Here is a 57,671-nt window from a genome sequence, read left to right as displayed (position 1 = left end):
CTTTTCTGGAACATGTAATGTATGACAATACGGACGAAGTGCAGCGGCAACCGCTTCCACTACTACCGCATGTTCATGTAAATCTTTTGGAGAAGAAAGTAATTCCTCTGCTCTTCTTTTATCTTCTACTGGGTCCTCACTACGTGGCCTTGAACCAGCTAACGGGTTAGAAATAACTTGCATACCATTACGTGAAACAAGTAATTCAGGACTTGCTCCAATTAGCGTCTTACTGTTCTCTTTTTCATCTTTCGGTAAATTCACAGCAAATGTATAACCATGCTTATTATGCTCTGCTAATTCTCGCAGAAGTTTTTGCTTATCAATCTTTTCCGAAGATTTAACATCTAACGATCTAGATAGAACGATTTTCTTTAAATCACCGTCCTGTATTTTTTTAATTCCTTGCTTCACACCATTCATATAAACTTCAGGGTCTGGCATTGGCGTCATTTCAAATGTTACGTTCTCATTTGTTTCAAGCTGATTTGTTGTATCCAATTGTAAACGCTCAGAAATCCTACTATATTCTGGTACGATAAGTTGGACTTCTTTTCTACGATCGAATGGCAAAGCACCCACAACGATAGGATTTGGATTTCCGGCTTGTTTCGCATTACTTAATGTCGCTTGCACAAGCTCTGGGAAATTTTCAATTTCACGATGCTTTACTGTAGTAAACTCTCCTTCTGCTAATATCGTTCGAGTTGGTGAAGCAAAAAAGAATGAAGATTCAGTCTTATAATCTTCTAAAAGTTTTTCTGACAATTCCTTTACAGCTATATGTTCATTCATAATATAATAACCTCCTGAATTTTGATTAAACTCCTAACGTAGCACCGCCATCGACACATAAATTGTGCATTGTAATATGACTTGCTCTATCTGAGGCTAAAAATAACACGGCTTCAGCAACTTCTGAAGGTTGTGCAATTTTTTGTAATGGAATTCCGAGTCTATATGTATTTTGAGAACCAGCAATTATATTTTTAGCTCCATTCTCATCAGCCCATAGTAATCTTTGCATCTCAGTTTCAGTAGAACCTGGAGAAACTAAGTTGCAGCGTATATTGTATGCCGCAAGCTCTAGTCCTAAACATTTCATAAACATCGTCGTTGCAGCCTTTGACGCAGCATACGCAGCCATCTCCATTCTCGGCGTATTTGCCGCATTTGAACCGACTGTAACAATTGCCCCTGATTTTCTTAACATCATATTTTTACTTACCGCTCGGGACATATTGAAAACCCCTGTAGTATTTACAGAGAATGTTTTATTCCAATCTTCATCACTTAACGAATGAATTGGTCCCATACGTAAAACCCCTGCAACATTTATTAAAATATCTATTGGCGCTATTTCATTTGCAATATGATTTACCATGTCTTCAACAGCAGCGCTATTACTCACATCTAAACGAAACGTTTTCATACGTGTTTTATTTAATTCATTTTGATTTAAGAGTACATTTAACCCCTCTTCATTTTGATCAACCGCAATAACTGTGGCTCCTCTTTCTAAAAACATTTTGGCAACAACACTGCCTATGCCTTGTGCTGCACCTGTTACTAAAACTGTTTGCCCATCAAATTCCCCTAAGTTCATTTTCTCTATCCTTTCACATAAACATTAATTTCATTAAGCAACATTACTGATATTGATTTTCATTATCAGTAATGTTGTAAAAAATAATACACTTACTAAACTAATTGGTCAAGTGCGCATTACTTTAAAATCCATTTTATTGATAATGTTTTTCATTTACTATCTTACACCGAAATGATAATGTTTCTCAATAAACTTGTCAATCTTTTTTTATTTTTCAGATAAAGTATTTTAATGCTTCTTAATAAAATCATACCTAAACGCATTAAATGTACTTATATTATAAATAAAATTCAAACTCCTCTTTTTAAAATTGAAGAAGATAAACTAGAGATACGTTCATTTACAATGCTTTATGAAAAACTCAAGTATATATTTTCTCAATATTTTTCTGAAAATATATCTTACAAATACTAATGAATGTCTTCTTTATCATTTAAGATTTAATATATATTTCGAATATGATGTATCAATTTATTATATTCCAAATGGGTATTCCACTCACTTTTACATCTATAAAAATCACAAAAGTAATTTAACCTTGTTAAAATAACTCATAAAAAAGCATCCTAATTAATAGAATAGGATGCTTTTTCGTAATCATAGTGTTATAGAAGATTTGTATACTTATGCTACGCTGCGATACTCTTCTTCTTGTTCTTTTTTCTGTTTAGGTGCTTGAATTAAAATTGCGATAATGAATGACACGACACATAATACACCGATCACCATGAACGTTGGTTTGAATCCACCTAGAAGTGCACCGATAAAGGAACCTGCAAGCGCCCCAAATCCAAATCCTTGATACACAATTCCGTAGTTCTTACTATGGTTTTTCATACCGAAGAAATCACCAACAATAGCTGGGAAAATAGTGATATTTCCACCAAAGCAAAACGCTACACTTGCTACACATACGAAGTAAATACCATAATTTAAATCTACAAAACTTAGAACTAAGACTGAACTCGCCATAACAACAAAAGTACCAGTAACGATTTTTAAACGCCCAATTTTATCCGATAACGGTCCTAAAATGATACGACCTAATGTATTGAAGATTGCAACCATAGCCACCGCATTAGCTGCTGTTGCTGCGCTAAGTCCTACAAGTTGAACACCAATGTCTTTTACCATACCAATTAAGTATAAGCCACTCATACATGATGTAAATAACATGATAAATAATAAGTATACTTGTTTTGTGCCTAACATTTCTTTCGTTGTGTATTCCTTAGTTTTTGTTTCATGAACTGCTCCTTGATCTGCAGCTTGATGGATTAAACAAGCACCAATTACAATCATAGCTGTAACAATTAAACCCCAGTATATAAATGCTTGCGATACACCAACTGATTCAATCAACTGTGCGTTAACGTATTTAAAGATTAAGCTACCTGAACCATATGCAGAGACAGAAATACCAGCAATTAAACCTTTACGCTCTGGAAACCACTTTATTAAATTTGATAGTGAAGTGATATATGCTGTACCATCTGCATAACCTACAACAACTCCCGCTAGTACATAAAGTAATATTAATGAGGACGCTTGTGAGCTAAGTATTAATCCTAGTCCTAATGCTAATCCAGCTATCATAATAAGTTTACGAAGTCCCCATTTTTCTTGCAATTTACTCGCAAATAAAGTTGAAAATGCTAAAGAAAGACTAGTAATTGAGAAAGTTATCGCAACAGCGTTAAGACTCCAACCGTATTTACTAACTAAGGGCTGATTGAATAAACTCCATGTATATATCGTCCCAAGCCCCATTTGTACTATAACTGTGCCAAGGACAACAAACCATGGATTAACAGTTGATTTTTTCATACCTTTCCGCCTCCTCTTTCTATTTCAATGCTATTCGCTAAATTTACTTTTTTTATGTTCATTTTGGTCACCTCTTTTGATTTGACACCTTCATTGTATAAGATGTTTTCGTTTATGTAAGCACTTACAAGACAGAGCGTCAAAAACGTAGAATCAGTTACAAAAAACGAAGGATGAAATACAAAAACTACTTATTAAATACGTAACACTTATTTAATAAGTAGTTTTTGTATAAGATCGATTTACATTTATTTTTGAACTCTTTTTTAAAAAGTGAAACAATAAAACCGTCTCTTTACTATTTATTAAAGAGACGGTTTTATTAGCTCAATTCATAAGCCTGACTTTTTTTATACGTTTATAATTGTTTCTTCAAATGTAACAATTGGCTCTACAAATTCCATCATAATGAAAGCATTTTTAATACGTCTTGTTAAAACTTCTTTTAATTCTGCACACATTTCTTCTGTAAGTGATTTTACAAATACAAAGTTGTGATAATAAATCACACTCTTCTCTTTACTTAATGGGTTTAAAAACATCCCCTCTTTTGTAACGAGAGCATTAGAATGCCCCGATAAAGTTGAAAGAAACGTCTCTAAAATTTTTATTTCTCTTTTTGAAAACGATTCTTCACAAACTACTTTAATATTCATTTCTGTTATCATTTATATATTCCCCCAACCATTTTTTCACAAGGGGATACTATAATACTATTAAATTTTCACAAGACTCCCCTTGTCGTTCATAAAATTCACCAGAAAACTAAGTTGACTAACTTGTTTTTTCCCTTTATTCATATAAATCTCTCCTTTCGTATATATTACTTCTCCATTTGTAATTGATTACCTTTTTATATTAAAGTTTTTCTATGTTTTTAATTGGAATTCTACCAATTAGAGATCTTATTAATAAACGTATATTTTTCTTATACTCCTGAAAAAAACTTTACTTATCTACTTTACGTTTTGGGCTACATAGTGTCTGTTTTTTGAATAATTTGCTTCTCTGCAGTATTTACATAGAAATATTGTTTCGCTAATGCTGAAAACAATTTACTTATAATAAAGTGAAACTTTAATCAACCCTCACCAATCGGGCTTTTATGGGCAGCAGGGCCCCCACCTAACTTCTTTGCTTCCACTGAATTTTGAGGTGGGGGTCTTACTGCCCAGCAAATAGCGGGATAAACTTAAATAAAATATAACTTTTAACATAAGAGTACTTTATACTCTTCTATTAGAGAACAAATTTTTTCCCAATAAATAAAACTAAATATTCACTAATATATCTATCCGTGGTTTAATATATATAATAAAAAAATATTTCTGTCTTTAATAAGGAGGTACTATGAAAGCAAACGTAGGGGATACTATACTTTTTCAACGAAATAATTTAAAGATTACAGGATCTGTATTAAAACTTTATACTGAATCGGTCTTAGTTGAAATTACAAATGTAAGCGGTGGTACTTTTGAATTTGATCGAACAATTGTAAATCATAAAAACTATAAAGTTTTAAATACAAATACATAAAACAACACAAAATAGCCTCTGCTCAACAGCAGGGGCTATTTTATATAAAAATATTTCACTAGTTTATATACCCTAAAACATTAACAATCTTACTCGCTTTTAAATTGTTAATATGATAATAAATTTCTAAACCTCTTCTCTCTGCTCGTAACACTTTACCCTTCATTTTTGATAAATGTTGTGAAACAGTAGATTGCGGAATATTCAGTAACTCTGTTAATTGTGTTACATTACAAGTTTTTCTCGTACTTAATTCATTTACAATTTGCAGTCTGATTGGATGCGCCATAATTTTTAAAATATCTACATCTTCTTCTGAAACTAAAGTTTTTCTCATTTCACTCGTATATGTTGTCATAAGACATTCCCCTTTTATATGAATTCCATATTCATAAGATCTATTTCCAAATTTTTTAAAACCCTTGATTAAAACTTTCATATAGAAATAAAAGGATTTTAAATTTTTGAAAACAGAACTTACATTCACTTTATTTATTTGGTACATATACATAATACAATGTTAATATGTGCTCTATGTGAAGTTCACATAAATTTGTGATGAAGATTTACTTAGCCACTCGCATCCTACTCATCTAATTACTCACTGCGTAAAATCATCAGTTATTTTAACACATTTTAGGCGTTTGTATATACTATTTATAAAACAACTTTTATAAAGGAGGATTCATATGCCTACAGCGTTACAAGAAGAAGTCGAAGAAGCACGGGAAACATATGTCAGTCGTATCATCTTAGTTGGAGGATCGACTTTATTTTTAGTAGGCGGGGTTATATCGGCAATTTCAGCTTTTAAAGCTTATAATCGTTTGGAGAATACGCCGCCTTCTACAGATAATTCATAGATATTTTATAAAATAAAACGTCGCCTCTAATATGAAGAGACGACGTTTTATGATTCATACATATGACACTAAAAGTATCGGTAGATTCCCTACTCCATTCTCTAAGCTTACTTCACCACAAACCTAGTCTGACTACACCCATCCTTCTGCTTCGTTACTTCTAATACAGCTGGCATTGCGTTTTTCAGCTCTTGTACGTGTGAAATGACACCGATAAATCGACCTGATTTTTGTAAGTCAATTAAGGCGTCTACTGCTTTCGTTAATGATTCTTCATCTAATGAACCGAACCCTTCATCGATGAACATCGTTTCGATGGAAATACCACCTTCATATGCTTGAATGACATCTGCCATTCCTAGCGCTAAGCAAAGTGATGCATTAAATTTCTCTCCGCCGGATAATGTTTTTACATCGCGCGTTTGGCCAGTGTATGCATCGTACACATCTAAGCCTAATCCACTTTGACGATTTCTCTTTTCAACTCGTTCACTTCGTTTTAAATAAAATTGTCCGTTTGATAATTTACGTAATCGTTCGTTTGCAATTTGAACAATTTGTTCTAAATACTCAATTAAGATGTAACGTTCAAATGATATACGGCTCTCGTTATCACCTTTCATTACTTCATATAAGTCAACAAGTTCTTGGAAGGCTTTTTCTTCCTCATGAATTTGCTCATCAATACGTCTAATGTTTTCATGTAAATCAGAAATATATGTTACCGCATTTTGCGCACGTTGACGTTTTTCTTTAATGATATCGAGATTAATTTGTAATTCTGTTATGTGTTCACCTAACGCTGTAATATCCATATACTCTTTATCCTTTAATTCAGCTTGTAACTCTTCAATTTGTTTTGCAAGCACTTCAAGCGATGAATAATAACCTTGAATTTCTTTTTGTAACATTTCCATCTCGTGATCGCTTAATTTGGCTTCTTTATACGTGAATTCGTCTGTAAACCCGCTTTGTTCTAGCTCTTTCATAAAGCGTGCGAAAGTCTCTTCTTTCTTTAATTTTGCACTTTCAAATTGATTAGAAGCACCTTTTTGTTCTGCTTGAATACGTATATTTTCATTTTGCCAATGCTGATACGCTTCCTGCACTTTCTTCCATTCGTCCTCCATTAACCTAAGTTCCTGCATAGCTTGGTCAAACTGTGCTTTCCAAGCTTGTACTGTTTGTAAGTTTTCTGGAATATTTCGTTTATCATGTTCATATGACGTACGAAGTTGCATACACTCCATTTCTGTACGGTGCTGCATTGTTTCCACTTCTCGTTTTTGTTTCTGAAGTTCTTCTATTTTTTCTTCTACGCTTTTCATGTTCGCAGCAATCTGCTTACGTGTTTCTTCACTTGCTTTTAACGTATTAACGTCTGCAGCTAATTGTTTTCCTTTTTGAACAAGTGCACTATATGTTTCAGCTAATTTTTCCGAGTTGTAGCCGCGCTTCACAACTTCTTCTATCACTTGTTCATATTGTAGTCGATAGAAATTCCATTTCTCCTCTACTTGCACATGTAATTTTTCAGCAATGTTCTTCTTATCTCTTAAATCGTTTAACTCTTTTTCATCGATCGCATTACTTTGTTCTGTAGCTTTTTGCGGATGATTCGTACTACCACATACCGGACAAGATTCACCGTCATGTAAATGAAGAGCTAATATACCAGCTTGTTCACTTAACCAGCGGCGCTCCATGTTTTCATATGCACGAACTGCCACTTGCATTTTATTATTTGCCGCTTCTTTTTCTTGCTCGAATTTTTGTTTTTCTTGCCAAACATCATATGCTTGCTTTAAAACTTTTGCATCTTCTCGCATATTCGTTAGTTCTTCTACTTTAGCTACATATTGCTCAAGTGCTTGTTCTAATTGCTGCAATTCATCAGACATTCTCTGTTTTTTGTTTGTATGCTCTTCTAGTTGTTGATCTAACTTTTGCATACTTTCTTTTAATTTCCCTATTTGGATTTCGGTATTTTGTAAATTCAGCTTTCTCTCAGCTAATGATTCAATAATCGCTTGTAACTCTTCTAATCTTTGAACAAGTTTTTTAGCCTCTTCTCGCTCAGCTTCTTTATTCTTTACTACTTCATACTTCTCCTGAGCAAGTTCAAAGCTATTCATTATCTGTTCTTGTTTGACGCTTATCTGTTTTAACAAACTTTCAGCTTTCTGCTCATTTTCCATCGCTTCTTCATACCATTGTTCAAATGGTAATAAGCGCTTTGCTTGTTCCGCACGTTTAAAGGATTTTTCTTTCCTTTCAATTGCTGCACGGTTCTCTTGTAAAGTGTTATATTTCTCATTCTTTTGTTGTAAATCTATAAATTTCTCATTTACAGATTTTGCTGCATGAAAACGTGTTTCTGCATCCTTTAATTGCTTCGTTTGAACATCTTGTTCTACTTGTAATTGCTCAACCTCTGCCTTATACACGGTTGTTTCTTGTTCTAACGCTTCTACTACTTGATGCGTATTTACATGTTCTTGTGCCACTAATGTCTCTAATAATGCTCCATCACGGATTGGTAATTTAAAAACATTACGGAAATAGAGCTCTCTCTCTTTTTGTTTTTCTTGCAAGACATCTTTCCATTGTTTTCTCTTTTGATCAAGTAACTCACGCATTAATTTATAACGATCCGTTTTAAAAATACGACGTAAAATCTCTTCTTTGTTTTCCGTCTCAGATGTTAATAGTTTTCGGAATTCCCCTTGGGGTAACATAACAATTTGGCTAAATTGATGTTTACTTAACCCAATTAAATCTTCCACTTTTTTGTTTACGTCTGTTACATGAAAACGATCGACGGCTGGAACGTTTTCTCCATCAATAACTTCATATAATTCTACTGCATGTCCTGTAATGGTCTTATTCCCTTGTTTTTTATGTCCAAGTTGTCGTTTTATTTCATAGCGTTTCCCTTTTAACTGAAAGCTTAATTCAACACTTGTATAAACATTATCATCAGCAAATTGACTTCGAAGCATGCTCGTATCACTACGTTCTTCTCCACTAGCCTCACCATATAACACATAACAAATCGCATCAAAAATCGTTGTTTTTCCAGCTCCCGTATTCCCAGAAATAGCGAAAATACGATGTTCTCCAAGATCTTCAAAATCGATTACTTCTTTCTGTTTATATGGCCCGAATGCTGTCATAATAAGCTGAATCGGTCTCATCCTCGTTCACCTTCCCGTTCTTGCACTGTTTGTAATACATCTATAAATAGGCGTTCTTTCTCTTCTGATAAATCTAACCCTTTCATTTCTTTATAGAAAGCCTTTAAAAGAGATAAATCATCCGTTTTATGTCTTGAAACCGTTACTTCATTTGTATCTGTGAGTTCTCGCCTTTGCATCGCTCTTTCAACGTGCATTGCATTTGGATATACAGATCGTATTTTCTCCATTGGCTGTAAGACAGGGTTTTCGTCTAATAATTTTACAAATACGTAATCTTCACTTACTGGGTGCTGTAATAATTCATCTATTTTCGCTTCTACTGTTCGCATTTTACGACGTGGTGAAAGTAACCTTTTTTCAATTGCTACTTCACCAGTTTCATTCAGTTCTACAATGTAATAACCTTTTTTATGTTTCTCTTCAGAAATTGAATAGGCAAGTGGTGAACCTGAATATCTAATGGTCTCATTACGTACGAAATGCGCTTGATGTAAATGTCCAAGCGCTGTGTAATGAAACTTATCAAAATAATGACTATTTACATATTCAGCACCACCAATTGAAAGTGGTCGTTCTGCATCACTTGTATTCTCCTCCGCTTCTCCTGAAGAAGTTACAAATGCATGTCCAACAAATACATGTCTAGCTTCTTTATCCATCGTTTCAGAGAGCTCATTCATAAAAATGCGCATCGCATCATCATGAGAACGTACGTCTTCATTTTTCAACACGTGTCTAACCATGCTTGGGTCTGCATACGGTATTAGATGGAAGTGAACCTCTCCATATTCATCATTTAGTACAACAGGTTCGTACGGGAATTGAAATTGACCTGCAATATGTAATCCTTGTTTTTTCATTAAACTACTTCCAAAATGGATACGATCCGGACTATCATGATTACCAGCTACTGCAATAACTGGTGTTTGTAAATCAATAACTATTTTTTGCAGCACATCATTTAATAAGTCTACTGCTTCTGTAGGTGGAATTGCTCGGTCATATAAATCCCCTGCAATAATTACAGCATCTGGTTTTTCTTCTTCAACAGCCTGTACAAACTGATCTAATACAATCTTTTGGTCTTCAGTCATATACACGCCATGAACAAGCTTTCCTAAATGCCAATCCGCTGTATGAAATAACTTCATATTTTTCTACTCCTTTTAATTTACTGATTTTAGTGAAACGAGTTGATAGTTTATTGTAGTTTTTCCGTTCTCCCACTCTAGTTTCAATATCGTTGCACTTCCAATTCTTTCTTCATTTGATTTATATAAAGGCAATATTTCTTTAATTGTAAATAAGTGGTAACCATCCAATATTAATTGAAATATATTTTCTTCAATATGTAATCTTACTTCTTTTTCATTTGAAATAATTTTTGTGTGCATCTCAAATTTCATGATAGATACAACCCCTTTTTATAATCTCTACATTTTAATAGTATAGTGGCTATGCAAGATTGACAAGTACATACACAGCAAAGTACACACTTTTCTATTGTTATATGCTTTATGTATTTTATATAAAATACGGTATGTGAAATTTTACATTTCCCCCAAAATAAAAATGCCTATTGTGACATCTTTATTTTTGTATAAAGTCTTTCATTACATAATATAAAACGGTAATTAAGACGATTGCGACGAAAAATGAGAACACTGCGACAATGTAGCCATCTTTATTTAATAAAATACAGAATGAAATAGATATTATAAAAATCGGAAATACGAGACGTACTTTATCCTTCACTTCTTCTGTCGTATCTGTATGATGAAAATACTGCGTTATTCCTATCATTAAAAAAGACAAAATAATAACCGACAATAGTAAAGGTCCTGGCATTCCGATTTCTCCTTTCTCTATTTCTAATTCAATGTAAAATTTTTTATTACAATTGTACGATTTATTTTTTCTTCAAACACACTTTTAGAATTGATAATGAACATTTCACACCTATATAATAGCGCTTTTATCATTATAACTTCAAATAATTACACTTACAGTAATGTTGTAATATTCCCCCTCAGTCTCTGAAATCCTGCAAAGATAACTCGTCAAAATATGCAGTGACCAAATTAATATTTACCGTCAACTTTTGACAAAATTTATAAAGGACATTTCAGTACATATCAAGAATTAAGAATAAGAAGATATGTAAGGGAGGATGCATTATGACTGAACAAGTTTTATTTTCTGTTAGTGAAAACGGCGTTGCGACAATTACTTTAAACCGTCCAAAAGCACTTAATTCTTTATCTTATGACATGTTACAACCTATCGGACAAAAACTTAAAGAGTGGGAACACGATGAGCGTATTGCACTTATCGTGTTAAAAGGAGCTGGCACAAAAGGTTTTTGTGCAGGTGGCGACATTAAAACTCTTTATGAAGCGCGTTCCAATGAAGTGGCATTGCAACATGCAGAACGTTTTTTTGAAGAAGAGTATGAAATTGATACATATATTTATCAATATACAAAACCGATTATTGCTTGTTTAGATGGAATTGTAATGGGCGGTGGTGTCGGTCTTACAAATGGTGCGAAGTATCGCATTGTAACTGAGCGTACGAAATGGGCAATGCCAGAGATGAATATCGGCTTCTTCCCAGACGTCGGAGCTGCATATTTCTTAAATAAAGCGCCTGGATATACAGGACGATTCGTTGCTTTAACAGCATCTATTTTAAAAGCTTCTGACGTATTATTTATTAATGCTGCAGATTACTTTATGACATCTGATTCATTACCAGAGTTTCTTACTGAACTTGAAAGTGTAAATTGGCATAAAGAAGATGATGTACATACTAATTTAAAAGAAGTTATTCGTACATTTGCAACTGCTCCAAACTTAGAAAGCGAGCTCGCTCCTTCATTAGAAGTAATCAATTCACATTTTGCTTTCGATACAATTGAAGAAATCATCCATTCATTGGAGAAAGATGAAAGTTCCTTTGCTCTAAAAACGAAAGAAACACTGTTATCAAAATCCCCTATTTCACTAAAAGTAACATTAAAACAGTTTATTGATGGACAAGATAAATCCGTTGAAGAATGTTTCGCTACGGACCTTATACTTGCTAAAAACTTCATGAGACATGAAGATTTCTTCGAAGGAGTACGCTCCGTTGTCGTTGATAAAGATCAAAATCCGAATTATAAATATAAACAGTTAAGTGACGTTTCAGAAGAAGATGTGAATCGTTTCTTTAACTTACTTAATGCATAAAATGAAATTGTCATGAGGGGATATTTTGTTCATCCCCCACCTAACTTCTTTGCTTCAGCTAAATCTTGTGTGGTGAAAATCTTACTACCCGCAAATAGCGGTATAAAATCGAGGCTATATAGTAGTGTAATTACAGCTACTATATAGCCTTTTTTATTTAATTATTTTTAATAAAATTTAATTTTATTAAATCCATTTTTGTGCTACACTGATTTTAATCAAATATTCTAAAAATAAAAAGGAGGGGCGGCTATGATAGAAAATTATCTTCTTTTCATCATTATGTCTATTTGCCTTATCATTTTACCTGGTCCAGATACAGCAATGGCTACGAAAAATACATTGGTTGCTGGTAAAGTCGGTGGAGTGAAAACAGTGTTTGGTACATGTATTGCACTATTAATTCATACTTTAGCTGCTGTAATTGGTCTTTCTGCACTTATTGTAAAGTCAGCTCTTTTATTTTCTATTTTCAAGTACGTTGGGGCTCTCTATTTAATATATATCGGTATTAAAGCCCTTTTAGCAGTAAGAAACAAAGAAAACTTAGATACAAATGATCTATCTTTGAATAATGAAAACGAACATACTTCTTGCTTTCGCCAAGGATTTCTTACAAATTTATTAAATCCTAAAGTAGCAGTCTTCTTTTTAACTTTTTTACCACAATTTTTAAATCCAAATCATAATACATTTATTCAACTTCTTTTAATGGGCCTTACTTACCTCGTTTTAACAGTCATTTGGTTTGCATTTTATATATTTTTAATTGATAAAATTAGTGCTTTTATGAAAAAACCGAAGACGCAACGTTATATTCAAGGGCTAACAGGAGTCGTCCTAATTGGATTTGGTATTAAACTAGCTTTTGAAAAAAATAATTAACAAGACGAAAACCACCACTATTAATAGTGGTGTTTTCATCTAATAACTGATTTGGTTGTTTACTCTATATTAAAACCAGCGCTCAGTTACAACTTTTTTACGTGTATAGAATTGAACGCCATCTGTACCATTTGTACCTAAATCACCAAAGAATGAAGCTTTATTTCCTGCAAATGCGAAGAATGCCATTGGTGCTGGAACGTTTACGTTTACACCAATCATACCAGCATCGATATTATCACGGAATGTTTGTGCATGTTTACCATTTGACGTATAAATAACCGCACCATTTGCAAATTTAGATTGATTTGTTAGTTTAATACCTTCTTCTAAATCTTTAACACGTACAATACTTAATACTGGAGCAAAAATTTCATCTTGCCAAATTTTCATTTCTTGATTCACGCCATCAAAGATTGTCGCACCTACAAAGTAACCTTCTCCAACTTCTTCATTAATTTTACGGCCATCTACTAATAAAGTTGCCCCATCTGCTACACCGCTATTAATATAGCCTAAAACGCGCTCTTTATGAGATTCACGGATTAATGGTCCAACATAGTTATCTTCGTTAAAGCCATCGCCTACTTTTAATTTTTTCGTTTCTGCTACTAATACATCAATAAATTCATCAGCAATTTCATCCACTACTGCTACTACTGAGCATGCCATGCAGCGCTCTCCACTACTTGCAAATGCAGATCCAATTACACCTTGTACTGTTTTCTCAAGATTGCAATCTGGCATTACAATCGCATGGTTTTTCGCACCTGCTAATGCTTGTACACGTTTTCCGTGTTTCGTACCTGTTTCATATACGTAACGAGCTACCGGCTCAGAGCCAACGAACGAAACAGCCTGAATATCTTTATTTTCTAAAATGCTATTTACAACATCTTTTCCGCCTTGCACTAAATTTAATACGCCTTTTGGGAAACCTGCTTCATAGAATAATTCTACAAGTCGCTCCGCTAAAAGTGGCGTTCTTTCAGATGTTTTTAATACGAATGTATTACCGCAAGCAATTGCAAGTGGGAACATCCATAACGGAATCATCATCGGGAAGTTAAACGGTGTAATACCAGCAACAACTCCGATTGGGTAGCGCCAAATCGATCCATCAATTCCGCTAGCGATATTCGGAAGTGCTTGACCCATCATTAAATTTGGCGTAGATGTTGCAAGTTCTACCGCTTCAATACCACGCTGTACTTCACCTGTTGCATCCGTTAGCGTCTTACCATTTTCTAGCGTAATGATTTTTGCAAGCTCATCTTTGTTTTCTTGTAATAGCTGTAAATATTTATATAAATTTCTTGAACGATTTGGAACTGGTACTTTAGACCATGTTTCGAATGCTGCTTTTGCCGCTTCAACAGCTTTTTCAACATCTTCTTTTGGAGATAGTGGAACGTAAGCGATAATTTTTCCAGTCGCTGGATTTGGAACTGCTTCTACTTCCGTACCTGTCGATTCAACCCACTCACCGTTAATGTGATTTTTTACTCGTTTAATTTCAGTTGTAATCATTGTATTCTCTCCTTTGTATAATTTATTTTTGATTAGAAATTAATTGCTCGCTAACTTTCTTATATAAAGCAGCCATATCGTTTTCACCATATCCAGCTTGACTCGCTTCGTCATATACGTTTAATAACATTTCGCTTACCGGTAAATGGAGTTCGCTTTCCTTAGCTAAGTCAACTGCAAATCCTAAATCTTTCTTCAATAAGTTCACAGTAAATCCTGGCTCGTAGTTTTCAGGTGCTATAAAACTTTTATAATTACGTTCATAAATTCTACTTTGACCGTAACTTACATTTAAAATATCAAACATTTTATCTAAATCCATATTATTCTTTTTCGCTAATGTTAAAGCTTCACTCACACCAGCTGTATAAAAACCAATTAATAAGTTATTAATTAACTTAACAGTTGTACCACTATCAATCTGCTCACTAACGTGGAAAATGTTCGCGCCTAGTACGCCCATGATAGATTCCGTTTTCTCATATACGTCTTTTGATCCACCAACCATAAACGTTAATGTACGGTTTTCGGCTCCTATTACACCACCGCTCACAGGTGCTGCTAAAAAGTCTACTTTCTTTTCCTTTGCAGCTTCCTCTAACTGTTTGTTTAACTGCGGCGATACCGTACTTGTATCAATGAAAACTACATTCGAGTGACCATTTTCAAATAATCCTTCTGCTCCAAAATATACCGCTTCAACAGCGCGAGGTGAAGGTAAACTTGTAAAAACTACATCACATGTTTCTGCTAGTTTTGAGATTGATAGACCGATAATTCCGCCTTCTTTTTCAAAGGACGCTTCCGCCTCTTTATTTAAGTCCACGCCATATACTGTGTAACCTGATTTAACTAGATTTTTTGACATTGGAAGGCCCATGTTACCTAAACCGATAAAACCAATCTTTTTCATATCGCTTTCCTCCTATTTACACAATATATTTCCCGCGATTTATAATAGCTTTCGCAATTTCTCTCTTCTTCGTAAATACGTTCGTGTATAAAGGCACTAATAATTGACGGATTTCAGCTAAAATCACATGTCTATCTTGTTCTTCTGTGACAGCCGCTGAAAGTACAGAAATCGCCGCTTCTTCTACTTTACGGTATCCTTCTTCACAAATAACATCCGTTATTAATTGCTTCGTACGCTCTTTTTCCTCACCATTTTTACTTACCGCTTTTCTCGTACGTAAAAACGCTGATTCCATGACGTACACGTCCGTCAACATATTTGAAATTACACGTGAATATTCTTGTTCTTGGTCAATTTTTAGGCCTGGAGTTTTAGAGAGCGTTTTCAAAGATTGTTTCAACAATTTTTTCGCTAATAAAATGTAACGATGGTTTCTTTCTACATTTGCTACATCACTTTCTACTTCAGTATCTTCTAATTGTTCGATTTGCTTCATTAACATTTTGGCAACTGTTAATCTATTAATTTCGTTCGTTCCTTCAAAAATACGACTAATTCTAGCATCACGATATAATCGTTCTACCTCATACTCTTGCATATAACCGTAACCACCATGAATTTGTACAGCTTCATCTACGATATAAGCAAGTGTTTCAGAAGCATTTACTTTATTCAGTGCACATTCAATTGCAAATTGGGACATTTTCTTCATAAGATCTTCATCGCTCTCATGAATTGCTTCATCGATTACACCTGCCGTACGATAAGCTGCACTTTCGGCTCCATATGTAGCAATGATCATATTTGCAATTTTCTCTTGAATCATCGTAAAGTCTACTAATTCCGTTTGGAACTGTTTTCGCTCTTTTCCATATTGAACCGACAAACCAATTGCTTGTTTTGCTGTTCCAATATTTCCAAAAGCAAGTTTAAGTCTAGCAAAGTTAAGAATATTAAGGGCTACGTGATGCCCTTTCCCAACTTCCCCTAAAACATTTTCAGCAGGGATGACAACATCTTCTAAAATAAGAGTCGCTGTTGAAGAACCTTTAATCCCCATTTTCTTTTCTTCTAATCCAATAGATACACCTTCACATGTTCTTTCGACAATAAACGCTGTCATTCCTTTATTTGTCTTCGCAAAAACAACGTATACATCTGCCATATGAGCATTTGTAATCCATTGCTTCTCACCATTTAACTTCCAAGCTGTTCCCTCTTCATTCAATACGGCGCTTGTTTTTGCACTTAATGCATCCGAACCAGCATTTGGCTCTGTTAAAGCATAAGCCCCAATCCATTCTCCCGATGCGATTTTCGGTAAATATTTTTCTTTTTGCTCTTTCGTTCCATAATATATGTAAGGCAATGTACCGACACCAGCGTGTATATTAAAAGAAACGCTAAACGCACCAGCGTAACCCATTTTCTCTGCTACAAGACCTGAAACAGCCTTTCCTAACTCGAACCCGCCATAATCTTCTGGTACCTCAATACCTAATAATCCAAGTTCCCCAGCTTTCTCAAATAATTGACGAGAAACTTTATAGTTATGTTGTTCAATATTCTCCATTTGTGGAACAATTTCTTGTTTAACGAATTGTTCTGTCGTTTTTGCGATTAAATCTTCATCACCTGAAAAATCTTCTGGTGTAAAGTAAGTATGATTTATATCTTTATTAAGTGAAAAGAATTCATCCCATGGTAACTTCGTTTTCTCCATATGTATCCCCCTATCATTCGGCTTTCATAGCTTTTTGCTTATGCTCGTCTACGATGAGTGGAATATCTTTTTTGAAAATAGAAGGCGATGATTTTTCACATCAAGCATTTTATTTTGCCAAAGATGTATTTTCATCGCCTTCGCTGCTTTATCTATTGATCTTCTGATAATACTGTTTTTGCAATACCAGTATCTAACTCTTCAAAGTCATGATATGAAATTGTTTCGTATAATTCACTTCTCGTTTGCATATTAGAAAGTGCATCTTTTTGAGAACCTGTTTCTTTAATTAAAGCAAACACATTTTCATACGCTTTCGCTGCAACGCGAAGTGAAGTTACAGGATAAATAACCATTTGGAAACCCATATTCGCAAATTCCTCTGCACTATAATATGGAGTTTTTCCGAATTCAGTCATATTCGCAAGCAAAGGTGCATTTACCTTACTATTAAATAGACGGAATTCTTCCTCTGATTGAAGCGCTTCAGGGAAAATTGCGTCTGCACCTGCTTTTACATATGCATTTGCTCTTTCAATTGCTTCATCTAATCCTTCAACGCCACGAGCATCAGTACGTGCTACAATGTATAAGCTCGGTGCAACTTCTTTAATCGCTTTAATTTTTTGAACCAATTCTTCTGTAGTAACAAGTTTCTTACCATTTAAATGTCCACATTTTTTTGGTAATTGCTGATCTTCAATTTGGACAGCTGCTACTTTCGCTTCCACCATTTCTACAGCTGTTCTCGCCACATTTAGTACACCACCAAATCCTGTATCAATGTCAACAAGAACAGGTAAGTCTGTAGCTCTTACTAAATCTCTTGCTCTCTCAGCCACTTCAGTAGACGTCACGATACCTAAATCTGGTAAACCTTTACTTGCAGTATAAGCAGCTCCTGATAAATAAAGCGCTGAAAAACCTGTATTTTTCGCAACAAGAGCTGCCATTGCATCATGAGCACCTGGAATTTGCAAAATTTCATTTGCTTCTACTAAAGCTCGGAATCGATTCGCAAGCTCCTCTTGTGTTGACTGTTTTTTCACAACCCAAGCCATTCTAAATTCCCCCCTATTATTAAATTAAGAATAGATCTACAAATTCGTTTACATTCATATTTTCTAGTTTTTCTTCATTTAAACAAACTTCATGAATTTGTTCTTGTTGCTTACTAGAATAATGACCTGCCATATTTGCAGTGAATTTTTGAACAACTTTTGGAATTGCTTCGTCTCTACGGAAGCGGTGACCAAGCGGATATTCACATTCCACATTTTCTGTTACTGTGCCATCTTTAAAGTGAACTTGAACAGCGTTGGCGATTGAGCGCTTGTTCGGGTCAAGGTAATCTAAACTGTACTGTTTGTTTTCAACAACAACCATCTTATTACGTAATTCATCTACACGTGGATCGTTTGCTACTGCATCTTCATAATCGTCTGCAACGATATCTCCTTTTAATAAACCAATTGCCGTAATGTATTGTAAGCAATGATCACGATCAGCTGGGTTATTTAATGGACCTTCTTTATCAATAATACGAATTGCTGATTCATGAGTTGTAATTGTAATACGGTCAATTTCATCTAATCTCTCTTTAATTTCCGGATGCAACTTCACTGCACATTCTGCAGCCGTTTGTGCATGGAATTCTGCTGGATATGACACTTTAAATAATACATTTTCCATTACATATGACTCTAGTGGTCTTGCTAATTTTAATTCTTGTTTATTGAATAATACATCTTGGAATCCCCATCCTGGCGCAGATAATGCTGTTGGATAACCCATTTCACCTTTTAGAGCAGTCATTGCAAGATGAACACCGCGGCTCGTTGCGTCACCTGCAGCCCATGATTTACGTGAGCCCGTATTTGGAGCATGACGATATGTACGAAGACTAGAATTATCAATCCACGCATGTGATAATGCATTAAAGATTTCTTCACGTGTTCCGCCAAGCATTTTCGCAACTACTGCAGTTGTTGCTACTTTTACATATAATACATGGTCAAGACCAACTCTGTTTAAGCTGTTTTCTAAAGCAAGCACGCCTTGAATTTCATGTGCTTTAATCATCATTTCTAATACTTCACGTACTTTTAAAGCTTCTTTTCCTTCTGAAATACGAACACGGCTAATATAATCTGCAACTGCTAAAATTCCGCCTAGGTTATCAGATGGATGTCCCCACTCTGCTGCAAGCCAAGTATCGTTATAGTCTAACCAACGGATCATACATCCGATATTAAATGCACCTTTTACTGGATCTAGTACATAAGACGTACCTGGTACACGTGTACCATTTGGCACGATTGTTCCTGGCACAACTGGTCCTAGTAATTTCGTACATTCTGGATATTGCAGTGCTAAAATTCCACATCCAAGTGTATCAAGTAATACGTAACGAGCTGTACTGAATGCTTCTGCACTAGTAACCTCTTTATTTAATACATAATCGGTAATCTCTTCTAATAATGCATCTTTTTGCTTAATTTCATTTGTTTTAATCATGCTATTCTTCCCTTTCTGTCGAAAATTCGTTATTATTAATGATGGGTGTCGGTCAAACACCCATCTGGCGGGCGGCGCTAACAACTCCCCAGTTGTTCTTATTTACTAAGTACATGTCGCTCGCCAATATAATTTACACGAGGACGGAACAAACGATTATTTGCATGTTGCTCAATAACGTGCGCACATAACCCCACTGTTCTAGAGCTAAAGAAGATTGGTGTGTAAAGTTGAATTGGAATACCTAGCATCCAATATACTGGAGCTGCATAATAATCAAGATTTGGATAAATTCCTTTTTCTTTTTCCATAATCTTTTCTCCAGCTTCACACATTTCATATAGTGTATAATCACCTTTTACATCACATAACTGTTTTAAAGCTTCCTTCATCATAAGTGCTCTTGGATCCATCTTCTTCATATAAACACGGTGTCCAAAGCCCATAATTTTTTCTTTGTTATATAGTTTCTTCTGTAATAACTCTTCAAATTTCTCAACATTACCAGCTTCTAAAAGCATGTACATAACCGCTTCATTTGCACCGCCATGTAAACTTCCTTTTAAAGATGCAACTGCACCTGTTAAAGCACCGTATAAATCTGATTGTGTTGATGCAATAACGCGAGCTGTAAATGTAGAGTTTGGCATTTCATGCTCACTATATAAAACAAGGGAACGATCAAAGATCTTTTCCTCAAGTTCAGTTGGTTTTTTACCAGTTAACATATAGAAGAAATTTGCACTATAAGATAATTCTTTAAGAGGTTCAATTGGCTCCTCATTATTTAAAATATGATAGCTATTCGCTACAATGTTTGGCACTTTACTTAACAGCTTGTACCCTCGGCTTTTATTCACTTCTAACGAGCGGTTTTCGATATCATTATCGTAACCAGCTAACGCTGACACACCTGTACGTAATCCATCCATGGGATGCGTCTCTTTAGGCAATGCCTTTAGTACGTTGAATACACCTTCTGGTACTGCATATTCTTCTTTTAATTTCTTTTCAAGTGTTACTTTTTCATCTTCATTCGGTAGGTGTTCCTCCAATAAAAGGTGCACAATGTCTAAATACTCTTTTGTTTTTGAGAGTTCGATTAAGTCATACCCTTGAATTACAATTTCACCTTTTACTGTGTCAAGAAACGAGATTTTCGTCTCCGCTGCCACTATACCATCTAATCCCGGGGAAAATTTCTCTTCAGCTTTCATCATTATTTCCTCCAATCCTAATAGATCTTCGTGCACATAACTGTAAGCCTTTACAATATTGCGAAACTACATTTCTATTTCAATGTATCAGAGTTTTTAGAAGATTTCAATTTATTTTATAATGATAAGTTTCCTACACTTTTCTTACTGTAACAATACAATTTTTTGAAAATAATTCTTATATTTTATAAAGAAAGGATAGACTTCTTTGCGTATTTTCAAAAACAAGATATAAAGATTTTTCATATAACACCGCCAAATATACAATTATTCTAATTTTATTTGAGAAATAGAAAAAACGAGCTGTACATAAATACAGCTCGTTACTATATGATATTTATTTCACTATCTCTTAAATATAATTTTTATATAAAACTTATTCATTTTTAATAAAGTTATTATTTTACATAATTAAATTGAATTTCTTCCATTTCCTCATGATAACTTACAAATAAATCATAGTTTTGAAAATACCAAAGATCATCAGAATCTACAAAAAATATAATACCTTCCTTCTCAACTGACACTATTTCGCCATCGGGTTTCTCAGCAACAACCCCTAAAGAATATCCGGGCTGAATTGAACTATCCCCTCCGTACCTTACAGTAAAACGTACAGATTCACCGTGCTTTATACGTAATTCTTCCTGGAACCATTGCAGAGCTTTACGATCAATTGAAATTCTCATCTTTATTCCTCCAGTTTACGCAAACTCTTTTTTTCCTAATCGTTGTTTTACAAAGAAGACGAAAATAATTAAGGCTATCAATGCTGAAATTGCACTCCCTGAAAATAAAATACGATAACCAAACATTTGTGAAACAACTCCAAGTAAAATAGCACCTAACCCGATTCCTAAATCAAACGCTGTAAAAAATGAAGCATTTGCAACTCCTCTTTTACTCGGATCGACAATTGTAAGCATTGCCGCTTGCAAAGCTGGCTGCGCTGAACCAAATCCAATACCGTATAATGTTGCTGCGATAATTACACCTATCAAACCATTTGAAATAGTTAAAACAACTATAGCTAAAATAGTAATACATAATGCTGGAAGTATAATGAATACTTCTCCATACTTATCTAATAGTTTCCCTGAAATTGGTCTTACAATTGTTAATGCAATTGCATATACAAGAAAGAAAGTTCCCGGGTTTACATGAATTGATGATGCAAATAACGGTAAAAAGGTTGTTATTCCTCCATATGCAAACGATAAAAAGAATACTACAATCGTGATTGTTAATACGGATTTCTCAAATAGCTGAATTTTCCCTTTTTCTTTTTGTGGCGTAAATGGGATCTTCGTTATTAATGATAATACAACTGCCATAAAAGATAACAACGTCGCTAATAAAAATAGACCATCAAATGAATAATTTTGCACAACCCATAATCCAATCATAGGTCCAATCGCCATTGCAATTGTCATCGCCATCCCGTACCAACCCATACCTTCACCGCGGCGTGAATCTGGAATAATATCCGTTATTGCTGTTCCAACAGCTGTTGTAGAAACAGCCCATGTTACTCCGTGAATAACACGTAAAACAGCTAAAAGGACAATAGTCGATGCTATATTATAGGAATACATCGTTAAGCCAAAAAAGATGAGTCCGAAAATAATAAAGGATCTTCTACCATATTGATCTAACATTCCTCCAATAATCGGTCGTATTACAACAGCAGCTATTGTAAACATCCCCATCATAAGTCCAACTTGCGATTCATTGCCACCTATCTCTTTAATAAAGAGCGGGAGCGTTGGAACAAGTAAATAAAATCCTGTAAATAAAAATAACATTGCGAAAGTCATTTGAATAAATGATTTCGTCCATAATCTTTCCATAAAAATACCTCCATACACTCGTAAAATATTACGATTAACACCCTCATTGTATATTTTTTTTATCTCTTTTCCCTCCGTAAATAGACGTATCTTTTCATATTAAATAGTCCACCATCAGCTTACATTAGTCTTAAGACTTTGTACGCATATTTTAAACGAAAGTCCTATATATGTACCTTTATACGTGTGAAAAGAATATACTAATTTATTATCACAACTTAGGAGTGATTATTTTATGTGGGTATTATCATCAAGAGTAACTGTCGCGGTTCCTTCGATACCCGAAATACATGCCCCCGCCGTTCATACAGCAAGTTCCGATGTCGGCATTGAACTTCCAGCAATTTGGCAACAATACCAATCACCAGGTCAAGCTACCCCTTCATTTTGGCATCATGGTGCCCATCCAAGTAGCACTACCTTTTATCATCCTAGCCACGCTCCACTACCTCAGGCTCAAGTCTTTTATCATTTCCCATCAATTTATTTTCAAAATTTTTATGGTACGTTTAACATTTAAAACACATCATTTCATAGCTACTACATTTAAACGAAAAAAGCACTTAAGATTGTAATTTTCACAAATCTTAAGTGCTTTTTAATATTTTTTATAAATTTTTCTTATTGCCCATTATTAGCAGGGGTCTCTCCTGCATTACCGCCAGTCTCTGGTTGTGTGGTCGCTGGTGGAGTTGTATTTCCTTGACCTCCTCCGTTATTTGCTGGAGGTGTCGTATTTCCTTGACCTCCTCCATTATTTGCTGGAGGTGTCGTATTTCCTTGACCTCCTCCATTATTTGCTGGAGGTGTCGTATTTCCTTGACCTCCTCCGTTATTTGCTGGAGGTGTCGTTCCTTGGCCATTTCCATTATTTTGTTCTTCTGGTTTCTTTTGCTCTTCTAGTTTCTTTTGTTCTTCTTGCTTCTTAAGTTCCTCTTGTTTCTTTTGTTCTTCTTGTTTTTTCAGTTCTTCTTGTTTCTTTAATTCTTCTTGCTTTTTCTCTTCTTCAGTTTTTTGCTGTTGATCTTGTTTTGGTTGCTCCGTTGTATCCGGTACGCTAGTATTTGGCGATGAATCACGTTTTTCACCTTTTATACGTAGCTCACTACCTTCTTGAATAACACTACTTGGCATTTTAAAGCGTGATTTATCTGTAGCCATTTCGCTCATCATTTCTTTAAAGATCAACTGTGCAATTTTCGTATTTTTACTACTAATATACTCGTCTTTACCATCTTTCATATACCCAGTCCATACTGCCATCGTATATTGCGGTGTATATCCAGCGAACCAACTATCACGAGTTGCACTTTCTGGAATTTTATATTGAGCTAATTGCTTTGATGAATAGTTTGTCGTACCCGTTTTACCAGCTACATCTAAAGAGCCTACATTTGCCGATGTACCAGTACCTGATGTAACTACAGAACGAAGCATATCAGTAATCATGTATGCGGTAGAATCTGTCATAACTTGTTTTGGTTTTTGTCCAAAACTTTGTGACTTACCGTCTGGATAAACGACTTTCTTAACAAAATGCGGTTTCGTATATTTACCTTCATTACCAAATGCCGCATAAGCACCCGCTATTTCAGTTGGCGATACTTCATTTGTACCAATCGCTGTCGATTCTGTCGGTGCTGTATTAAATGTAATACCTAGTTTCTCAGAGAATTCTTTCGATTTACTAATCCCTACTTCTTTTGCAGTTTTAATTGCAGGAATATTACGCGACATTTTTAATGCTTCACGCATTGTAATTGGACCCATATGACTTCTATCTGCATTTCGTACTTCTTGTCCCGTTGAATACTTAAATGGAGAGTCATCAATTTGATGGTACGTAGCCCATTTTAAATATTCAATTGCAGGAGCGTAGTCGAAAATCGGCTTCATCGTTGAACCAGCTGCACGATCTAATTCAATTGCCATATTATGCCCTTTAAATACAGCTTTATTTTCTCCACGGCCACTACCTATAGCACGAACTTCTCCTGTTTTCGTATCCATAAATGTGAATGCACCTTGGAATTTATCGTTCGGATAATCAATGATATTATTATTTAAAATATTATCAGCAAGTTTCTGTGCTTTCGGATCTAACGTTGTATAAATTTCTAAACCGTCAGAACCGATATTAGCATCTGGTAATTCTTTTTCTACTTCTTTCACAACTGCATCCATAAATGCAGGGTATGGCATTGTTTGTAGTTGAGCTGCAGGCTTAAGCCCCTTTTCTACGTCAACTTTTGATGCTTCTTCCATTTCCTGTTTTGTTATATATCCATGTCGGTTCATTAAACTTAGAACAACATTTCTTCTTTCTGTTGCTTTTTGAACATTTTCTTTTTTCGTTGGATCATAGTTATTCGGTGCTTTCGGTAAACCTGCAAGCATCGCAACTTCTGGTAATGTTAAGTCCTTCAATTCTTTACCATAGTAGTTTTGTGCTGCTGTTGCGATCCCATATGAACGGTTTCCTAAGTTAATTTTATTTAAGTACATCTCTAATATTTCATGTTTTGAATACTGTTGTTCTAGCTTATAAGCTAAATATATTTCTTGCGCCTTACGCTTTGGTGTTTTGTCCATTGATAAGAAGTAGTTTTTTATAACTTGCTGTGTTATCGTACTTCCACCTTGAGAACCATAATCCCCTTTAAGACTTACTAGAACAGCACGGGCAGTACCTTTAAAATCTACTCCGCTATGCTCATAAAAACGTGAATCTTCTGTCGCTAAAAATGCATTTTCTACTAATTTAGGTATTTGCTCATACGTAACATTCGTCCTTTTTTCTTTTCCATATTCATATACCAAATCCCCGTTTTTATCATAAATTTTTGAGGATAACGGATTAACAAGTTTTGCTTTCTCAAGTTTTGGTGCATCCTTAATCATTACGAAAAAGGTAGCAACCCCTGCCACTAAACCAACAATACCAAGTAATAAACAAGTGATTAAAAACTTGCGAAAGAATGATGTTTTACCTTTTGGCTTTTGTGTTTTAGAAGCTGGTTGTTTTTTCTTTTTAACTTGTCGTCGTTCCTCTCGAGAACGATAATTTTCTGACATGTTACTTTCTCCTGCCTTTCAATTCTCCCGTTGATTTACTTAAAAATATTGAGGTCACTTTCTAAAATAAATTTGATTAAGAAAGTATATTGACCTGGAGCATTCAATATTTTCCCAATTCACAGATTATAAATTTTAGAATACTTCTTATACAAACTATTTTCACTTCTATTTTTCCTAATAACGCTGCCCCTTGAAGCATAGAATGTAAAAAGTGAATTTTTAATACCTCGTATAAATAATATACCTTTTTTTCAAATGGTCAATATTTTCTTATTTATAAATCAAAGGTGAAATAAAAATAGCACAACGATATGTACTTCGTGTGAACTTCCTTATAATTACGTATAACAAACATTTAATATATTGCATATAAGTATAATACCTCTTAAATTATAAGGATTTCAACATCACAACCTCAACATCTACAAAAAAGTATTAAAAATAAAAAGTGAGGAGTTGCGTAATGATGAAGCTATCTCCCGTAATTTCAAAAAATATAGTTGCTGTTGGTTATAATCCTTTTTCTATGATTTTGCGAATCCAATTAAAGAATGGTATGTACGATTTCTTTAATGTACCAGAAAGTATTTATACTGGCCTATTACATGCACAATCTAAAAGTTATTATCATAATACTTACATTAAAAATTCTTTCCGCCACACAAAAATCTAAACTTAACACCCACTAAAAAAGAAAGGAGGTTAATCCTCCTTTCTTTTAAAAACATTTTGCAGATGAATTATCTTCGATTCCTCTTATTAATTTCATCATATGCTTGAATTTGTTTTTTCAAACGCCGATCAGCTTTTTTATCATGCACTACAAGAATTGCATGTATAACTCCTGGAACCCAAAATATTAATGTTAATATGAAATTTATGATTGCCTGAATTGGTTTTCCACAAAATAATACAGCAACAGGTGGAAGAAGAATTGCTAATAAATACATCATCCCTTGAAAACTCCTTATTTTGTATTTTATATATCACTTTTCAAAATATACGCAAAAAAACCTACTACCATTTTAATCTTAACCTACCTCTAAAATCAATGTATCTCCTTCTATTTAAATAAGTATTTCAGACTTTTTATTGTTTTCTAGCCTATTTTCTTCCTCTATTGCAGTTACTCCAATTGCAGAAATTAACGTTCCTATCGCTTGTATCCAAATACCAATGAGTGCAATGATTCTCTCATCCTTCTTATCAAAAATACTATCTTCATTTTCTCTCTCATCTTTCAATACATTTGAAACACCTTGATACGCTTGTAATCCAGCCCCTAAACTTTGCATGGAGTTACCCAGTATAATAATTTTCTGTAATACATTTATATCCAACAAAGCTGCTTCTACTCCTAAAAAAGCACCGATCGATTGTAAACTGTTCCCTGTAATGATAAGATAATCATTTTCTTTCAATTGTTCATTTATATTAAAATATGTTCCTATTACATTTGATATATTGCCTAATGCTAATAACTCAATTCCTATTTGATCAAGTAATTTACTTTGATTCTCTAAGCCTATATTTTGATTTTCTCTTTTTTCTTCCCCATCATCATAATTGCTCGCAATGATTTGTAATATATATCCGAGGGCTTGTAATGAGCTTCCTACAATAACAAGATCCGATTCAACTTTCTCTTCTCCAATAAATCCTCTTGTCGTTCCAATAGCAGCTGTAAGATTCCCTCCCACTTGAAACCATGCCCCTGTCACTTTTAAACTGCTTGGATTCATTTTTATCACCTATTTAAATATTTTCTAAAGCTTTCAAAACAAACAAATCTCACCCTTAATCTTTTATTTTATTTTTTAGATGTAATTTTGTGAATGATATAATGTGCTACTAATATAAAAGCACCTTAAAGGTGCTTTTATATGCATGCTGGGCATGTCAATGAATCTCCATTTTTATCTATTGTTATATTCAATATATATTCAATTGCTTTATGTGACCAAGTTTCAGGTGTAGGCGATTCATTTATATATTGTGGCGCACATGACTTCAGCATTGGAGTACTAATACTCCCTCCAGGATCTAAAGCAACTACAGCCATGCCATGGGGTAATTCCAGGGCCATAGATTTAGTGATACCTTCAATAGCAAATTTCGAGGCACAATATGGCGCAAGCTCAGCCTCACCTTCTCTCCCCCAACTAGAACTCATATTAATGATAATTCCTTCTTTCCTAGCTACCATCGCTGGAACAAATGCTCTTATTACATTTACTACACCATTCACGTTTACATTCATTACATTTTCGAATTCTTGAGCCGTAATTTTCCAAAGTTGTGCATTTTGATTTACAATCGATGCATTATTTATTATCATATCGGGAGCTGTATGTGTATTAAGTATATAATTTGCCCAATTGTTAACTTGCTGAGAATCTGAAACATCAATTACTTGGAAATCATGTATTTTACTGTACTGTTTTTTTAGTTCTTCAATTTTATCTTTTGAACGTCCACAACCATATATGTTCCACCCTAATTCATGAAATCGATCAACCATCGCACGCCCTAACCCTTGTGTCACGTCTGTAATAATTACAGATTTACTAATTTCTTTTCGCTTCATTTCTCTCATCCTCCTTCCCTATATCTTACTCTCTTCATTTTTATTCAGCGATTTACTATAGTATTAACTCAACTCATACTTTAGTAATGGTTTTGATATTGTATACATAAACAAAAAAAGTAACCATCATGGTTACTTTTTGCTATATATCTAAAAATTCATTGTTTATTTCATTATTGTTTTTACATTTCAACTTCTCTTTTCCACATTTCTCACACTGGTAAATATAAACTACACCTAATGTACCTTTTTTAAAATCCTCATTATCCTGCATCTTAATAAAAATATATTTATGTTTACAATGCGATTCACCCAAATAATTTTTAAACCACTTTTTCAACACAACACATTCCACCTTTATGATAGAACCTTTATTTAGCTGCTTTATTACATACTTTTATTTAAATGTTCAATCTCATCTTGCAACTTTTTAAATTGCTCAAAATGCATGGTAATAGATTGGCTACTACCATAATCAACATTTTGTTTCACTAATATAACACCCGTATCATGAAAAAGCGCTTCAAGTTCTTTCCTAATAGACACTTTCGCAATATGAGCTGTTTTAATTGCAGATAAAATTGCAATTTCATTAAACTTTAATTTTATTTCATTTGGACAAAATGCGTCTTCAACTAATATAACTTCATTACTATAAATTAGTGCAACAAGATTACTTGATTTGGCATCTGTTAAATCAACTTTTTTCATAATATCTTTCATTACATTTTGCCTCCTTTATTTTCATATATATCAATTATACAAATTTTTTAAAAAAATTACTCAACTTTATTATATTAATTTTAACACACTTTTATTGAAATCCATGCTCCAAACGTTTTACTATTCCACAATTTTTATTATATGAACCATCTGGACTATAACTCCATATAGTAATGTTAACAACTTTTTATAAAGCAGGTGAAAATTATGCCATCAGTTGTAGGAAATTTAGTTGTACAAAATAGTAATGGATCATTTAACTTAGGTGATTTCTACAACGTTTCTCCGAAAGAAAATACGAAAGCTTATAATGGTTCCGGCGCATCAAACGTTGGTTTTGTTGTTAATACTTTTAGCGGTGTTAGCGCGACCAATACATTTGATTCTGACCTTGCAGATCAAAACCAAGTGGGTACAGCCTAATCTTATGTTCAACTTTTTGTATAGAAAATTTTAATTTGTCTATACTATAATCAGGCTGTTTGACAGCTCTTATCGATTTTGGAGTACCCTATCTTTTTCTCCCTTTCCCTGGGGCTCAGCAGCTAGCACAAAGCTAGCTGCTTTTTCTTATATTATTTGTCTCATAAATCAGAAATAAAAAAAGCTGCCATTTAAATATTCAGCTTCTTTTACATTATTTCAATAATATCCATAGCGTTAAATACGTAAGTTTTATAAAAGGCGTCTGTACAAATTACAATTTGTTTTACCGGATTGATATGTACAACAGTCATGTAGCTTGTTAATATGTAACCATCTTCAAAATATGTTACCAATATTTCTTTCTCAGACAGTAATGACGTTAATAATTTATCAGAAATCCTCTCTTTTGCTTCATTTGTTAAAAGCGGTTTTTGTACTTTTAATTTCTCTCCAATAATCTTTCTCATATTTAAAAGTTGTTCGGACATTACTGTAAACGGAACCCACTCTCTTTCTTCTTTTTGTATCTTTACATCGTTCATTTTTTATCTCCTTGATCATTTATACATTTATTTATTCATGCTATCCCTTAGTTATTTTTAATACTTACTAAACTCGAATTTACTTCTAAACTATAATTAGGTTACCTCTTAAAAGAACATTCGTTCTTATTATACACGAACTTACGTTCCTTTGAGAAGAGCTATACTTATTATTTCTTAACAAAAAACATAATTTTATTTATCTCCATATTTTTTCCTTTATCAAATAAACTTTTCATTTCTTATATAAAATGCATATAAAAACTAAAAGGCGACTTCACACAAAGTGAAATCGCCTTTTTCTAAAAAATATTCAAAGCTTATTTTTCTATCCTAACTAATGTTCTTTCTGGAATACATAATTCATCTATATTAAAATGATTTATTTTTAAGTTCAATTCCCCTACTCGTTCCTTATCTTCATCACCAACCCAACAACTAAATAATTCGAAATAGTCTCCATCTTCCAAATAACTTTCCATAATCTTGCATAAAGTTAAAAGTTTTTCTTTCGCTTCTTTTTTTTCCTTTACATTTTGCCACTCGACCAGTTCAATTCCCCAATTAGTTGAAACCTCATATGTGTAATTTGTTTGGAATTGATAATCTTGTACAATTTCAAGCATACTTTCATCTGAAAAACACGGTCCAAAAACAATTACATCATTAGAATCTGGATCCGTTAACGGAATTTCTACATTACAGCCTATGTAACTTGCTAAACTCATTTTATACTCCTCCAATATTCGTATAAAAAATACTTCATAGTATATTTATTTACTCAAATATAAAATCCCTGCCTAAACGAAAAAGTTTTAAATTTTTATCGTTTATTAACCATCTATAACTGAAAACATATACTATGATGAACGAACTCACAAAGCATAAGAAAAGAGAGCATTTACAACACTCTCTTTTCTTACATACTCTATGGAACTTTACAAAACTGAATCAGTGATTTTTATTATTATATTTTATTACATATACTTAGGTTGTACTATTATATGTAACTCTCTCTCTGTATCCGCTTTTTTCGGATGACGAAAATAATTAAGTTCGTACTTTAACACTTTATACTCAACCATCCCAATTTTAATCCCTTTCGTTTCTTTTAATATAACTAATAAATCACTTATATTTTCATCATATGACTCAAAAATTTTCGCTCCGCCCTCTCCTTGAAAGATTACTTTCATATATTCTCCCCACCTTAATTTATTGATGTGGTAAATGATGCGTTTAAAACGATTCATTCTTTATCCTAAAATTTTCACAACAAAAAGAACATCCTTTCCAATCGAATGCTCAGCTTTTTACTAATTATCCATGTTAAATATTTATTCAAAAACATTATATGTATTATTTTTTAAATTATGTTCGATATTCATTATTAAAGAGTAAATATATGTAATAAACTTGCATAATGAAAACCGTAGAATATCCACTTTCGTTGAAATAATTATAAACCATAATTTTCCATTGTAATTCTTAATATTTAAATGTAATATTGTATTGTCTTACTATCTATTTATAACTCACACACTAATTAGAAAAGGGAACTCTATATGAGTTCCCTTTTCTAATTATGATTACAGTCATTATTTCTTTTCTAGAAATTTAAATGTATCTTTAAATTCTTTATTATTCACTTTAATATCAGCATCTTTCAATAAATCATTGACTACTTGTTGTTTCCATTTACCTGTCGTATCTTGTAGTCTTTGTTGTTCTATATCTTTACGAATTTTATCCTTTACTTCATCAAATGGCTTCAATTCTTTTTTATCCGTCACTTTAATAATATGGTAACCGTAAGTTGTTTTAACCGGATCACTTACTTGGCCTGCATCTAATTTATACGCAGCTTCCTCAAATTCTTTCACTGTTTGCCCAGGAGCAAAACCAGATATTTCCCCGCCCTGTTCCTTTGAACCAGTATCCTCTGAATACTGTTTTGCTAAGGCAGCAAAATCTTCACCATTATTTACTTTCTCCTTTATTTCTTTAGCCGTTTTTTCATCTTTCACTAAAATGTGACTTACTTTCATTTCTGGTTTATAGTTATTTTTCACATCTTTATCTGTAACTGTTGCTTTAATCGCTTTCTCAAATGCAATTTCTGGCTTCATTTTTTCTTTTAATTCATCTTCGTTTTTCAATCCAAGTTGTTCTAAAGTGGATTTAAAGTTCTCACCCATTTTATCTTTTGCTTCTTCTACTTTCTTTTTTGCTTCCTCATCTGAAACTTTATATTTATCTAACAATGCCTTACTTAACATCATTTGATATAAAGTACTTTCTCCATATTGTTGTCGTAATTCTTTACTTAATTCTTTCTCTGTAACATTCCCTACTTTTGATGTTACTACGTTGTCTGAGGAACCACATGCAGATAATGCTAGCATCACGCATGAAATAATTGTTCCAATAAATATTTTTTTCTTTTTCAATTCAAATACCTCACTTTTATCATTATGCAAATTAACTATACACAGTCATTGTGAAAACAGTGTGTTTTCTACATGTAATTCATTTCATATGAGTAGACTATGTATCATGTATTTTCATTTTTAAACGTAAAGAGTCTTCTTACTATTATGTATAGTAAGAAGACTCTTTACATACTCCTTAAAAACAATACTGCCGCTATAGTTACTTAATAATTACATGTTTTTCAGGTATCCAACTATTCTGCCCGATATCTACCGCATTTCCCACTCTACCCCACACTCGAAAAGATGTCGATCCATCTATATTCCCTTTATAATTCATACATTCAGGCTCTTCATAATAATTTACTCCGTAACCGACAGGATATTTCGAAGTTGCATAAAACCATTTCACATTAAAATGTTTTAAATATGCCCACTGCTTATCGTTCTCTAAACAAATCATATCTTGCTCACCGCCTCCCCAATAACCTGTTAAGATTAAATATGGAATTTTCTGAGTGAGTGCACCTGTAAATTGAGGGGTCATGGGAGTTTCATATAAATTTATTCCGTATCCATCAGGATATTTCGAAACTGCAATACCAATGCCATTCGGTTGCTGTGTATACACTATGTTAGATTGATTTGCTTTGTTGGAATCTATAAACCAAGAAAGTGACTTATTTCCTACTAATCGATTCAGATCACATTTCCCAATCCCAGGAACATTCCCTGAATCCGTATATTGCCACATATCGCATGGATATGCTGGCTTATTCCCTCCATAACGAGGGATCCATACGAAATCAGCTTCAATATTACATGCTCCAAATGATAAATACGTGTGATGCCCTACGTATAATCCTACTTTTTCCGCACCTAAACGGCGTAATTCATCAATAAATGCCTGTGTCCCGCCTTGCATATCTACCATCGTTTGAACTTCTATGTCTGCTACCCAAAACTTAGCAGATTGATCACCACGATTCCAAAAATCTTGTGCCTCTTTCTTTGCATCAGCAATAGATATAAAACGGCAAAAAGCATAATTACCGAATGGGATACTATGCTTTTTCATTTCACTAACATAATTTTGATACATAAAATCCACCGTATTAGAGCCATCTTGAACTCTAGCAATCACTAAATCTAGCTGAGATGCTGCAATATCCCAATTAATAGTTCCATTCCATTTTGAAATATCTACAATATACCCCATACATTCCAGCTCCTTTTGAATGTCTTATTCATAGCTTGTTTTATTGTAAGCCTCCTCTCTCTAAAACTAGCTATCTATAATATAAATAAAAAGAATCTTTACTGTTTTTCAAAATATATTCTCTTTCAGAAATATTTCTATCAACTTTAACATGTATGCCACATAAAACATTCGAAATATACCCTACTATTCATTTATTATGTAATCTCGTCCTATCAATCATTTTTACAGATATTAAAAAAAATCTCCTGTATTATTAAATTATAACTTTCAGTATCGATTTCCTTTCAACTAAAAAATTTCATCCCTCATTTTCTATATATTCTTAAGTCAAAATTACTACCTCTACATGAAATTTGAGATTTAGAAAAATTTTAATTAATTGAATTTTACTCCTATTAAATTGCAATTTTCCAACCTGAACACTATTGGTGCATAAAAAAGACATTTTCTATTACTGAAAATGTCTTTTTACAGTTTAATAAAACAACTTTGGTGCTAAGTCTGTATTTTGTAATTGTGAGTTTTCACTGCTCATAACACAACTTGTGGAAAATAGAATTGGGATACCACAAACCTCATCATTCATTACATCACGAAACACATTGGCCGCAACACCTGTAAACGTTTGACATAAGTTAGAAATATCGTCATTGAAAAACTGAATGACTTCCGCAGCGAAAACCGGAAAAACAACATTCGGTCCGCCAGGGAACTGAGGCTGTACCACAACTTGTTCAAAATAAGGATTATTTTCTAGTGCTACTTGAAATAAATGAGCTATTTCAAATGCATCTAGTGGACAAGGAAATGGATTTACAATTTCATTCTCATTATTCGTTACAATAACTGTCACACTTACATTCCCAAATTGTACAAAAGATTTTAAAAGCGTTGCTAATGCTCTCGCTTTTTCGTTGCTTAACGCATGCACTAAAATAATATAATTACCACCAACAGGAATAAGCGGCCCAACTGTAACAGTTGGATCAGCACCTATTGAATTTTTTAATTCATTAAAATATGTGATCCACGGTGGCGAAAGCTGAGCTTGTACATTTTCTTCCACTATTTTATACTACCTCCTTATACCATTCTTACTAACATAATATGTAACAAACAAAAAAATGCATTAGTTATATTAACCATTTGCGTATTTATTGATTATATTAATTAAACATTTTATTTCCCATTCTCAATTTTCTCTTTACATCTTTAAGCACTTTTACTACTATAAAATTCTTTATTATAAGCAAATCCACTGAAATTTCATATTATACTAATACGACTCTATATCCATTAAATTATAATACTCAATATTAGGAGCTGATTTCATGGAAAAAAAACCCATCGTGTTCAAAATCCCACCAAATTCAAAGCTAAAAATTACATTTTTCGGTCCTTGTAACGAAGTAATTACAAATGTGTCTATAATTAATCAACTATGCACCCCTAAATGTCAAACTATCACGCAATACCCAGACTTTAAGAAATATGTAACGGAAGTACGATCGCTATCCCGTTGTTAGTCCGCATAATGCACGATTTTCACAACTTTATTACCTAAAATAACCGAGAAAGAAAATAACTGCATTCCTAGACTAAAATTACTCATGTTATGATATTCCATTGATAATTCATTGATTTTTTACACGTTTTTATGAAAAGAACATATATTATCGTATGGAGATTATCCACTCATAAAACCTATCTTTCTTTGGAGCGTACTTTTTATGTATGCTCTTTTTTTATGTAACCGTCCCCCTTCTAAATTGACCAATAATATATTAAAATTCTTTATATACTCAAGGAGGTCAAATATGTTCAAGTTGCATCCAATACTACTCATCTTAGGATTGATTTTGTTTTTATATAGTGTAATCGCCTTTATGCTATTCTTTTCAGTGTATTAGCATTCCCTACACAAATCTATGTTCAATATATAATTTCTATATAGTAAAGAAAAAACATAATGATACGATCTTTTATGTATTCCGTCTTTCTTGTTCTATAAGAAAACTAGTAAACTTACTAACAATGCGTTTTTACAAGCATGTTACTTATTATTCTGTTTATTATCTGAAGAAGGTTGAAGCCCCTACAAATTAAACTACGCTTTACCTATTTACTTATATATTTTAGAAAAACAATAATAATCCCCCACCATTTGGTAAGGGGATTAACTAAACCTACTAAAAAACATTTAATAATCAGTTTTATTTAGTTGGAGAAGGAAATCTTGCCGCTTCAAAATGAACCGTATTTACACCATTAACATTTTGTACAATTACGCCAGCAATACTACTTTCTGCAAAAACTTCAACTAAATCTCCTGCTTCTAATTGAAGAATAGTAGTTACGGAAACATCATTATTAAAAAATACTCCTGTTCCAAAGAAATCATTATCTATCGCTATTGCCGGATTGCCATTTACACGAATTTCTACTCTAGCTCTGTAATTTACATTAAAATCATTTGGAGAAAATGTTATATTTCCTAATACACTATATACCCCTCTAGTTTTCGGAGTAAAAATCGACGTTACTGGATTATATTCATTCGCTAGATCAAATTGTTCATTTTGAAATAATACTTTAACAGGAGTATTTGCTAGAACAGGTTGATTAACTGTATTCACAGCTCTAAATGCCGATGCCCTTACAAGCTCCTCTTTCTTATCATCACAACACTTCACCTTTACATACTTCCTATCACATTTACTACTTTTCCTATAACAATCATGACTTTCCTTTTTGTAATCTTTACAATACTTACAGTAATAATAAGACATAGTGAGTCCCCCTTTACACTTATTTTTACATAGTATGCTATATAGATTAGAATAGCTTGGACGACCTGTTACTATTTTTAATAGATTTAAAAACCCTCACCATTTCGGTGAGGGTTTACCTTTAAGCTTCTGCAAACTCATTGTTTAATGACTTTATTTAATTGGAGAAGGAAATCTTGCTGCTTCAAAATGTGCACCATCTTCTAAAGGACTTAAAACTCCATCTATACTACTTTGTGCATAAATCTCAACTTCATCCCCTGCATTCAATTGAACAATTGTCGAAACACTTACGACATTTCCAAAACTTATTGGACCAAAAAAGTCATTATCTATAGCTATCGCTGCGTTTCCATTCACACGAATTTCTACACGCGCTCTATAATTTAAAGTTGGATCGTTTGGAAAGAAACCAATCGTTCCAATAATAGAATATACACCTTTAGTCTTCGGCATAAAAATAGATGTTGCTGGATTATACTCATTCGCTAAATCAAATTGTTCATTTTGAAATAACACTTTCACAAAAGTATTAGCAGGAACATTTTGATTCACAGTATTTCTAGCTCTAAATGCCGATGCTCTAACAAGATTGTCCTTGTTATCATGGCACTTACTAGTGTTCTTACAACAATCATGATGCTTCTTTTTATACTCCTTACAATACTTACAGTAGTAATAACAAGACATACTAATTCCCCTTTCAAACTTATTACTACATATTATGTAAGATTGATTTATAAGGTTTGGACTAGCTATTTTTATTATTCATAAGGGCGCTATTAACCTGCACCCTTATTTATATACACCACTGCATTCCTTACTAGTTATAAGTTGTATACAGTTCCATATGGAATAGTAAGAAAAGAACTTCCGTACGGTGTAACATGATGTACTGGGTAAAAATACTCTACGGATGAATAATACGGTTGTACACCTTGCTGCTGCATTTGCAATTGTTGTTGCATTTGCAATGCTTGTTGAATAGCTTGGACTGTACTTTGTGCTCCACTATACGTTATAGATGTACCATACGCTGGTCGCATACCAGTTTCAGAATTAAAATATGAATAAAACATGATTTTCAACTCACTTCCGTATAAGTTATTACAAATTATATTATGATTCTTTATTTCAGTGGGTACTATAAAGCTAGTCCGCTCGCTTATATTCAAATGACAAAATAAAAAAGTAGCTGCTAGACTACTTTGACTCCTTCTTATCACCAAATGAAATGATATACATATTCTCCTGTTACACGCTCATTAATTCCCGCAACCCTAACGAACCTAAGTAAATCCGCTCCTTGAAGGAAATATACCGAAATCGTAACCGGTACTTGTGACCACATGAATTGATAAAGCCCATTCACTCTCTGATTCGTCGTAACGATTAAATCATTTACAGGTCCATGATTCCATGCAGAGGTTTGAACTGAAGTGAAAGAAAGGTCTTTCCCATTAACCACTATTCTTGATACGCTTTGAGTTATGTCCACAATAATCCCCTCCAACATTACAAAAATTGGACCTTTTTTAGTTCATATTATTATAAATATTCTTGACTGTAATAAATGTTTAAGGCAAATCCCTAATAAAGTGAAACTTTAATCAGCTCTCACCAATCGGGCTTTTACTGGCAGCCCGACCCCACCTAACTTCTTTGCTTCCGCTGAATTTTGAGTTGGGGGTATTTACTGCCCGACAAATAGCGGGATAAAATTTTTTTATTCATATCCCTCAATTCCCATTACAACCATATAATTTCTAACCTTATTCAATTTTTGGAATTAATATAAAAAGGCATCTTAATTAGATGCCCTTTACTTATCTTCCACTACAATTCCACTATTAAAATAGCAACGCCAAATCCGATGCAAACCAATCCTATCAATATAAATAGCAATCGGAATCCCCATAAATCACTGATTATTTCTATAATATGCACCAGCACAATAATAATAAAATCTTTAAACCCACTGAAACTATGTTCCTTTGTCTCTCTGATTCCATCAATTACAGTCAGACAAACAATAAAAACACCTAAACCAATTAATATAAAACCTAATACAAGCATTCATATATCCTCTTTTTTCTTTTATCTCCTATTAACGAACATTTTCACATTAAAATTCAGTACATACGAGGAAGTTAGATAAAAAATTAACTACCCGTAAAACCTTATTAGTGTGTACTAATAATTAGAGGGAAGGCCCTCCTCTTCACCTTATATTATCATGAAAGGATATGAGCTTCGGAGTTATTTCTTTATAAAATAAAAAATAGCTAATTCACTACTTAAAAAGTAAAAAAGCATCAGATTGACTAGTATGTAGATGGTTAAATGCATGTAAAATGAGTTTAAATTATCTACTCTTTTTTTAGCTCGGAAGTAACTCTCATCTCGTCCCATCTTTATACACCACTTTCTTAATCACACTGAACGCAATATTCAATTGATGAGTTTGTCATTTCGTTACCTCCAATTAACGCTTTTGTTCAATGTAGTTATTTTCTTGTATAATAAAAGTTAATTAATCTAGAAGGGATTCTGAGAAAGAGCGAAAAATCAGCTGGAAAGCTTATCGATTTAAATATCTATTCGAAATTAATAAGCGATTAATTTTAGTCACTCTGCCCATACTCAATCAAAGTGTGGGCTTCTTTAATTTCTGTATAAAATTCAAAAGTTTGACACAATCCTGGAAAAAGCTTATAAAGAAAAGTGAGGTTCCATTATTTTCACACTTAGTAGCGCAGTCATGTTACATATAATTTTATAAGTGTGAACGAACTACAAAACTAAAAAACAAATAATAAGTTTGCAACATGTTTGCAAATACGAATTTTGCATATAAATTCGTGTGATATTGAAAGGAGTTTTACTTATGAAAGAAATTAAAACAGAACAAGAATTCAAAGACATCATCGCAAGCGAGGAGCCTGTAGTTGTTAAGTTCTTTACTACATGGTGCCCAGATTGCGTACGTATGGACAACTTTATCGGAGATGTAATGGAAGAGTTCAATAAATTTGAATGGTACTCTATCAATAAAGATGAGTTTCCAAGTATCGCTGAAGAGTATCAAGTAATGGGTATTCCAAGTTTACTTGTATACCAAAACGGTGAGAAGCTAGGCCACTTACATAGTGCTAATGCAAAAACAGAAGAGCAAGTTACTGAGTTTTTAGAAGCATACTAAAATGAAAGCCCTCTGGAAAATATTTTTCAGAGGGCTTTCATCTATTTTCACAATTATCTTTTGAAGTTTTTCATCGTTTAATGAATTACACCTTGTCATGATAAGAATAATACGTAGTAAGAAAAGTATTCGTTTCCTCATCCATCTACCCTCCTATCTCTTTAGTAAATAAACTCCAATTAGGTTCACACCTTGACTTTGTACTTTTCAACATATTTTTCCTTTACGAAACTTTGTTATCCCCTTCTTAAAAAGCTATAAAACGTCAACAATGTTTGTATAGACCCACACGACTTTCGTTTGATACTCTATTTATAGAAAGAAATTCCTTTAAAGAAAGGTGAGTGATTAAAATGGATACTCTTTCTCATAAAGAAGCTGATAAAGGTGCTATTGTCAGCATTATGGCCTACATATTTTTATCCTCTATGAAAATCATCATCAGTTATATTACCCTCTCTAGCGCATTACGCGCTGACGGTTTAAATAACTTAACGGATATCGGTGCTTCTTTAGCGATATTAATTGGTCTAAAAATATCTCGTAAACCTCGTGACCCAGATCATCCGTATGGGCATTCGCGTGCCGAACAAATCGCATCACTTGTTGCGTCCTTCATTATGGCAACAGTCGGATTAGAAGTTGTTATTAGTGCCATTCAATCTTTCTTAAATCCGAAACAAGCAGCGCCTAATGTACTCGCTGCATGGGTTGCTTTATTTTCTGCTGTCGTTATGTACTGCGTGTATTTGTATACGAAAAAAATTGCAGCACGAACAAAAAGTAAATCATTAGAAGCCGCTGCAAAGGATAATTTATCAGATGCACTCGTAAGTATTGGTACCGTAGTAGGTATTGTCGGTTCTCAGTTCCAAATGCCTATTTTAGACCCTATTGCCGCTTTAATTGTCGGTCTTATTATTTGTAAAACTGCATGGGAGATTTTCGTAGAATCTTCTCATATGCTAACAGATGGAATTGATCCTGATAAAATGGAAGAATACGCTGATGCTATTGAGCATATTGGCGGTGTGGAAAACATTGTAGATATTCGAGCACGTATGTATGGGAATCAAACGTACGTTGATATTACAATTGAAGTAGATGCTCGCATGGATGTTGGAGAAAGTCACTGTATTACCGACAACATCGAAGCTATGCTGCGCAAAAAATTTGGAATTTACCATGCACACATTCATGTTGAGCCAATGAAAAAAGAACCTATTATGACATAGGTTCTTTTTTTATGAACGTTTTATGGAATATAACACATAAAACGAGCCAGCTACCGCCAGCTGCCCATCCTGCTAATATGTCAGATGGATAGTGCACGCCAAGATATATTCGGCTAACTGAAATAGATAATACAACAAAGCTTGCTATAAGAATAATTAACAATTTTTTATGCAACGAAATACGCTCTTCAGTAATTGTGACGTATGCAATAAATCCTAAAAAAGCAGTAGCATTCATCGTATGACCGCTCGGAAAACTATATCCAGTTGCAGTAACAAGCTGCGTGACATCAGGTCTTGCTCGTTCGTACCATAGTTTAAGCATACTGTTTAAATAACGAGATCCGTAGTAATTAATTGTTAGAAGTAACGCACTAAGTAACTTTTTTCTAACGAGAAAATACATTACAAGAATAATGAGTAATGGAAAATATATTCTTTTGGAACCGATAAAAGACACCCAAGTAAAATAGGTCGTCAAATAATCGTTTCGAAAGCTTTGAATAAAATGTGCGACTATATTGTCAAAGTTCTTAATACAAGCGGTATGATACGAAAGTGATAATACGACAAAACAAATGAGTAACGTAAAACTTAGCAAGTATAAATGTCGATATCGTTTCACATACATAACCTCACTATGCAAAAAAATGGAGCGGTTGTTTTAGTTTTCCTCTCCATTTCTTTTTTATGCATAGTTTATTAAAAAATATAATTATTAATTTTTTGCTTCATCTCAGGGATATCTTCTCTTGTTACGGTAAAACGAATCACCTTCTCATCAAGATCAAGCGCCTCAGCGAATAAACCAGCTAATCCACGTGATTTTCTATCTACTTCCATAATAATTTCTAGTCGGTCGTATGCACGTGGCAAGATTAATAATTCTAATTCATCTAATTTCCCATAATGCTCTCCAGAAACCGGAATAAACTCAAATTCTTGTGCGAATGGAACTTGCTTACGTAATCGATGCGGTAATTCTTCACATTCTATATGACGTGCTTTAAACCCTAATTCATTTACACTATCTAAAACACTACTTAATAATGCATTAGGTAACACTTGAACGTAGTCGCGGTCACTTGGGTCTATACTACGTTTAATATCAAGACCTGTATGAATCCAAACCGTTTTCATACCAAGTGTAAGTGGTGCTTCAATTGGCATTGGAAAAGAAAATGGAATTTCAACTTTTTCATTCGGTTCTACAGAAAAAGGTTCTGTTAAGCGTACTCGCTCTAAATCATATGTTGCTGTTACTTTTTTATCATCCACTTCTCGTACATACGACGTCGATAATGTTAAGTAAATGCTTTCAATTTGTTGGCTAACTGAACCTCCAGTTATATGAACCTTTCCAACTATTTCTTCCCCAACAATATACTCATCTTTTTCAAGAACAGTATCTACCTTTGCACTTCCAATACCAACGCTTGCTAAAAACTTTTGAAACATGGAGTCTCCATCCTTTCTAAAGCAGAAGCTACATCTTGTTTTAAATCTTGTACATTCTCATAGTACGGCGTTTTTATTTGTAACATTCGCATAAGCATTTCACGATTATAATGTTCCAAAGTTAATTCTTCGTACCATGGTTTTTCCTGTTTTTCATTAGATTCATATCCTGCATATAATAAAAATAATGAGAAATGACCGAGCGCATAAAAGTCGCTACGAAAGTGAACTTCTCGCATCAAAGCTTGTTCACCTTCGTAAGTTGTAGCTCGCTCATCATCTTCACCTTTCCATTTAGCCAATCCAAAATCGATAATACTAATTTGATTTTCTTTCATTAGTATGTTTGGAATGCGTAAATCTCGATGAATAATGCCTTCACTATGAAACACCGATACAATTTCTAATATTTCATATAAAATCTCAAAAACTTCACGTTCTGTATATACATACCCATCTATGAAAATATAATCTTCAAAATTTTTACCAGGCATGTACTCCATCACAAAGAAGCTCTTTTTCTCCCATAAGAAATGATCATATAGACTAGGAATTGCATGATGATTTAATGTTTGTAAAATCATTTTCTCTTGTTCAAATGATTTTCTACCAGACTCATATCTTTGTTTACTTTGTCTTAATTGTTTTAAGACTTTATATCTATTTATTTGTAAATCATTAACGACATATGTAACCCCATAACTGCCCATTCCAATTACTGATTCAATTTTATAACGCTCTGCAACAATTGTATTTTTTCGCAGTGGTCTATCAAATAATGCTAGTACACGACGCCATTTCATCAGCTACTTGAAAAGAAGCTACGGCTTTTACGTTTTCTTTTATAATGTTGATGTCCATAACCAGATGAACGTCGTTTATAATCGCTACTTGAATACGAGCGCCCTCTACGACGATAATCACTACTTGAATACGAACGATATTTTTTCTTTCCTAATAAAGAATCAATAATTTTTTTGAACATTCCTTCACCTCTTGAGTAAAATTTCCTTTTCATTATACCAATAATTATTGACTATATTTGTGACAGGTTTGTAAAGAGTAAAAAACGACGAGTTATGCCCGTCGTTACTTTCATTCATCCTCTTCATCAAAAACTTCATCAATCATGCATTTCTCTAATAAATACTCAAATGTAATATCTGCGAGATCTTCAATTTCTTCTCGTTTTGGAACGTACCCTCTTTCAATTAGTTGCTCATAAAAAAACTCCGCAATCTCTTCCGTATCAATCACGACTTCAATTTCCTTCATGAGCATCACTCCTTTATTTCTGTTTTATGAAAAAATCTCAAAATTATGTATATGAGATTAGAAAAATAGATTTTATTTTTTTATAGGTCATAAGCTTTGGACGAGATGCATACGATTGTAGTACAAGCTATTCAAAGGGGGAAATAATAATGGAAAATCAATATGAAGTAGGACAAACAAAAGAAGAGTTCATGCATGAAGATCAATGGGCAGACTCTCTTATAAAGTGGCTTTTTATTTTTTTAATAGTTGTAGGCATACCTTATACTGCATATGTTGTTGTTCAATTTATTCTCTCTTTCTAGTTAACTATTTTTTCTCTGTCAATTTAACTAAATAATTATGAACAACATCCATTACAATTTTATATTCTTCATCTTTAAATGTATCGAACAATAATTGATAATCGTTATAAATATCAAGTAATCCATCAATGATTTCTTGACGATTCGTCTTAACACTCACTTTTTTCGAGTTGTTAATTGACTTTAACTTTCCTAAATCTAATTTATTCATACCTGCTTTATCTTGTTTCATTTTCTTCAAAATTGCATTTGCCGTTTGAGCATTGGCGAGTAACGTTAAATCTGATTCATCCGCTTCTAACCATTCACCATCCGTAATCCGTGACAATTCATAAATTGTATCTTCCCATGCGTCATTCTTATATCTCCATACTTCTGTACGAAAACCAACAATACGGAAAACATCTTTATCATATCCAGTTACTTGCACAAGATCACCAAACGTGAAATTATAATTTAATTCAATCCACTCCGTATCGCCCTTTTTCATATCTTGCTCTGTAACGTGCTGCAATGTTTGCTCTACGTAAAATCCATCATGATTATTGACTTCGTATACATAAACTCCATCTAAAACCTTCATATTTGTGATTTTCCCAACGGTTCCATATAGCGTAATCACGACTATGTCCCCTACGTTGTATTTAGGTTGTTTTTTTCTTGCCATCTCTATCTCTCTCCTTTTTTTGACGTCGTGATTTTGATATCAGTATATGCAACCTACATAAAAACGCTTATCACAGAAGCTTATATTCATAAATTTTTTCAATAAAAATTATAATCTTATAAAATTTACATTACACTCAAACAAAAGCTAGTAACTAGACTAGCTTTAAATCAACAAATTTCATAATAAAAAAACATACAGAATACTTCACTTTAAATAAAGTAATGTATTCTGTATGTTTTCAAATAGTTTTTATCTATCTTGTATATATAAATCCCAGGCTTCATCAAATATAGACATACTTTCTAGCATTCCGCTCAACTCTAAGTATGAACTAATTTCATCATAGTCTTCAGATTGCTTCGGAAAACTTAAATCATCATACATCGCCTCTGCTAAATCTGAAATTTCATTTCTAAATAAAGCTGCACGATGCTTCATCATATAATGGTAAAATGTCTTTTTCAAAAATATTCCCTACCTTTCTAACTTGGGTACATTATACAAGGCAAAAAAGAAAAAAACCAGCATAAAAGCTGGTTAAAAGTCGAAATAATTTCTTTTTAATAGACGCGGTCTTCCCATTAATTCTTCATATGTTAGTTGTTTTGGTAAATCTTTCGTGTAAATTAAGAATAATTGATCTTCAATTTCTTTTACTGTATGGTCTGATTGATAGTCCATCCCGCACGAGGAACAAGAAATACATGGTGTCTCTTGGATTTCAATGGCTTTCGTACCATCTGGTAATTCCCAATATACAGTATTCAAGCTTTCTTTCGCTTCTGTACTGTCACACCACATACAATTCATACTGCATCACCCTCAGTTTTTTTGTCGTTTTCTTCTAACTTAGCCATTTGTGCTTGATATTTTTTATCTTTTAATTGATCGCGCTTATCACGTTTATCTTTTAAAGATGCATGAGTATCATTATCTTCGTAGTCTTTACGACGGTTCATACGCTGTAAGTCGTCTGGAACGAGGTTAAATTTCTTATCGCTCATAAGACCTGCGATACCAACATCTGAACGTTTTTCTTCGTAGTTCGGATAAATCTCTTTAAAGTATCCTTCCGCTCTTCCTGGAATATAGCTCTCTGGCTCTGGATACGTCGTAATAACACCTTCAAAGTTACGAAGTACAACTTTATCTGCACTTTGTGAGATTAAATAGTTTGGTTGAAGTGCAATTTTACCGCCTCCGCCTGGCGCATCAACAACGAATGTCGGAACAGCATAACCAGATGTGTGTCCACGTAAACCTTCAATAATTTCAAGACCTTTAGATACTGGTGCACGGAAGTGACCGATACCTTCAGATAAGTCACATTGATAAATGTAGTATGGACGTACACGGATTTTTACTAAGTCATGCATAAGTTTTTTCATAATTGGAACGCTGTCGTTAATACCAGCTAAAATTACTGCTTGGTTTCCGACTGGAACACCAGCATTCGCTAACATTTCACATGCCTTTTTCGATTCTTCAGTAATTTCAATAGATGTATTGAAATGTGTATTTAACCATACTGGATGGTATTTTTTAATAATGTTACATAAGTTTTCTGTAATACGTTGTGGGAATACTACTGGTGCCCTCGTTCCGATACGAATAATCTCAACATGCGGAATCTCTCGTAAATTTTTTAATACATATTCTAAAATTTTATCGTTAATTAGAAGTCCGTCACCACCGGAGATTAATACATCTCGTACTTGTGGCGTTTCACGAATATAAGCAATTGCATCATCTAATTGTTTCTTCGGTACACCCATTCCAATTTGTCCACTAAAACGACGACGTGTACAGTAACGACAATACATAGAACATTGATTTGTTACTAAGAATAGTACACGGTCCGGATAACGATGTGTTAGCCCTGGAACTGGTGAATCTTCGTCTTCGTGAAGTGGGTCTTCTAAATCATATTTTGTTTTATATAACTCTTCCGAAATCGGTACTGATTGCATCCGAATCGGACAGCGTGGATCATCAGGATTCATTAGCCAAGCATAGTACGGTGTAATGTTTAACGGGATCGTTTTCGTTGAAATTTTAACGCCCTCTTCTTCTTCAGGTGTTAAGTTAATTACTTTTCTTAAGTCATCTAACGTTTTGATCGTATTCGTTAATTGCCAAACCCAATCATTCCATTGCTCTTCAGTAACATCTTTCCATAATTCGATATCCTTCCAGTGACGATTTGGTTTGTATACATCATGTAACATTGCTATTCCCCCTTTTTATACGCTCATCCTTTATATAAGCAATAGTTATGCCAACTTTACATTGTTGATAAGTAAATGTGCGGAGAACCCTATTACATAAGCGAAAAAATATTTTTAAGCGTTGTATGAAATCAATACTTAACATCATATTCATTACTTTTTATATATGTAAACGCTCTTTTATTCGTGCAAACACACAAAAACCGCCGATTATTCGGCGGTTTTGTCGTACTTGCTCAGTTTATATTGAAGCGTTTGACGAGGGATACCCAACATTTTTGCGGCTTGTAATATATTCCCTTCCGTTTCAATCAACGCTTGATCTATTAATTCTTTTTCTGTTTGATGAAGTGCTTCTCTAAGTGGCATTATACCCTTCTTCTTCGAAAACTTCTCTTTCCGAAATGTACGTGGTAAACAATTGGCTGTTAATGTATTCCCTTCTGCAATAATAACAGCATGTTCAATCGTATGTTTTAACTCCCGTACATTTCCAGGCCACTGATAAGCTTGCAGTCTATCTTTCGCTTCCTCATCAATTTGAAGTACACCTTTTTTATAACTTTTATTATATTCTTTCAAAAAATAAGATGCTAATAATAGTACATCCTCAGTTCTTTCACGAAGCGGTGGGATATATAATGAAAATACGTTTAAGCGATAATATAAATCAGTGCGAATTTTATTCTCTCGTAAACATATTTCTGGAGGCTGGTTCATCGCGGTAATAACACGAACATCTACTTTTCTCGTCTTATTATCACCAATTCTTCTAATGACTCCATCTTCTAACACTCGTAACATTTTTGCCTGCAAATCAAGAGGCATTGAATTCAGTTCATCTAAAAATAATGTACCACCATCAACAAGTTCAAATAGCCCAGCTCTTTCAATCGCTCCCGTATAGCTTCCTTTTGTCGTTCCAAACAATAAACTTTCTAATAGCGACTCTGGTAAAGCTGCACAGTTTTGTGCAATAAATGGCTTGTTTTTTCTTTTAGAAGCTTCATGAATTGCTTGTACGAACAGTTCTTTTCCTGTTCCTGTTTCACCATATATTAAAACATTCGCGTCTGTTGGTGCTACTTTTTGTGCTAACTCTTTCGTCTGTTTAAACCGCGTATCATTTGTCACTATCGTCTCAAATGCAGCGTGCTTTTTAATCACTTTTTTTCTAGATGATCGCTTTATTTTCGACTGTAAGTCAACAATTGTGTCAGTAAGCTTTTGAATTGTAGAGTAATCCTTTGCAATTTCAACAGCCCCAGCAATATTCCCATCTATAAAAATAGGTAACGTCGTATTTACTGTACAAACATCTTCACCATTTAAATTTTGATAATGTTGTACCTGATGTACGATAGGTTTTTTTGTATCTAGTACTTTCATCAATGTACTCGTTTCCCTTGATAAAGACGGGAACGCTTCTAACAGATGTTTCCCTAACACTTTTTCAATCTTCGATCCATCGTGTTTTGCAGCTACAGAATTATAAAATATTGTAATTCCATTTTCATCTACAGCGTGTATAGCCTCATCAATACTGCCCAAAATCGCTTCAATGACTTCTTGTGTCGAAACTGCTAGCAATGTCATCCCCCCTCTTGCCGAAAATCCAGCAATTACATGCCGAATTTTCGGCACACCTATGTGCGATTGTAAGCATGACGATTCCGTTCTATAATTTTAATCAATTTTATATTTTCATTAGATAACTCGAAACTCTAATTAGTACGGCTTTTTCAAACACCCAGCTCCACCTAACTGTTTTGCTTTACAGCCAAATTTTGAGGCGGAAGTTTTACTGCTTTCGAATAGCTAGATAGATCTTTCACCCATATATTCATATCTTCCAACTTATCGAAAATGTAGCAATTATTCGCCAGTCTTCCTGTATACGTATAGCCTAATTGATGAAAGGCAGCATTCATTCCGAAAGAAAGCGATCGAGCAATTGTATAGGAGCAGAAAATAGATCTTTCTTGAAGTTCTTCCTCTAATTTAATTAGTAAACTTTTCATAAATCCATGTTTACGGTATTCAGGTAAAGTAGCACAATTCGTTAATTCTGCATTCCCTTCCTTTATGTTCATTTCTGCAGATGCTGTACTAATAATTTTCCCCTCAAATTCATACACGTAGTAAATTGTATCGTCTTCTTTCATCGTCTGTAATACATAACTCGCTTCATTTAAAGGTGTCGGATACACTTCAAATACTTTTCCGAATACAGTTGCTAATTCTTCTGCATCTTCTTCAGTCGCTTTTCTCAGCAAAAATTTCTCTGGAACTACTTTTTCTTTTATTTCTTTTCCTTTTACACCGCTTAATATAGTATCTTCCTCAATCCAATGCATACTATTTCGTCTTTCATCATTATTATATTTCACAAAAAAGTATGCATCGTGTCCTTGAAAATAATGAGGTATCGTTGCTTCCAACAAAAAACCGAAAGAGAGCCATGTTGAAACATGCTCTCCCTTTCCTTTAATAATACATTTAGTGAAAGAATGTTTCTCTGCTAGTTCGTCAATTGTCTGTATAATACTTTCAACATTTCCTGTATAGTGATCTACCCGAATACGCTTATTAAAATAATCTAAAACACCTTCTACTGTATAACAATTCGTCTGTTCTCTAAAAGATTCATAGTATTTCATCTTTTCACCTCACACCAATCTAGTAATGTACATGCAATAATTTTTGCGGCAGCTATCATTTTATCAACTTCTATATATTCGTTTGGATAGTGTGCTACTTTCGTCTCTCCTGGACCAAATACTATTGTTGGTACGTTTGCAATTTGTGTAAATAAACCTCCATCAGTCCCCCACGGAGATGCTTCAATAATTGGTTCGTTTCCTTCGATTTCAACAAAGTTGTGATGAAGTGTCGTAATGAGTTCATGATTCTCTTCTAGTTCACCAGGAACCCATCTCGCTCCAAACCATTCTACTTCTACTGGATTTTCAACAAACCAATTGTCCACATCATTTAATTCAGCAATCCAATTCTCAAACTCTTCTTTTGCCGCCTCTATAGTCTCATTCGGCGCAACACCGCATCTTCCTTCTAAAATTAATTCATCGGGAACAGAACTTGGCCAACTCCCTCCTTCAATTTTCCCAATGTTAATTGGAATTGGAATCGGAATTTCTTTAAATAACGGATCTGTAATTCGACTATTTCTTTTCTTCTCTAGCTTTCTTACATGTTCTATAACAAACATACTTTTTTCAATTGCACTAACCCCTTCATAGCGCGTTCCACCGTGTGCAGCTTTCCCTTTTACACGTAGACGAAACCACATGGAACCTTGTTGTTTCGGGAAAAACTTCATATTAGTAGGCTCCGGAATAATGACACCATCTGCCTTATATCCTCGTAATATAGTTGCTAATGTCCCTGCTCCGCCACTTTCCTCTTCTATTACACTTTGAAAATAGATGTCTCCTTTTAATTCAATGTTAGATTCAATAATCGCTTCCATCGCAAGCATAAGTGCGACATTTCCGCCCTTCATATCCGTCGTTCCACGGCCATATATACGATTTCCGATTTTCTCACCGCTATAAGGATGATGTTCCCACTGATTCACATCCCCTTCTGGAACTACATCAATATGCCCATTCAATATCATAGATTTCCCGTCGCCACTTCCTTTTAAAGTTGCTACAATATTTGGGCTATCTGAAAAACTTGTACGGGGTGATACAAAATAAGGATGATCTTTCATTTTAGAAAAAGAAGGCTCCCATATATCGAGCTCTAAACCTAATTCACGTAATTTTTCAATCACAATTGCCTGCGCACCGCTTTCATCACCAGATACGCTCTTTTCTTGAATTAATCGTTTTAAAAATTTCACACTTTCCTCTTCATGGCTCTCAATATAATCACAAACTTGCTTTTTTAATTGCTCCATATATTACATCTCCCTTCATTCAATTACTAGTAAGTTAGAACTAATTTGAAAATCAGCTTCTGTATGTCGTTTTACATCTTCTACTGTGTATGGGCTCATTAATTCTTGTAATATAAGTCCACTCGGAGTTACCTCCATGACTGCCATATCAGTAATAATTAAATCTACACATTTCTTTGAAGTTAATGGCAATGTACACTCTGAAACAATTTTTGCATTTCCGTACTTATCAACATGATTCATCACAACAACGACCCGCTTCGCTTTTTGCGCTAAATCCATTGCTCCACCAATACCTGGAACACGTTTTCCAGGTACAATCCAGTTTGCTAAATCACCATTTTCACTTACTTGTAATGAACCAAGAATCGTTATATCTAGCAAACCTTTTCGAATCATCCCAAACGCTGTGCAGCTATCGAAATAACTCGCTCCTGTTATAAGAGAAGTTGGTAAACCTGCTGCATTACACAAATTTTCATCTTCATTCCCTTTACTTGGCGTTGGTCCCATGCCGACGATTCCATTTTCCGCATGAAACATAACATTTATATCGTCAGGCAAATGATTTGGTACAAGCGATGGTATGCCAATACCTAAATTTACAATCATACCATTTTGTATTTCTTTCGCCGCACGCCTAGCAATCTTATCCCTCACTTCTACGCCCATACCCATTTCCAGTTCACTCCTTCCGACGGTACAATATAATTTACGAAAACACCTGGAACGACAATTTCCTCTGGATCTAAACTTCCAAGCGGGACTATTTCTTCTGCTTCTACAATTGTTATATCCCCAGCCATAGCTACATGGGGATTCATATTTCGTGCACTTTTGTCAAATACAAGATTACCAAACGGATCTGCCTTTTTCGCATATACAATTGAAACTTCAGCAGTTAATGCTGTTTCAACTAAGTAGGTCTTACCATTCATTTCAACTGTTCGTTTTCCCTCTTCCACAATCGTATCAACACCAACATCAACTAAAACACCACCAAGACCAACGCCACCAGCGCGAATACGCTCTGCTAATGTTCCCTGCGGAGAAAACTCAATTTGTAACCTTCCCTCGTTTAGTTGCCTTCCTGCATTTGGATTGGAGCCAATGTGAGAAGTAATTATTGATTTAACTCTTTCATTTGTAACAAGACGACCGATACCTACATCAGGAAATCCAGTGTCATTTCCAATTAAATTTAAATTTGTAACGCCTTTTTCTAAAATTGCCTGTATTAAAGATGGAGGGGATCCAATCCCTCCAAATCCCCCAAACATCAATGTCATATCATCATGGAACAAAGAAATTACTTCCTCAACTTCTTTTAATTTACCGAATGTATTTGTAATAGTTGTCATGCGATACTATGCCCTCCTTTTTGCATCATCTCTTCCACACTTTTAGAGAAAATTGAAAGTAATTCATCTAACTCGGAATATGTAGTTGTCATTGGCGGTGCTACAAGCAGTGCACTATCTTCTTTTCCTGCTTGCCCTGAAACTGCTTGGTATAAAAGCAGACCATTTTTAGCTGCAACTGAAATAAGCTCTGACGCTTTTGTAAACGGTTGCAATTCTACTCCGATTAGCAACCCTTTTCCGCGCACATCAGCAATGATTGTCGATTGTTGCTGAACTTTCTGTAAGCCTTTTATTAAATACTCTCCCTTTTCTGCTGTTTTTTCAGGAAGATTATGTTTCTCCATATATTCAATAACAGCTAAAGCCGTTGCTGCAGACAATGGATTTGCACTTAACGTATGACCGCTCATTACTGAACGTGATCCACGTAATATTGGTTCCATAACACGATCACTTACAACTGTCGCTGCCATCGGTGTATATCCCGCTCCTAACCCTTTACCAAGTGTCATAATATCCGGCTCTACGCCCCAATGCTCCATCGCAAACCATGCTCCAGTACGACCAAGCCCAGTCATTACTTCATCCGCAATAAATAAAATATCGTAATGGTCGCAAATCTCTTTAATGACTTTATAATAGTCTTTCGGCGGAACAACCGCGCCTCCAGCTGCTCCGATAATCGGCTCAGCAATAAAAGCAGCAATATGCTCTGCACCAATTCTTTCAATTGATCTTTCTAGTTCAGTCGCACATGCCAGCTGACAAGTTGGATATACCTTTTGAACAGGACATCTGAAACAATATGGAGCTGGTATAGTCGGATAATCTTCCAAAATAGATACGAAACGTTGTCTACGTAGTGGATGCCCAGACATCGATAAAGCACCCATCGTAATACCGTGATAACTCATCCATCTTGATAAAATTTTATGTTTCCCTTGAATACCTCGCTCTTGAAAATGCTGAATTGCAATTTTCATAGCTGTTTCATTCGCTTCCGTACCACTATTTACAAAAAAACTCCAGTTCAAATCTCCTACACTTAAATCACTTAACTTCTTCGCTAATTTTTCAGCTGGTTCACTCGTAAACTGTGATCTATAAACGAAAGCAATCTCCTCAGCTTGCTTTTTAATAACGTCTGCAATCTCCTTTACGCCATGCCCAATACCTGCCGTAATTGCTCCTGACGAACCATCAAAATATTTATTGCCATTTTGATCATACAAATAAACACCTTTTCCATGTGAAATCATTGGATACGGCTGACCAACAAGTGGTTTAATTAAGTAATCGCGCATAGCGCTCCCCCATTTCTCCAATTTGTATATATATATGAAGAAAATTGACGTTTCTTTCATAAAAAAGAATCCTCTGCAAAAGCAGTGAATTTATCAAAAAACTATTATAAAATATACAAATGAGTGCTTAAAAATTTTTATAAAACAGAAAATTCAGAACTAAAAAACCGAAGACCAACCCTTTTCTATACGCCCAAATAACCCTCCTTTTTATATGAAATGACTACATCACCAAATGTTTTTATAGCATAATGCCAGCTGTCCTTAAATGCCGACATTCTGTACACTTCGACGGAACTCCCGTTAAACTCCTTCCTATTATCCTACTTTAAATTGCATATTTTAAAACAAATTTCGACACCCACCTTACTAATCAATTCAGATTCCTATTCATTATGTAAACTTTTCAGTTTTAAACTATAAAAAAAGAACCGATTAACCACACTAATCAGTTCGTCATGACGCTCTCTTATGGGTTAATACTGTCAATTGCTAAAATAAATAGAAAAATGAAGTTTACAAATTCATCCTACAGCCTATAACACAAAACCTTTTCATAACTTCATTCACAATTACTATCGGGATATCCCTATCCCGAAGTGGCACTCCTTTCCTCAGATTCAAAGTATCTTTCCTTTATAATTTATGTAGGACAATTATCACTTTGTATGTGTATTTGCCTATAATTAAAAAAATCCCTAGTTTTCTAGCGATTTTTGGACATGTATTCAATATGTTAATTGAAATGCACTTTCAATTTGGCATTTATTTTACTTTCGTACAGTCATATGTACTGCTTTACTCTGCGAAATTCTCGTAAGCACCAGCACCTCTTTATGAAAACATATTTGTTGTCAATTTTTAATTTTCCCTTTATAAAATCATTTTTTTTGCATAACCGCTTTCTTGCTTCGCATATAGTTTTAATGATGACAAAGGAGGAATGTTCATGTCTCAATCTGAAATCGAAAAATATGGACAAGAAGTTACACAATACGAACAACTCGCACGTTACTATCAGTTTCGTAATCCTAAAAAATATATAGAATTATATATGAAATATTACGATGCACTATCAAAACTTGTACAGGCGTATGAAACAAGAGACTCACAAGAAGCTGCTTTACCGTCACATATAAGAATTTTCCATGCCGATCCAAATATACCAGCGGTTGACATTTTAGTAAACGGACAAAAGGTTATTAAAAATATTTCATTTAAGCAATTCAGCCCTTATTTATCATTAGTGCAAGGTAAATACCGTATAGATATTGTTCCTGTCGGAAATGAAACTCCAATCTTTTCAGCGTTGGTACCAATAATGGGAAATCATACTTATACTCTTGCTACAATAAATAGTGATAATCACCTACAATTACAGCCTATACTTGATAATACACATTTACCAGCTGGTCAAGCCAAAATACGGTTTGCACATTTCTCTCCAGATACCCCTGTTGTAAACGTAGATTTAAAAGATGGGGATCATTTATTTGAAAATGTACTCTTTAAACAAATAACAGATTTTTTGCAAGTTAGCCCTGGTACAGCAGATATTGAAATTTCACTCGCAGATAATAAAAACGTTTTATTGACTATACCAAAATTCAATGTTGAACCAAATGTTATTTATACAATTTCAATAGTAAGTTATTCAACTAAAGATCCTAAATTAGAAGCCGTTATACTCACAAATTAAAACAGTCTACACCATTCATTTGGTGTAGACTGTTTATTTTTGAAATGCAATTTGAAATTCTGTCCAATCGTTATCTGATCGACACATAATGGATCCATTATGTTTTTCCACAATTTGTTTACATACAAATAATCCAATACCAGTTCCTAACTTTTTAGTAGTTACAAATGGTTCAAAAATCGTTTCTACATTTTCAGCTGGAATCATTGGTCCATTATTTTTTATCACAATTCGAATAGCTTGATCTTCTTCAAATACATCAATGATAATTTTTCGTTCTTCTTTCATTGATTCAAGAGCATCAATTGAATTCATTAATATGTTTAAAAATACTTGTCTCACTTCACTCCGATAACCAACAAGCGGAATTGGATACGGTAAATTCTTTTCAATCAAAACATTCGCATTGACCAAACTCGGATATAAGAATTGTATAATGTCTTGAAACAAGTCATTAAGCCAAAACCGTTCCGATTCATTCCACATTTCTTTTTTCGATACGAGTAAAAATTGCGAAATACGAAAATTTAATTGATCTAATTCATGCGAAATAATATCTAAATACGATAAACTCGGATGATCCGCCTTTAATAATTTAACAAACCCCATAATGGAAGTAAGCGGATTACGAAATTCATGTACAAAACTAGCTGACATTTGCCCTAAAATCGTCAGCCTTTCTTTATGTGTTTCGTTAATATATTGCTGTTTTTCCTCTAAATTCTTCGATATAATTTCCGAGTATTTTAAAACGGTATAATAAATTAATTTGTCAAAACAAGTATGTATTTTTGCCATAATTGGTTTCAATTCACGAGCGCTAACATCTAATTCACACATCGCTTCGAAAAGTTCATTTCTTCCCACGTTTGCGTTATAAACAAAATCTCCAATATTCGCATCTGCTCCAGCACGTTCAATAGCAATTTTCTCACATAACGGTTGAAGATAATTTATATCTTTATCTTCCATAGTAAGTTCGATAATTAACTCTAGTAAATCCTCTCCATTTTGAACTACTTCTAGTTTAAATGGATCTTTTTCGGAAATTATCATTTTGTTTTTCCAGTTCTCTACGAATTGGTGCCTATTGTTTTTCAAGTGTGAACAAAATATTTCTTTAATATCCTTATCGATTGGAAAAACCTCCATTCCCTCCATTTCCATACGACGAATACCCTTTATATTTTGAATATTAACACAAAAAATACGATTCGTTAATAGATTTTTGTCACATTTTGTTAATTTCTGTTGATAAAATTATTTTTTCTTTCTTATTTAACTAATTGTATACAAATCCCCTTTTTCCTTCACATATTTTCATTATTTCCGTAGTCAAAACGACTTTTTTTGCATCATTTTTAATTCTTGCGTACAATAGAAAATGAAAGGTGTGAAAAATATGGTAAATAAAAATGTGGAAGATTATCTCCAAGAAGGCATTTACGGCCAAAAGCAAAACAAACCAGAAGAACGTAATATGTATTTAACTACATTACGTGAGCGTGTGGAAATCGCTTTAACAATCGGTCAAGTAATGCAAAGTAATGTATACTCTGAAGTGGCGGGTAGCATGCGCTCTTCTCAATCATTACAACTCCTCCTAAATGGTGGCATTGCTTACCCACATTTATCAAAATACATTAAATTAGCAAACGAAAAAAATGTTCCTTTTACAATTGTTCAAAATAAAGATACAAAAACACCAATCGGTTTAGTATTAACTCATGCTACTGCTATAGATAAAGAACAAATTTATGTAGAAGATACTATTTTCAAACAAGAAATGAAGTAAAAGTTACACTTAATTAAATAGTTACTAGAAGCGTAAAAAACGAGTATGGAATCGTAAACATTTCCTACTCGTTTTTTAGTGCAAGTTTTAAGTTTTTCCACTTTATTTTTTAATACATACTAATTTCATTTCTGTCATTTCTTCTATTGCATATTTAATTCCTTCGCGTCCCGTGCCACTTTCTTTCACACCACCATAAGGCATATGATCTACTCTGAACGTTGGAATATCATTAATCATGACACCACCAACCTCTAGCTCATCAATTGCACGCATTGCTTTAAATAAATTATTTGTAAATACTCCTGCCTGTAAGCCGTAACGCGAATTATTTACTTGCTCAATCGCTTCATCAAATTCTTTAAATGTATTTACTGTCATGAGTGGACCGAATACTTCTTGGCACTGCACAGATACATGATCTGGAACATTTGTTAATACAGTCGGTTCAAAAATTCTTGCATCCCGCTTCTTACCACCGCATAAAACAGTTGCTCCTTCCTTAA

Annotated in this window: 64 protein-coding genes and 1 pseudogene (2 of these 65 running past the window's edge); 13 read left to right on the top strand and 52 right to left on the bottom strand. The window is 33.9% G+C overall.

Annotated elements, in window-relative coordinates; translation table 11 throughout:
- From dhbC to MR112_RS05330, 4 genes are all read right to left on the bottom strand, one after another.
- A protein-coding gene (dhbC, locus tag MR112_RS05345) for an isochorismate synthase DhbC (RefSeq protein WP_001002068.1) crosses the window boundary here: on the bottom strand, positions 1-795 show its 5' portion. The gene continues 405 nt to the left of window position 1, outside the view; 795 of the gene's 1,200 nt are visible here — the first part of the coding sequence; the start codon lies at positions 793-795; the stop codon falls past the left edge of the window.
- 25 nt (positions 796-820) lie between these two features.
- Positions 821-1,606 carry a 2,3-dihydro-2,3-dihydroxybenzoate dehydrogenase gene (gene dhbA, locus MR112_RS05340; protein ID WP_001048437.1) on the bottom strand — a complete coding sequence of 262 codons (786 nt, stop codon included), beginning with the start codon at positions 1,604-1,606 and terminating at the stop codon, positions 821-823.
- A gap of 627 nt (positions 1,607-2,233) precedes the next feature.
- Complete coding sequence (locus MR112_RS05335) at positions 2,234-3,436, bottom strand: L-lactate MFS transporter (RefSeq protein WP_000750111.1); 1,203 nt, start codon at positions 3,434-3,436, stop codon at positions 2,234-2,236.
- 350 nt (positions 3,437-3,786) lie between these two features.
- Entirely contained in the window at positions 3,787-4,104 is a 318-nt protein-coding gene (locus tag MR112_RS05330; protein ID WP_000627302.1) for a hypothetical protein, read from the bottom strand.
- A gap of 682 nt (positions 4,105-4,786) precedes the next feature.
- Here MR112_RS05330 and MR112_RS05325 point away from each other — a divergent pair.
- Positions 4,787-4,972, top strand: coding sequence for a YkvS family protein (locus MR112_RS05325; RefSeq protein WP_000646793.1), 186 nt, complete (start codon positions 4,787-4,789; stop codon positions 4,970-4,972).
- Between the two features lie 58 nt (positions 4,973-5,030).
- On the opposite strand, the gene MR112_RS05320 is transcribed toward MR112_RS05325, so the two are convergent.
- The gene (locus MR112_RS05320; RefSeq protein ID WP_000214801.1) at positions 5,031-5,330 is read right to left on the bottom strand and encodes an ArsR/SmtB family transcription factor; all 300 of its coding nucleotides are present in this window, start codon (positions 5,328-5,330) and stop codon (positions 5,031-5,033) included.
- A 331-nt stretch (positions 5,331-5,661) separates the two neighbouring features.
- Here MR112_RS05320 and MR112_RS05315 point away from each other — a divergent pair, with 331 nt between their 5' ends.
- Positions 5,662-5,835, top strand: coding sequence for a hypothetical protein (locus MR112_RS05315; protein WP_001141668.1), 174 nt, complete (start codon positions 5,662-5,664; stop codon positions 5,833-5,835).
- A 107-nt stretch (positions 5,836-5,942) separates the two neighbouring features.
- Here the strand turns inward: MR112_RS05315 and MR112_RS05310 are convergent, their stop codons facing one another.
- From MR112_RS05310 to MR112_RS05295, 4 genes are all read right to left on the bottom strand, one after another.
- Complete coding sequence (locus tag MR112_RS05310; protein ID WP_242244828.1) at positions 5,943-9,032, bottom strand: AAA family ATPase; 3,090 nt, start codon at positions 9,030-9,032, stop codon at positions 5,943-5,945.
- Entirely contained in the window at positions 9,029-10,186 is a 1,158-nt protein-coding gene (locus MR112_RS05305; protein ID WP_025709708.1) for an exonuclease SbcCD subunit D, read from the bottom strand. Before MR112_RS05305 ends, MR112_RS05310 begins: the two co-directional genes overlap by 4 nt.
- A gap of 15 nt (positions 10,187-10,201) precedes the next feature.
- Complete coding sequence (locus MR112_RS05300) at positions 10,202-10,441, bottom strand: DUF2584 family protein (RefSeq protein ID WP_000667342.1); 240 nt, start codon at positions 10,439-10,441, stop codon at positions 10,202-10,204.
- Between the two features lie 184 nt (positions 10,442-10,625).
- Positions 10,626-10,883 carry a hypothetical protein gene (locus MR112_RS05295; protein WP_001119404.1) on the bottom strand — a complete coding sequence of 86 codons (258 nt, stop codon included), beginning with the start codon at positions 10,881-10,883 and terminating at the stop codon, positions 10,626-10,628.
- Positions 10,884-11,212: 329 nt separating this feature from the next.
- Between MR112_RS05295 and MR112_RS05290 the strand changes: the two genes are divergently transcribed.
- Both MR112_RS05290 and MR112_RS05285 read left to right on the top strand, forming a co-directional pair.
- Positions 11,213-12,268, top strand: a complete 1,056-nt coding sequence (locus tag MR112_RS05290) for an enoyl-CoA hydratase/isomerase family protein (protein ID WP_000139777.1) — start codon at positions 11,213-11,215, stop codon at positions 12,266-12,268.
- Positions 12,269-12,520: 252 nt separating this feature from the next.
- Positions 12,521-13,153 (top strand): LysE family translocator, encoded by a 633-nt coding sequence (locus MR112_RS05285; RefSeq protein WP_242244827.1) that lies wholly within the window; start codon positions 12,521-12,523, stop codon positions 13,151-13,153.
- Positions 13,154-13,222: 69 nt separating this feature from the next.
- On the opposite strand, the gene MR112_RS05280 is transcribed toward MR112_RS05285, so the two are convergent.
- The 8 genes from MR112_RS05280 to MR112_RS05245 all read right to left on the bottom strand — a co-directional run bounded on the left by MR112_RS05280 (position 13,223) and on the right by MR112_RS05245 (position 22,906).
- Positions 13,223-14,683, bottom strand: a complete 1,461-nt coding sequence (locus MR112_RS05280; protein ID WP_000633344.1) for a CoA-acylating methylmalonate-semialdehyde dehydrogenase — start codon at positions 14,681-14,683, stop codon at positions 13,223-13,225.
- A 22-nt stretch (positions 14,684-14,705) separates the two neighbouring features.
- Positions 14,706-15,596: an NAD(P)-dependent oxidoreductase gene (locus MR112_RS05275; RefSeq protein WP_000719409.1), complete on the bottom strand. Its 891-nt coding sequence runs from the start codon at positions 15,594-15,596 to the stop codon at positions 14,706-14,708.
- 16 nt (positions 15,597-15,612) lie between these two features.
- The gene (locus MR112_RS05270) at positions 15,613-17,322 is read right to left on the bottom strand and encodes an acyl-CoA dehydrogenase family protein (RefSeq protein WP_000415995.1); all 1,710 of its coding nucleotides are present in this window, start codon (positions 17,320-17,322) and stop codon (positions 15,613-15,615) included.
- A 152-nt stretch (positions 17,323-17,474) separates the two neighbouring features.
- Positions 17,475-18,383, bottom strand: a complete 909-nt coding sequence (gene prpB / locus MR112_RS05265; RefSeq protein WP_000312639.1) for a methylisocitrate lyase — start codon at positions 18,381-18,383, stop codon at positions 17,475-17,477.
- A gap of 19 nt (positions 18,384-18,402) precedes the next feature.
- Positions 18,403-19,839, bottom strand: a complete 1,437-nt coding sequence (prpD, locus tag MR112_RS05260) for a 2-methylcitrate dehydratase (protein ID WP_000598123.1) — start codon at positions 19,837-19,839, stop codon at positions 18,403-18,405.
- 98 nt (positions 19,840-19,937) lie between these two features.
- Complete coding sequence (gene mmgD, locus MR112_RS05255) at positions 19,938-21,059, bottom strand: citrate synthase (protein WP_002041090.1); 1,122 nt, start codon at positions 21,057-21,059, stop codon at positions 19,938-19,940.
- Positions 21,060-21,454: 395 nt separating this feature from the next.
- A complete protein-coding gene (locus MR112_RS05250; RefSeq protein ID WP_001222842.1) occupies positions 21,455-21,745 on the bottom strand; it encodes a HesB/YadR/YfhF family protein in 291 nt (96 codons plus the stop codon).
- Positions 21,746-21,760: 15 nt separating this feature from the next.
- Positions 21,761-22,906, bottom strand: a complete 1,146-nt coding sequence (locus MR112_RS05245; RefSeq protein ID WP_000440662.1) for an MFS transporter — start codon at positions 22,904-22,906, stop codon at positions 21,761-21,763.
- 235 nt (positions 22,907-23,141) lie between these two features.
- Between MR112_RS05245 and MR112_RS05240 the strand changes: the two genes are divergently transcribed.
- Positions 23,142-23,426 carry a hypothetical protein gene (locus MR112_RS05240; RefSeq protein ID WP_000270101.1) on the top strand — a complete coding sequence of 95 codons (285 nt, stop codon included), beginning with the start codon at positions 23,142-23,144 and terminating at the stop codon, positions 23,424-23,426.
- 101 nt (positions 23,427-23,527) lie between these two features.
- Here the strand turns inward: MR112_RS05240 and MR112_RS05235 are convergent, their stop codons facing one another.
- Positions 23,528-25,981, bottom strand: a complete 2,454-nt coding sequence (locus tag MR112_RS05235) for a transglycosylase domain-containing protein (RefSeq protein ID WP_242244826.1) — start codon at positions 25,979-25,981, stop codon at positions 23,528-23,530.
- Between the two features lie 466 nt (positions 25,982-26,447).
- Between MR112_RS05235 and MR112_RS05230 the strand changes: the two genes are divergently transcribed.
- On the top strand, positions 26,448-26,657 hold the full coding sequence (locus MR112_RS05230; protein ID WP_000977081.1) for a KTSC domain-containing protein: 210 nt from the start codon (positions 26,448-26,450) through the stop codon (positions 26,655-26,657).
- Between the two features lie 67 nt (positions 26,658-26,724).
- Here the strand turns inward: MR112_RS05230 and MR112_RS05225 are convergent, their stop codons facing one another.
- The 5 genes from MR112_RS05225 to MR112_RS05205 all read right to left on the bottom strand — a co-directional run bounded on the left by MR112_RS05225 (position 26,725) and on the right by MR112_RS05205 (position 29,294).
- Positions 26,725-26,937 carry a YqaE/Pmp3 family membrane protein gene (locus tag MR112_RS05225; protein ID WP_000990233.1) on the bottom strand — a complete coding sequence of 71 codons (213 nt, stop codon included), beginning with the start codon at positions 26,935-26,937 and terminating at the stop codon, positions 26,725-26,727.
- 114 nt (positions 26,938-27,051) lie between these two features.
- A complete protein-coding gene (locus MR112_RS05220; RefSeq protein ID WP_001070038.1) occupies positions 27,052-27,726 on the bottom strand; it encodes a DUF6944 family repetitive protein in 675 nt (224 codons plus the stop codon).
- Between the two features lie 137 nt (positions 27,727-27,863).
- Positions 27,864-28,571: an SDR family oxidoreductase gene (locus tag MR112_RS05215; RefSeq protein WP_242244825.1), complete on the bottom strand. Its 708-nt coding sequence runs from the start codon at positions 28,569-28,571 to the stop codon at positions 27,864-27,866.
- Positions 28,572-28,713: 142 nt separating this feature from the next.
- A complete protein-coding gene (locus MR112_RS05210; RefSeq protein ID WP_000915142.1) occupies positions 28,714-28,914 on the bottom strand; it encodes a hypothetical protein in 201 nt (66 codons plus the stop codon).
- Positions 28,915-28,958: 44 nt separating this feature from the next.
- Positions 28,959-29,294: a hypothetical protein gene (locus tag MR112_RS05205; RefSeq protein ID WP_000651907.1), complete on the bottom strand. Its 336-nt coding sequence runs from the start codon at positions 29,292-29,294 to the stop codon at positions 28,959-28,961.
- Positions 29,295-29,501: 207 nt separating this feature from the next.
- On the opposite strand from MR112_RS05205, the gene gerPF reads away from it, so the two are divergent.
- Positions 29,502-29,717 carry a spore germination protein GerPF gene (gene gerPF, locus MR112_RS05200; protein WP_001141569.1) on the top strand — a complete coding sequence of 72 codons (216 nt, stop codon included), beginning with the start codon at positions 29,502-29,504 and terminating at the stop codon, positions 29,715-29,717.
- Positions 29,718-29,926: 209 nt separating this feature from the next.
- Here gerPF and MR112_RS05195 read toward each other — a convergent pair whose 3' ends face one another.
- From MR112_RS05195 to MR112_RS05170, 6 genes are all read right to left on the bottom strand, one after another.
- Positions 29,927-30,262: a YolD-like family protein gene (locus tag MR112_RS05195; protein ID WP_002024004.1), complete on the bottom strand. Its 336-nt coding sequence runs from the start codon at positions 30,260-30,262 to the stop codon at positions 29,927-29,929.
- A 320-nt stretch (positions 30,263-30,582) separates the two neighbouring features.
- A complete protein-coding gene (locus MR112_RS05190) occupies positions 30,583-30,990 on the bottom strand; it encodes a KH domain-containing protein (protein WP_000050503.1) in 408 nt (135 codons plus the stop codon).
- A 249-nt stretch (positions 30,991-31,239) separates the two neighbouring features.
- Positions 31,240-31,458 carry a hypothetical protein gene (locus MR112_RS05185; RefSeq protein ID WP_000864275.1) on the bottom strand — a complete coding sequence of 73 codons (219 nt, stop codon included), beginning with the start codon at positions 31,456-31,458 and terminating at the stop codon, positions 31,240-31,242.
- A gap of 402 nt (positions 31,459-31,860) precedes the next feature.
- Complete coding sequence (locus MR112_RS05180; RefSeq protein WP_000727348.1) at positions 31,861-32,712, bottom strand: peptidylprolyl isomerase PrsA; 852 nt, start codon at positions 32,710-32,712, stop codon at positions 31,861-31,863.
- A 202-nt stretch (positions 32,713-32,914) separates the two neighbouring features.
- Positions 32,915-33,913 carry a glycoside hydrolase family 25 protein gene (locus MR112_RS05175; protein ID WP_048656788.1) on the bottom strand — a complete coding sequence of 333 codons (999 nt, stop codon included), beginning with the start codon at positions 33,911-33,913 and terminating at the stop codon, positions 32,915-32,917.
- Positions 33,914-34,391: 478 nt separating this feature from the next.
- Positions 34,392-34,982, bottom strand: coding sequence for a hypothetical protein (locus MR112_RS05170; RefSeq protein WP_000392281.1), 591 nt, complete (start codon positions 34,980-34,982; stop codon positions 34,392-34,394).
- Positions 34,983-35,247: 265 nt separating this feature from the next.
- On the opposite strand from MR112_RS05170, the gene MR112_RS05165 reads away from it, so the two are divergent.
- On the top strand, positions 35,248-35,442 hold the full coding sequence (locus MR112_RS05165) for a hypothetical protein (RefSeq protein ID WP_000412555.1): 195 nt from the start codon (positions 35,248-35,250) through the stop codon (positions 35,440-35,442).
- 687 nt (positions 35,443-36,129) lie between these two features.
- Here the strand turns inward: MR112_RS05165 and MR112_RS05160 are convergent.
- The 6 genes and pseudogenes from MR112_RS05160 to MR112_RS05135 all read right to left on the bottom strand — a co-directional run.
- Complete coding sequence (locus tag MR112_RS05160) at positions 36,130-36,705, bottom strand: complement C1q domain-containing protein (RefSeq protein ID WP_000122943.1); 576 nt, start codon at positions 36,703-36,705, stop codon at positions 36,130-36,132.
- Positions 36,706-36,858: 153 nt separating this feature from the next.
- On the bottom strand, positions 36,859-37,395 hold the full coding sequence (locus MR112_RS05155) for a C1q-like domain-containing protein (RefSeq protein WP_001278088.1): 537 nt from the start codon (positions 37,393-37,395) through the stop codon (positions 36,859-36,861).
- Positions 37,396-37,532: 137 nt separating this feature from the next.
- Positions 37,533-37,784, bottom strand: coding sequence for a DUF3947 family protein (locus tag MR112_RS05150; RefSeq protein ID WP_000500095.1), 252 nt, complete (start codon positions 37,782-37,784; stop codon positions 37,533-37,535).
- 143 nt (positions 37,785-37,927) lie between these two features.
- Positions 37,928-38,203 carry a hypothetical protein gene (locus MR112_RS05145; protein ID WP_134208065.1) on the bottom strand — a complete coding sequence of 92 codons (276 nt, stop codon included), beginning with the start codon at positions 38,201-38,203 and terminating at the stop codon, positions 37,928-37,930.
- A 338-nt stretch (positions 38,204-38,541) separates the two neighbouring features.
- Positions 38,542-38,781: a hypothetical protein gene (locus MR112_RS05140; protein ID WP_000960640.1), complete on the bottom strand. Its 240-nt coding sequence runs from the start codon at positions 38,779-38,781 to the stop codon at positions 38,542-38,544.
- 231 nt (positions 38,782-39,012) lie between these two features.
- Positions 39,013-39,117: pseudogene (locus MR112_RS05135) on the bottom strand (2TM domain-containing protein); the annotation flags it as partial.
- Between the two features lie 475 nt (positions 39,118-39,592).
- Between MR112_RS05135 and MR112_RS05130 the strand changes: the two are divergent.
- Both MR112_RS05130 and MR112_RS05125 read left to right on the top strand, forming a co-directional pair.
- Positions 39,593-39,907, top strand: coding sequence for a thioredoxin family protein (locus tag MR112_RS05130; protein WP_000658787.1), 315 nt, complete (start codon positions 39,593-39,595; stop codon positions 39,905-39,907).
- 353 nt (positions 39,908-40,260) lie between these two features.
- Positions 40,261-41,142 carry a cation diffusion facilitator family transporter gene (locus MR112_RS05125; RefSeq protein WP_000380385.1) on the top strand — a complete coding sequence of 294 codons (882 nt, stop codon included), beginning with the start codon at positions 40,261-40,263 and terminating at the stop codon, positions 41,140-41,142.
- Here the strand turns inward: MR112_RS05125 and MR112_RS05120 are convergent.
- From MR112_RS05120 to MR112_RS05100, 5 genes are all read right to left on the bottom strand, one after another.
- Complete coding sequence (locus MR112_RS05120; protein ID WP_060852167.1) at positions 41,132-41,767, bottom strand: phosphatase PAP2 family protein; 636 nt, start codon at positions 41,765-41,767, stop codon at positions 41,132-41,134. The genes MR112_RS05125 and MR112_RS05120 overlap by 11 nt on opposite strands.
- Positions 41,768-41,844: 77 nt before the next feature.
- Positions 41,845-42,600 (bottom strand): sporulation protein, encoded by a 756-nt coding sequence (locus MR112_RS05115; protein WP_000486625.1) that lies wholly within the window; start codon positions 42,598-42,600, stop codon positions 41,845-41,847.
- Positions 42,582-43,403 (bottom strand): serine/threonine protein kinase, encoded by an 822-nt coding sequence (locus MR112_RS05110; protein ID WP_000872063.1) that lies wholly within the window; start codon positions 43,401-43,403, stop codon positions 42,582-42,584. Before MR112_RS05110 ends, MR112_RS05115 begins: the two co-directional genes overlap by 19 nt.
- Complete coding sequence (locus MR112_RS05105; protein WP_000473371.1) at positions 43,403-43,585, bottom strand: hypothetical protein; 183 nt, start codon at positions 43,583-43,585, stop codon at positions 43,403-43,405. Before MR112_RS05105 ends, MR112_RS05110 begins: the two co-directional genes overlap by 1 nt.
- A 110-nt stretch (positions 43,586-43,695) precedes the next feature.
- The gene (locus MR112_RS05100; protein ID WP_000658451.1) at positions 43,696-43,875 is read right to left on the bottom strand and encodes a YozD family protein; all 180 of its coding nucleotides are present in this window, start codon (positions 43,873-43,875) and stop codon (positions 43,696-43,698) included.
- 149 nt (positions 43,876-44,024) lie between these two features.
- Here MR112_RS05100 and MR112_RS05095 point away from each other — a divergent pair, with 149 nt between their 5' ends.
- Complete coding sequence (locus tag MR112_RS05095) at positions 44,025-44,180, top strand: DUF3930 family protein (RefSeq protein ID WP_000431486.1); 156 nt, start codon at positions 44,025-44,027, stop codon at positions 44,178-44,180.
- A gap of 4 nt (positions 44,181-44,184) precedes the next feature.
- On the opposite strand, the gene MR112_RS05090 is transcribed toward MR112_RS05095, so the two are convergent.
- The 10 genes from MR112_RS05090 to MR112_RS05045 form a co-directional block, all read right to left on the bottom strand.
- Positions 44,185-44,847, bottom strand: coding sequence for a hypothetical protein (locus tag MR112_RS05090; protein WP_000101499.1), 663 nt, complete (start codon positions 44,845-44,847; stop codon positions 44,185-44,187).
- Positions 44,848-45,099: 252 nt separating this feature from the next.
- Positions 45,100-45,315, bottom strand: a complete 216-nt coding sequence (locus MR112_RS05085) for a YozE family protein (protein WP_000750717.1) — start codon at positions 45,313-45,315, stop codon at positions 45,100-45,102.
- A 72-nt stretch (positions 45,316-45,387) separates the two neighbouring features.
- A complete protein-coding gene (locus MR112_RS05080; protein ID WP_000995763.1) occupies positions 45,388-45,660 on the bottom strand; it encodes a YokU family protein in 273 nt (90 codons plus the stop codon).
- On the bottom strand, positions 45,657-47,078 hold the full coding sequence (gene kamA, locus MR112_RS05075; RefSeq protein WP_000902142.1) for a lysine 2,3-aminomutase: 1,422 nt from the start codon (positions 47,076-47,078) through the stop codon (positions 45,657-45,659). Before kamA ends, MR112_RS05080 begins: the two co-directional genes overlap by 4 nt.
- A 210-nt stretch (positions 47,079-47,288) precedes the next feature.
- Positions 47,289-48,674, bottom strand: a complete 1,386-nt coding sequence (gene rocR, locus MR112_RS05070; RefSeq protein WP_011110073.1) for an arginine utilization transcriptional regulator RocR — start codon at positions 48,672-48,674, stop codon at positions 47,289-47,291.
- 164 nt (positions 48,675-48,838) lie between these two features.
- A complete protein-coding gene (ablB, locus tag MR112_RS05065) occupies positions 48,839-49,738 on the bottom strand; it encodes a putative beta-lysine N-acetyltransferase (protein ID WP_000878594.1) in 900 nt (299 codons plus the stop codon).
- The gene (locus MR112_RS05060) at positions 49,735-51,003 is read right to left on the bottom strand and encodes a peptidase (RefSeq protein ID WP_033696337.1); all 1,269 of its coding nucleotides are present in this window, start codon (positions 51,001-51,003) and stop codon (positions 49,735-49,737) included. Before MR112_RS05060 ends, ablB begins: the two co-directional genes overlap by 4 nt.
- 15 nt (positions 51,004-51,018) lie before the next feature.
- Complete coding sequence (locus MR112_RS05055; protein WP_000525278.1) at positions 51,019-51,681, bottom strand: CoA transferase subunit B; 663 nt, start codon at positions 51,679-51,681, stop codon at positions 51,019-51,021.
- Positions 51,666-52,364: an acetate CoA-transferase subunit alpha gene (gene atoD, locus MR112_RS05050; protein ID WP_242244824.1), complete on the bottom strand. Its 699-nt coding sequence runs from the start codon at positions 52,362-52,364 to the stop codon at positions 51,666-51,668. Before atoD ends, MR112_RS05055 begins: the two co-directional genes overlap by 16 nt.
- The gene (locus MR112_RS05045; protein WP_001205882.1) at positions 52,361-53,671 is read right to left on the bottom strand and encodes an aspartate aminotransferase family protein; all 1,311 of its coding nucleotides are present in this window, start codon (positions 53,669-53,671) and stop codon (positions 52,361-52,363) included. The genes atoD and MR112_RS05045 overlap by 4 nt, the downstream gene beginning before the upstream one ends.
- Positions 53,672-54,620: 949 nt before the next feature.
- Here MR112_RS05045 and MR112_RS05040 point away from each other — a divergent pair.
- Positions 54,621-55,370: a DUF4397 domain-containing protein gene (locus MR112_RS05040; protein ID WP_017657744.1), complete on the top strand. Its 750-nt coding sequence runs from the start codon at positions 54,621-54,623 to the stop codon at positions 55,368-55,370.
- A 33-nt stretch (positions 55,371-55,403) separates the two neighbouring features.
- On the opposite strand, the gene MR112_RS05035 is transcribed toward MR112_RS05040, so the two are convergent.
- Positions 55,404-56,537 carry a BA2291 family sporulation histidine kinase gene (locus tag MR112_RS05035; RefSeq protein ID WP_000425086.1) on the bottom strand — a complete coding sequence of 378 codons (1,134 nt, stop codon included), beginning with the start codon at positions 56,535-56,537 and terminating at the stop codon, positions 55,404-55,406.
- A gap of 235 nt (positions 56,538-56,772) precedes the next feature.
- Here MR112_RS05035 and MR112_RS05030 point away from each other — a divergent pair, with 235 nt between their 5' ends.
- The gene (locus MR112_RS05030) at positions 56,773-57,165 is read left to right on the top strand and encodes a YueI family protein (RefSeq protein ID WP_000247558.1); all 393 of its coding nucleotides are present in this window, start codon (positions 56,773-56,775) and stop codon (positions 57,163-57,165) included.
- A gap of 102 nt (positions 57,166-57,267) precedes the next feature.
- Here MR112_RS05030 and MR112_RS05025 read toward each other — a convergent pair whose 3' ends face one another.
- On the bottom strand, positions 57,268-57,671 hold the 3' portion of the coding sequence (locus MR112_RS05025) for an aldehyde dehydrogenase family protein (RefSeq protein WP_060852169.1). Its footprint extends 1,021 nt past the window's final position; the window shows 404 of its 1,425 coding nt (coding positions 1,022-1,425); its start codon lies beyond the right edge, outside the window; its stop codon occupies positions 57,268-57,270.

Origin of the sequence: Bacillus cereus group sp. BfR-BA-01330 (assembly GCF_022663885.1) — a bacterium.
Classification (GTDB): domain Bacteria; phylum Bacillota; class Bacilli; order Bacillales; family Bacillaceae_G; genus Bacillus_A; species Bacillus_A cereus.
The sequence above is the reverse complement of the archived record's forward strand: the minus strand, read 5'-3'. Positions and strand labels throughout refer to the sequence as shown.

Excerpts from the sequence above, each read along its gene's own strand:
- dhbA (WP_001048437.1), bottom strand. The coding sequence starts at position 1,606 with ATGAACTTAGGGGAATTTGATGGGCAAACAGTTTTAGTAACAGGTGCA.
- MR112_RS05335 (WP_000750111.1), bottom strand. The coding sequence starts at position 3,436 with ATGAAAAAATCAACTGTTAATCCATGGTTTGTTGTCCTTGGCACAGTT.
- MR112_RS05330 (WP_000627302.1), bottom strand. The coding sequence starts at position 4,104 with ATGATAACAGAAATGAATATTAAAGTAGTTTGTGAAGAATCGTTTTCA.
- MR112_RS05325 (WP_000646793.1), top strand. The coding sequence starts at position 4,787 with ATGAAAGCAAACGTAGGGGATACTATACTTTTTCAACGAAATAATTTA.
- MR112_RS05320 (WP_000214801.1), bottom strand. The coding sequence starts at position 5,330 with ATGACAACATATACGAGTGAAATGAGAAAAACTTTAGTTTCAGAAGAA.
- MR112_RS05315 (WP_001141668.1), top strand. The coding sequence starts at position 5,662 with ATGCCTACAGCGTTACAAGAAGAAGTCGAAGAAGCACGGGAAACATAT.
- MR112_RS05310 (WP_242244828.1), bottom strand. The coding sequence starts at position 9,032 with ATGAGACCGATTCAGCTTATTATGACAGCATTCGGGCCATATAAACAG.
- MR112_RS05305 (WP_025709708.1), bottom strand. The coding sequence starts at position 10,186 with ATGAAGTTATTTCATACAGCGGATTGGCATTTAGGAAAGCTTGTTCAT.
- MR112_RS05300 (WP_000667342.1), bottom strand. The coding sequence starts at position 10,441 with ATGAAATTTGAGATGCACACAAAAATTATTTCAAATGAAAAAGAAGTA.
- MR112_RS05295 (WP_001119404.1), bottom strand. The coding sequence starts at position 10,883 with ATGCCAGGACCTTTACTATTGTCGGTTATTATTTTGTCTTTTTTAATG.
- MR112_RS05290 (WP_000139777.1), top strand. The coding sequence starts at position 11,213 with ATGACTGAACAAGTTTTATTTTCTGTTAGTGAAAACGGCGTTGCGACA.
- MR112_RS05285 (WP_242244827.1), top strand. The coding sequence starts at position 12,521 with ATGATAGAAAATTATCTTCTTTTCATCATTATGTCTATTTGCCTTATC.
- MR112_RS05280 (WP_000633344.1), bottom strand. The coding sequence starts at position 14,683 with ATGATTACAACTGAAATTAAACGAGTAAAAAATCACATTAACGGTGAG.
- MR112_RS05275 (WP_000719409.1), bottom strand. The coding sequence starts at position 15,596 with ATGAAAAAGATTGGTTTTATCGGTTTAGGTAACATGGGCCTTCCAATG.
- MR112_RS05270 (WP_000415995.1), bottom strand. The coding sequence starts at position 17,322 with ATGGAGAAAACGAAGTTACCATGGGATGAATTCTTTTCACTTAATAAA.
- prpB (WP_000312639.1), bottom strand. The coding sequence starts at position 18,383 with ATGGCTTGGGTTGTGAAAAAACAGTCAACACAAGAGGAGCTTGCGAAT.
- prpD (WP_000598123.1), bottom strand. The coding sequence starts at position 19,839 with ATGATTAAAACAAATGAAATTAAGCAAAAAGATGCATTATTAGAAGAG.
- mmgD (WP_002041090.1), bottom strand. The coding sequence starts at position 21,059 with ATGATGAAAGCTGAAGAGAAATTTTCCCCGGGATTAGATGGTATAGTG.
- MR112_RS05250 (WP_001222842.1), bottom strand. The coding sequence starts at position 21,745 with ATGAGAATTTCAATTGATCGTAAAGCTCTGCAATGGTTCCAGGAAGAA.
- MR112_RS05245 (WP_000440662.1), bottom strand. The coding sequence starts at position 22,906 with ATGGAAAGATTATGGACGAAATCATTTATTCAAATGACTTTCGCAATG.
- MR112_RS05240 (WP_000270101.1), top strand. The coding sequence starts at position 23,142 with ATGTGGGTATTATCATCAAGAGTAACTGTCGCGGTTCCTTCGATACCC.
- MR112_RS05235 (WP_242244826.1), bottom strand. The coding sequence starts at position 25,981 with ATGTCAGAAAATTATCGTTCTCGAGAGGAACGACGACAAGTTAAAAAG.
- MR112_RS05230 (WP_000977081.1), top strand. The coding sequence starts at position 26,448 with ATGATGAAGCTATCTCCCGTAATTTCAAAAAATATAGTTGCTGTTGGT.
- MR112_RS05225 (WP_000990233.1), bottom strand. The coding sequence starts at position 26,937 with ATGATGTATTTATTAGCAATTCTTCTTCCACCTGTTGCTGTATTATTT.
- MR112_RS05220 (WP_001070038.1), bottom strand. The coding sequence starts at position 27,726 with ATGAATCCAAGCAGTTTAAAAGTGACAGGGGCATGGTTTCAAGTGGGA.
- MR112_RS05215 (WP_242244825.1), bottom strand. The coding sequence starts at position 28,571 with ATGAAGCGAAAAGAAATTAGTAAATCTGTAATTATTACAGACGTGACA.
- MR112_RS05205 (WP_000651907.1), bottom strand. The coding sequence starts at position 29,294 with ATGAAAGATATTATGAAAAAAGTTGATTTAACAGATGCCAAATCAAGT.
- gerPF (WP_001141569.1), top strand. The coding sequence starts at position 29,502 with ATGCCATCAGTTGTAGGAAATTTAGTTGTACAAAATAGTAATGGATCA.
- MR112_RS05195 (WP_002024004.1), bottom strand. The coding sequence starts at position 30,262 with ATGAACGATGTAAAGATACAAAAAGAAGAAAGAGAGTGGGTTCCGTTT.
- MR112_RS05190 (WP_000050503.1), bottom strand. The coding sequence starts at position 30,990 with ATGAGTTTAGCAAGTTACATAGGCTGTAATGTAGAAATTCCGTTAACG.
- MR112_RS05185 (WP_000864275.1), bottom strand. The coding sequence starts at position 31,458 with ATGAAAGTAATCTTTCAAGGAGAGGGCGGAGCGAAAATTTTTGAGTCA.
- MR112_RS05175 (WP_048656788.1), bottom strand. The coding sequence starts at position 33,913 with ATGGGGTATATTGTAGATATTTCAAAATGGAATGGAACTATTAATTGG.
- MR112_RS05165 (WP_000412555.1), top strand. The coding sequence starts at position 35,248 with ATGGAAAAAAAACCCATCGTGTTCAAAATCCCACCAAATTCAAAGCTA.
- MR112_RS05160 (WP_000122943.1), bottom strand. The coding sequence starts at position 36,705 with ATGTCTTATTATTACTGTAAGTATTGTAAAGATTACAAAAAGGAAAGT.
- MR112_RS05155 (WP_001278088.1), bottom strand. The coding sequence starts at position 37,395 with ATGTCTTGTTATTACTACTGTAAGTATTGTAAGGAGTATAAAAAGAAG.
- MR112_RS05150 (WP_000500095.1), bottom strand. The coding sequence starts at position 37,784 with ATGTTTTATTCATATTTTAATTCTGAAACTGGTATGCGACCAGCGTAT.
- MR112_RS05140 (WP_000960640.1), bottom strand. The coding sequence starts at position 38,781 with ATGCTTGTATTAGGTTTTATATTAATTGGTTTAGGTGTTTTTATTGTT.
- MR112_RS05130 (WP_000658787.1), top strand. The coding sequence starts at position 39,593 with ATGAAAGAAATTAAAACAGAACAAGAATTCAAAGACATCATCGCAAGC.
- MR112_RS05125 (WP_000380385.1), top strand. The coding sequence starts at position 40,261 with ATGGATACTCTTTCTCATAAAGAAGCTGATAAAGGTGCTATTGTCAGC.
- MR112_RS05115 (WP_000486625.1), bottom strand. The coding sequence starts at position 42,600 with ATGTTTCAAAAGTTTTTAGCAAGCGTTGGTATTGGAAGTGCAAAGGTA.
- MR112_RS05110 (WP_000872063.1), bottom strand. The coding sequence starts at position 43,403 with ATGAAATGGCGTCGTGTACTAGCATTATTTGATAGACCACTGCGAAAA.
- MR112_RS05105 (WP_000473371.1), bottom strand. The coding sequence starts at position 43,585 with ATGTTCAAAAAAATTATTGATTCTTTATTAGGAAAGAAAAAATATCGT.
- MR112_RS05100 (WP_000658451.1), bottom strand. The coding sequence starts at position 43,875 with ATGAAGGAAATTGAAGTCGTGATTGATACGGAAGAGATTGCGGAGTTT.
- MR112_RS05095 (WP_000431486.1), top strand. The coding sequence starts at position 44,025 with ATGGAAAATCAATATGAAGTAGGACAAACAAAAGAAGAGTTCATGCAT.
- MR112_RS05090 (WP_000101499.1), bottom strand. The coding sequence starts at position 44,847 with ATGGCAAGAAAAAAACAACCTAAATACAACGTAGGGGACATAGTCGTG.
- MR112_RS05080 (WP_000995763.1), bottom strand. The coding sequence starts at position 45,660 with ATGAATTGTATGTGGTGTGACAGTACAGAAGCGAAAGAAAGCTTGAAT.
- kamA (WP_000902142.1), bottom strand. The coding sequence starts at position 47,078 with ATGTTACATGATGTATACAAACCAAATCGTCACTGGAAGGATATCGAA.
- rocR (WP_011110073.1), bottom strand. The coding sequence starts at position 48,674 with ATGACATTGCTAGCAGTTTCGACACAAGAAGTCATTGAAGCGATTTTG.
- ablB (WP_000878594.1), bottom strand. The coding sequence starts at position 49,738 with ATGAAATACTATGAATCTTTTAGAGAACAGACGAATTGTTATACAGTA.
- MR112_RS05060 (WP_033696337.1), bottom strand. The coding sequence starts at position 51,003 with ATGGAGCAATTAAAAAAGCAAGTTTGTGATTATATTGAGAGCCATGAA.
- MR112_RS05055 (WP_000525278.1), bottom strand. The coding sequence starts at position 51,681 with ATGGGTATGGGCGTAGAAGTGAGGGATAAGATTGCTAGGCGTGCGGCG.
- atoD (WP_242244824.1), bottom strand. The coding sequence starts at position 52,364 with ATGACAACTATTACAAATACATTCGGTAAATTAAAAGAAGTTGAGGAA.
- MR112_RS05045 (WP_001205882.1), bottom strand. The coding sequence starts at position 53,671 with ATGCGCGATTACTTAATTAAACCACTTGTTGGTCAGCCGTATCCAATG.
- MR112_RS05040 (WP_017657744.1), top strand. The coding sequence starts at position 54,621 with ATGTCTCAATCTGAAATCGAAAAATATGGACAAGAAGTTACACAATAC.
- MR112_RS05035 (WP_000425086.1), bottom strand. The coding sequence starts at position 56,537 with ATGGAAATGGAGGGAATGGAGGTTTTTCCAATCGATAAGGATATTAAA.
- MR112_RS05030 (WP_000247558.1), top strand. The coding sequence starts at position 56,773 with ATGGTAAATAAAAATGTGGAAGATTATCTCCAAGAAGGCATTTACGGC.